This is a genomic window from Stenotrophomonas maltophilia group sp. Smal13 (assembly GCF_030236855.1).
Lineage (GTDB): Bacteria > Pseudomonadota > Gammaproteobacteria > Xanthomonadales > Xanthomonadaceae > Stenotrophomonas > Stenotrophomonas maltophilia_A.
Window position 1 is genome coordinate 1 of sequence record NZ_JASJSQ010000031.1, and the last position, 47,074, is coordinate 47,074.

The window sequence follows — 47,074 nt, forward strand, 5'->3', positions numbered from 1 at the left end:
AGCCGCATGGATGCGGCTGCCAAGCCTACAGGGACGTACTTGCGGCGTCCCCGCAGTCCGACACCGCCCCACCAACCCACGGAATGCCGCTCTGGCTTTGGCCGTTGCCGTTGCCGTTGCCGTTGCCGTTGCATTGAGCAGGTGCGGGGCTGCAAGCCCTGCCGAAACCCACCCAACCATGACTGCAGTCACTTGCCCGGACGCGCCGCGCTGGCGAAAGTCGAGGAGTTGACGTGATCGGTCCGGCCCGTTGCCAACCGCACGCAAGCGAGAGAGAGAAACGCTGTGCAACGACGTGAGTTCCTGGCTTTTTCCGGTCTGGGCCTGGCGGGCCTGCTGCTGCCGCATTCCCGTGCCATCGCCGCCGAGCAGCTGCTCGCCCCGGTCGATACCGCCCAGCGCAGACGCCTGGCGGACGTTGCGCTCGCCGCCGCACGCACAGCCAAGGCCAGCTACTGCGACGTGCGCATCGGCCGCTATCTCAACCAGTCGGTCATCACCCGCGAGCACCAGGTCGGCAATGTGACCAACCGCGAATCGTCCGGTATCGGCGTGCGGGTGATCGTCAACGGCGCCTGGGGCTTCGCTGCCACCCACCAGCAGACCGAGGCTGCCGTGCGCGCGGCGGTCGAGCAGGCCGCAGCGATTGCCCGCGCCAACGCCGGCATCCAGACCCGGCCGGTGCAGCTGGCACCGACGCCGTCGGTGGGCGAGGTGCGCTGGCAGACCCCGGTGCGCAGGAACGCGATGGCGGTGCCGATCCAGGACAAGGTCGAGCTGCTGCTGGCGCTCAACGCCGCCGCGCTGAATGCGGGCGCCGACTACATCAATTCCACCCTGTTCCTGGTCAATGAACAGAAGTACTTCGCCTCCAGCGACGGCTCGTTCATCGACCAGGACATCCATCGCATCTGGCTGCCGTTCACTGCCACCGCCATCGACAAGGCCAGCGGCAGGTTCCGCACTCGTGCCGGCCTGTCCTCGCCGATGGGCATGGGCTACGAGTTCCTCGATGGCGATGCGCGCGGCAAGGTGCAGCTGCCCGGTGGCATCACCGCCTACCGCGATTCCTACGACCCGGTCGAGGACGCCATCGCCGCCGCCCGCCACGCGCGCGAGAAACTGAAGGCGCCGTCGGTGAAGCCGGGCAAGTACGACCTGGTGCTGGACCCGTCCAACCTGTTCCTGACCATCCACGAGAACGTTGGCCACCCGTTGGAGCTGGACCGCGTGCTCGGCTACGAAGCCAACTACGCCGGCACCAGCTTCGCCACGCTGGACAAGCGCGATGCCGGTTTCCGCTGGGGCAGCGACATCGTCACCTTCTTCGCCGACAAGACCCAACCGGGCAGCCTCGGTGCGGTCGGCTACGACGACGAAGGCGTGAAGACCCAGCGCTGGGATCTGGTGCGCGACGGCATCCTGGTCGATTACCAGGCCACCCGCGATGAGGCCCACATCCTCGGCCGCGATGCCTCGCATGGCTGCAGTTACGCCGATTCCTGGTCCAGCGTGCAGTTCCAGCGCATGGCCAATGTCTCGCTGGCGCCGGGCAAAAAGCCGCTCAGCGTCGAAGACATGATCAAGGACGTGGAGAACGGCATCTACATCCACGGCCGTGGGTCGTATTCGATCGACCAGCAGCGCTACAACGCGCAGTTCGGCGGCCAGCTGTACTACCAGATCAAGGACGGAAAGATCGCCGGCATGGTCGAGGATGCGGCCTACCAGATCCGTACGCCGGAATTCTGGAATGCCTGCACTGCGATCTGCGACGAGCGTGACTTCCGCCTGGGCGGTTCGTTCTTCGACGGCAAGGGCCAGCCCGGCCAGGTCTCGGCGGTCTCGCACGGTTCGTCCACCACCCGCTTCAACGGCATCAACATCATCAACACCGCGCGCAGTCTCGGCGCTTGAGCCACCCATCCTTCGACATGGAGAGCAGCCTTGCAAAGACGTGACTTCCTGGCCCTGACCGGGCTTACCGCGGGCGGGCTGATCGTGCCTTCCTTCTTCGGCAAGGCGATTGCCGCCGAACAACTGCAGAGCACGCTGGACCTGGGGCTGAAGAAGCGCCTGGCCGATGCGGCGCTGGCCGCTGCCCGCCAGGCCGGTGCCACCTACTGCGACGTGCGCATCGGCCGCTACCTGCGGCAGTTCGTGATCACCCGCGAGGACAAGGTGCAGAACGTGGTGAACACCGAGTCCACCGGCGTGGGCATCCGCGTAATCGTCAACGGTGCCTGGGGCTTCGCCGCCACCAATGCGCTGGGTACGGCCGATGTAGCCAAGGCCGCGCAGCAGGCCGCAGCAATCGCCAAGGCCAATGCCGGCGTGCAGACCGCACCGGTACAGCTGGCCAAGGCGCCGGGCGTGGGTGAGGTGAGCTGGCGCACGCCAATCCGCAAGAATGCGATGGAAGTGCCGATCAAGGACAAGGTCGGCCTGCTGCTGGACGTCAACGCTGCGGCGATGGGCGCCGGCGCCAGCTTCGTCAATTCGATGCTGTTCCTGGTCAACGAGCAGAAGTACTTCGCCTCCACCGATGGTTCCTATATCGACCAGGACGTGCACCGCATCTGGGCACCGATGACGATCACCGCCATCGACAAGTCCAGCGGCAAGTTCCGTACCCGCGAAGGCCTGTCCTCGCCGATGGGCCTGGGCTACGAGTATCTGGACGGCGCGGCTGCCGGCAAGGTGGTCAGCCCGAATGGCGTGGTCAACTACAGCTCTTCCTACAACATGAAGGAAGATGCCATCGCCGCCGCCAAGCAGGCACAGGAAAAGCTGAAGGCCCCGTCGGTGAAGCCGGGCAAGTACGATCTGGTGCTCGACCCGTCGCACACCTGGCTGACCATCCACGAATCGATCGGCCACCCGCTGGAACTGGACCGCGTGCTCGGCTACGAAGCCAACTACGCCGGCACCAGCTTCGCCACCCTGGACAAGCGCGAGCAGCATTTCCAGTACGGCAGCGAGCTGGTCAACATCTTCGCCGACAAGACCCAGCCGGGCAGCCTCGGCGCGGTGGCGTACGACGACGAAGGCGTGAAGTGCAAGCGCTGGGACCTGATCAGCAACGGCAAGCTGGTGGATTACCAGACCATCCGCGACCAGGCCCACATCCTCGGCAAGACCGAGTCCGACGGCTGCTGCTATGCCGACTCGTGGTCCAGCGTGCAGTTCCAGCGCATGGCCAACGTGTCGATGGCACCGGGCAAGAAGCCGCTGAGCGTGCCGGACCTGATCAAGGACGTGGAGAACGGCATCTACATCATCGGTGATGGTTCGTTCTCGATCGACCAGCAGCGCTACAACGCGCAGTTCGGCGGCCAGCTGTTCTACGAGATCAAGAACGGCCAGATCACCCGCATGCTGGAAGACGTGGCCTACCAGATCCGCACACCGGAGTTCTGGAACGCCTGCACCGCCGTGGCCGACGAGAGTGACTACCGCCTGGGCGGTTCGTTCTTCGACGGCAAGGGCCAGCCGGGCCAGGTTTCGGCGGTCTCGCACGGTTCGTCGACCGCGCGCTTCAACGGCATCAACGTCATCAACACCGCACGCAGCCTCGGCTGATCGGTCAGGAGCCCTTACACCATGAGTATCTTCACCGAAGCCCAGGCCAAGGCCATCCTCGACAAGGTCATCGCCCTGTCCAAGGCCGACGAATGCACCGCCGTGCTGGCCGGCGCGATCAGCGGCAACATCCGTTTCGCGCTGAACAACGTCTCAACCAGCGGCATCGTCGACAACACCGAGCTGGCGGTCACCGTCGCCTTCGGCAAGCGCGTGGGTACCGCCTCGATCAACGAGTTCGACGATGCCGCGCTGGAGCGCGTGGTACGCCGCGCCGAAGACCTGGCGCGCCTGGCGCCGGAGAACCCGGAGTTCATGCCGGCCATCGGCAAGCAGAGCTATCGCGCCAGCCCGACCTTCAGCGAATCCACTGCAGCGATCGATCCGGCCTTCCGCGCCAAGGTCGCCGCCGATTCGATCGCCCCGTGCCGTGGCCACGGCCTGATCGCCGCCGGCTTCCTCGAGGACGGCCAGGGCTTCCAGGCCACCGCCAACAGCAACGGCAACTTCGCCTACCAGCGCACCACCAACTTCGACTACACCTGCACCGTGCGTACCGAAGATGGCCGCGGTTCGGGCTGGGTCGGCCGCAACCTGAAGGATGCCGCCGACTTCAAGGCTGACCAGGACATCCGCATCGCCATGCGCAAGGCCACCGAATCGGCCGAAGCCAAGGCGCTGGAGCCGGGCAAGTACACGGTGATCCTGGAACCGGCCGCGGCCGCGGGCCTGATCAGCTTCATGATGAACTTCTTCAGCGCACGCTCGGCCGATGAAGGCCGCAGCTTCCTGTCGAAGAAGGGCGGTGGCAACAAACTGGGCGAGCAGGTCTACGACCCGCGCGTGACCATGATTGCCGATCCGTGGCACCCGGACGCACCGGTGCTGCCGTGGGACGGCGAAGGCATGCCACGCGAGCGCATGGCCATCATCGAGAACGGCAAGATCGCCAACCTGGACTACTCACGCTTCTGGGCGCAGAAGCAAGGCAAGACCGCCAAGGCAACGCCGGGCAACCTGCTGATGAGCGGTGGCGACAAGAGCACCGCCGAGCTGGTGCGCGGCACCCAGAAGGGCATCCTGGTCACCCGTACCTGGTACATCCGCATGGTCGATCCGCAGACCGTGCTGCTGACCGGCCTCACCCGCGACGGCACCTTCTACATCGAGAACGGCCAGATCAAGCACCCGGTGAAGAACTTCCGCTTCAACGAATCGCCGGTGATCATGCTCAACAACATCGAAGAGCTGGGCAAGCCGGTGCGCGTGGCCGGTGATGAATCCAGCTACGTGATGATGATCCCGCCGATGAAGCTGCGCGATTTCACCTTCACCTCGCTGTCCGACGCGGTCTGATGGATCGCCGGGCCTGCCTGCGCTGGTTGGCCGCTGCCGCTTCGGCGGCGGCGCTGCCGGCCTTGGCGCAGTCAGGCCCGCGCAGTTCGCGCTACGACTTCTGGTTCACCCGCCTGCAGTACGACTCCGGCGACTGGGATGTGGACGCGCGCATGCCGTCCAACCTGATCACCTCGCTGATCGACTACACCTCGCTGCGCGTGGATCCGCAGGAGCACGTGGTGGCGCTGGCCGACCCGCGCATGCTGGAAGCGCCGTTCTGCTACCTGGCCGGGCACACACTGGTGGAGTTCAATGCCGCCGAGCGGCAGAACTTCGTGCGCTACGTGCGCAATGGCGGCTTCGTCTTCGTCGACGACTGCAATCATGATATCGACGGCCTGTTCGCCACCTCGTTCGAGGCGCAGATGGGTCGCCTGTTTGGTCCCAAGGCACTGCAGAAGCTGCCCAACAGCCACCCGCTGTACCGCAGCTTCTTCCGCTTCCCCGATGGCCCGCCCGCCACCAGCTTCGAACTCAACGGCTGGGGCGACGACCTGGTGCACGACTATCTGAAGGGCATCGAGGTCGATGGCCGCCTGGGCCTGCTCTACAGCAACAAGGACTACGGCTGCGAGTGGGACTACGACTGGCGCAACAAGCGTTTCCTGGCCGAAGACAACACCCGCTTCGGCGTCAACATCGTGATGTACGCGTTGAACAATTGATAGGACCTGCACGCCCATGACCACCGCTGACCTCGACTCCCTGCTGCCGCGCCTGGATGCGCTGCGCGCCGCGCTTGCACGCGCCGTGGTGGGCCAGAACACCGTGGTCGAGCAGCTGTTGATCGGCCTGCTGGCCGGCGGCCACTGCCTGCTGGAAGGTGCGCCCGGGCTCGGCAAGACCCTGCTGGTGCGCTCGCTCGGGCAGGCGCTGGAACTGCAGTTCCGGCGCGTGCAGTTCACCCCGGACCTGATGCCCAGCGACATCCTCGGCACCGAGCTGCTGGAGGAAGACCACGGCACCGGCCATCGCCACTTCCGTTTCCAGCAGGGCCCGATCTTCACCCACCTGCTGCTCGCAGACGAACTCAACCGCACCCCGCCCAAGACCCAGGCCGCGCTGCTGGAAGCGATGCAGGAACGCACGGTCAGCTACGCCGGCACCACCTACGCATTGCCCGCGCCATTCTTCGTGCTGGCTACGCAGAATCCGATCGAGCAGGCCGGTACCTACCCGCTGCCGGAAGCACAGCTGGACCGCTTCCTGCTGCACGTGCTGGTGGATTACCCCAGCGAAGACGAGGAACGGCAGATCCTGGAACAGACCACCGGCGGTGCCACCGACGCGGTGCCGAAGGTGATGGATGCCGAAGCGGTGATCGCGCTGCAGGCCGCAGTACGCCAGGTGCATGTCAGCCCTGATGTGCTCGCCTGGATCACCCGCCTGGTTCGCGCCAGCCGCCCAGGCGAAGGCGCACCCGCGGCGATCAACCAGTGGGTGAAATGGGGTGCGGGCCCGCGCGCCGGGCAGTCGCTGGTGCTGGCGGCGAAGGCACGCGCACTGCTGCAGGGCCGCTTCGCCGCCACCCGCGAGGATGTGCAGGCACTGGCCGCACCGGTGATGCGCCATCGCCTGCTGCTGTCTTTCGCCGCCGAGGCCGAGCAGAAGCGTGCCGACGACGTGGTCGCCGCCCTGCTGCAGGCCGTGCCGTTCCCGGGTTGAGCCACGCGTGAACGCAGGTGCCCCGCTGACGTTGCCACCGGAACTGCGTGCGCGCCTGCGCCTGCTGCGGTTGCGGCCGCGCCTGGCGAGCGGCGCAAGCGGCATCGGCCAGCACGCCAGCCGCAGCCGCGGTGCCGGCCTGGAGTTCGCTCAGTACCGGGCCTACGAGCCGGGCGACGAACTGCGCCAGATCGACTGGAAGCTGTATGCACGCTCGGACCGCTTCTTCGTGCGCGAATCCGAACGCGAAAGCCCGATCACGGTCTGGCTGCTGCTCGATGCCACCGCCTCGGCCGGCCAGGCCGATCGCGCGGCACCACAGCGCACGCGCCTGGACCACATGCGCGGCGTGGCCGCCTGCGTGGTCGAACTGGCCCTGCAGCAGGGCGACCGTTTCGGCCTGCTGGCGATCAACGGCGATGGACTGCAACTGGTGCCCGCAGCGAACGGCGCACGCCAGCGTGACCGCGTGCATCTGCAACTTCATGCGCTGCAGGCGCGCGGTGGCTGGCCTGCGGCCGATCGCCTGCGCCCGCTGTGGGAGCGCGTGCGTCCGGGCGACATACTGCTGGCCATTGGCGATGGCTTTGATGAAGCCGGCATCGTGCTGCTGGAACAACTGGCCAGCGCGCGCCGCGAAGTGGCCCTGCTGCAGATCCTGACTGCCGACGAACGCGACTTCCCATTCGACGCCAGCCACCGCTTCCGCGATCCGGAGACCGGCGAGGAACTGCTGGGCGATGGCGCGGCGATCCGCACCGACTACCTGCAGCGCTTCGCTGACGCACGTACCGCATTGCAGTCGCGCCTGCAGGCCAGCGGCATCGCCAGTGCCACCGGCTGGCTCGACCAGCCGCTGGACCAACCACTGCAGGCGCTGTTTGGCCGTGGGGGCGGTGCATGACCCTGCTGTTCCCATTGGGTCTGGCCGCGCTCGCCGCATGGCTGCTGCCGCTGCTGATCCACCTCGCCCGCCGCCATCCGTACACACCGCTGGATTTCGCCGCGCTGCGCTGGTTGCGCGCACAGATCCGGCCACGCCAGCGCATCCGCTTCGATGACTGGCCGTTGCTGCTGGTGCGCCTGCTGTTGCTGGCCGCGCTGGCCTTGTTGCTGGCACGGCCTGCGTTGACCGGCCCCGTGCCGGCCCCCAGTGCGTGGACGGTGGTGGCCCCGGGACTGGATGCCACGGCGCTGCGTGGCACGGCCAAGGATGGCAACTGGCATTGGCTGGCACCCGGCTTCCCGGCCATTGATCAGGCGCCCCCCGCAGCCAGCGCATCCCTGCCCAGCCTGCTGCGCGAACTGGACACGCAGCTGCCCGTTGGCACCGCATTGACCGTGCACGTTCCCGATCCCCTGCCCGGCCTGGATGGCGCCCGCCTGCAGCTGTCGCGTGAGGTGCAATGGCACACGCAGCCGATGCCGGTCACTGCGCAACCGCGTGCCGCAACGTCGCCGCGCCTGCGCGTGCACAGCGATGCTTCGGCCGCTGCGCAGCACTGGTTGAATGCACTGCAGCGCGCGTGGGGCGTGCAGGCGCCGCTCGCTCCTCTGGTGGCGGATGCCCTGCCCGAACGCGGCGAGATCGGCGTATGGAGCCGCAACGACGCACTGCCGGCGAACTGGCAGGCCTGGCTGCGCGACGGCGGCAGTGTGCTGATCGCCGCCAAGCCCGCCACGGAAGCCCAGGTCCTGCTGCGCAGCGCCGAAGGCGTGCCGCTGTTGTGGCAGCAACGTGTCGGCCTTGGCCGCCTGCTGTCACTACCGGGTGATTGGGATGCCGCCAGCAACACCGCGCTGCGCGATCCACAGCTGCCGCGTTCCCTGCTGCTGGCCCTGCAGCCGCCGCCGTCGCCACGCGTGGGCGATGCACAGGACCAGGCGCCGCGCCAGATTGCACTGCCCGCCGCAGCATCGCCGGTGCGTGAGCCCACGGCGTGGCTTCTGCTGGCAATGGTGCTGCTGTTCGCACTGGAACGCTGGATGGCCAGCAGCGCGCGGCGCAGGGCGATCGCATGAAGACGCTGCAGCATGCCTGGCAACGTGCGCGTCGTCGCCGCGCCGCCATCACCCTGCTGCTGGGCCTGCCGTGGGCGCTGGCTGCGACGGCGCTCGCACTGCGGCTGTCCGGTTTCGATATCGCCTGCGTGGTCGCCACGGTCAGCCTGCTCGCCTGCGCGGCCTTCGCCACTGCACGTGCCCGCCAGCTGGACCGCCAGTGGCTGCAGCGCCAACTCGATGGCAGCGGTACGAGCGAAGACAGCGCCGATCTGCTGTTCGCCGACGCCACCACGCTCAATCCGCTGCAGCAGCGCCAGCGTGTGCATGTGCTGGCCACGCTTGAACGCGCGATGCCGGAACTGCGTCCGCGCTGGCCGCGTGGGGCATTGGCGTTGTGCGGGATCGCAGGCCTGGCCATCGTTGCACTGGCAGTCGGCTGGCCACGTTCGAATCCCGGTTCCGCGCCTGCTCGCACGTCGGCACCAGGCAGTACGGCTGCCGCGGGCCCACTGCACCTGCAGTCCACCCGCCTGCGCATCGACGCACCGGCTTATACCGGCCAGTCCACGCTCACCCAGAACGCACTGGATGCCAAGGTCGCCGCCGACAGCCGGCTGTCGTGGTCGTTGCGCTTCGACCACGCACCGGCCAAGGCATGGCTGCAGTTCCACGATGGTCGACGGTTGCAGCTGAGCGAGCACGAAGGTCAGTGGCAGGCGCAGGATGTGGCACGCACACCGGTGCTGTACCGCGTGGTGAGCGAACCGGCGCTGGCCGAAACCCGCCTGCATCGGCTGGATGTAGTGGCCGACCGCGCGCCCAGCGTGCGCGTGCTGGAGCCGGCCGCCAGCCTGGTGCTGGGCACGCCCGGGCAACGGCAATGGGCGCTGCGCTTCGAGGCCAGCGACGATTACGGTGTCGCGGCGCAGGCAACGCTGTCGATCACCACCACCCAGGGCAGCGGTGAGAACATCACCTTCGTGAAGCGCAGCGTCACGCTTGCCGGCAGCGGCGAAGCCACCGCGCGGCGTTTCGCCCACACCCTTGATCTTGCTGCGCTGGGCGCACAGCCCGGCAACGATGTCATCGCCCAGCTGGAAGTGCGCGACAACCATGCGCCCACGCCGCAGACCGGGCGCAGCAGCAGCGTGATCCTGCGCCTGCCCAGCACCGAAGTCACACTCGGTGCAGAGCTGGAAGGCCGCATCAAGAAGACCCTGCCGGCCTACTTCCGCAGCCAGCGGCAGATCATCATCGATGCCGAAGCGCTGATCCGGCAACGACGCAGCCTGGCCGCCGAGGACTTCGTGAAGCGCAGCGATGCGATCGGTGTCGACCAGCGTATCCTGCGCCTGCGCTACGGCCAGTTCCTGGGTGAGGAAAGCGAAGGTGCGCCGAAGCCACCGCCGACCAGCGACCTGCCCACCAGCGATACGCCCACCAGCGATACGCCCGCCGCAGACGACCACGATCACGACGACGATCACGACCATGGCGCCGAGGCCGGAGCGCACGATGAGCATGACCACGATCACGGCGGCAAGGCGACCAATGCCGATACGCCGCCGGTGTTCGGCAGCGCCACCGACGTGCTCTCGGAATATGGACACACCCATGACCATGCCGAGGCGGCCACTCTGCTCGATCCGCAGACCCGTGCCACGCTGAAGGCGGCGCTTGACCAGATGTGGTCGGCCGAAGGCGAGCTGCGCCAGGGCCGACCGGAGCAGGCGCTTCCGTTTGCCTACAAGGCATTGGGCTTCATCAAGCAGGTGCAGCAGGCCGAGCGCATCTATCTGGCCCGTGTCGGACCGGAGCTGCCACCGATCGATGAAGGCCGCCGCCTCGGCGGTGACCGTGCCGGGCTGGCCAGTCGTGAACTGCCGCTGGCCGCCCGCACCCCGCCCGATCCGGCCATCGTCGAAGCCTGGCAGCGTCTCGGCGACGACACCGGCGCGCCGGATCTGGACGCGCTCGCGACCTGGCAGCAGCGCAACGCGGCCTACCTGCCCGATGCACTCGATCTGGCTGCGGCCATCGAGCAGCTGCGCATCGAGCCCGGTTGCCACGACTGTCGCCAGCGCCTGCGTGCACAGTTGTGGCGGGCGCTGCAGCGTCCGCTGCCGCAGGTGATGCGGCGCAGTGCCGCCGATGCGATGGGGCAGCGGTACCTTGATGCGCTGGAGGCGCAGCCATGAACGCCTCCGCTGTGAACCTGTGGATTGCGCTGGCACTCGCCCTGATCGTGGTCATCGCCAGCGTGCGCCAGCTGCGTGGAGACACCGCGCACCCCGGCCGCCGGTGGATCTTGATCGCACTGCAGATCATCGTCGCCGCGCTGCTGTATTTCTGCCTGGTACCGCCCACCCGCCAGCAACCCGCAGGCGGGCTGGTCGTGCTCGGAACCGATGCCGGCAAGGCCGGCGCGCTCCCGGCCAGCGAAGGCCCGCTGTTGCTTTTGCCCGAAGCTGCCGACATTCCCGGCGCACAGCGCGTTCCCGACCTGGCCACCGCGCTGCGCCAGCATCCGGCGTCCACACTGACACTGGTCGGTGCGGGCCTGGCCGCACGTGACCGTGACGCGCTGCTGCCACCGGATGTACGTTGGCAGGCCGCACCGGAGCCGCGCGGCTGGATCGCACTGCAACCACCGGCCGATGTCGCTCCCGGTGCTCGTTTTGACGTCCAGGCACAGGCGCGTGGCGCGGCCAAAGCGAAAGCAGTGCTGCTTGACCCCGCCGACAGCGTGGTTGATCGCACGGACGTTGCCGAGGACGGGCGCGTGAAGCTCAGCGGCATCGCCCGCGCCGAGGGCCGCAGCGTGTTCCAGCTGCGCCTGCTCGATGCCGACGGCCATGTGGTGGACAGCGTACCGGTACCGCAGCAGACCCTGCCGGCCGCACCGCTGCGCCTGCTGGTGCGCGCCAGTGCGCCGGGTCCAGAGCTGAAGTACCTGCGGCGTTGGGCGGCCGATGCCGGCATCCGCGTGCAGGTGCAGGCCGATACCGGGGCGGGTGTCAGCGTGGGAGATGGCGCGGTCGCGCTGGATGCGGCGTCACTCGCGCGCAGCGATCTGCTGTTGCTGGACGAGCGCAGCCTGGCCGCATTGAGTGCCGGCCAGCTGGCTGCCGTGCGGCAGGCGTTGCGCGAGGGACTGGGCGTGCTGGTACGCAGTGCGGGCGCACCTTCGGCCAGCGCGCGCCAGCGCCTCCGCGATCTGGGCCTGCCGGTGCAGGGCGATGGAAGCAGCCGCACCCTCGAACTTCCCGGCGACGGCGACAGCGCGGTCCTCGCTGCACGGCGTGGCCCGCTCGCCGCGGGTACGCTGCCAACCGGCTACGGCGAAGAGGCTGACCGCAGCTCGCACAATGCTCCCCTGCCTGCGCTGGAAGCACTCGCGCTGCAGGCACCGGGCAGCACCGCCCTGCTGCAGGATGGCACGGGCAAGGCTGTCGGTGGCTGGCGCGCTGCCGGCAAGGGCCGCATCGGCCTGCTGCCGCTGACCGACAGCTGGCGCTGGGTACTGGCCGGGCGCGACGATCGCCACGGCGAACTGTGGAGCGGCGTGGTGGCCACGCTGGCACGTGCACAGGGCAGCGCTGATGCGCTGTGGTCACCGCAGCCGATCGGCTGGGCAGGCGAACGACAATCGCTGTGCGGTGTGCAGGCGCCGCTGCAGGTCTTCAACAAGCGTGGCGACGATGTACCCCTGATCGTCGATGGCGCGACGTCGACGCTGCACTGCGTCGGCTGGTGGCCCCGTGAGGCAGGCTGGCAGCGCCTGCAGCATGGCGGCAGCGTTGTCTGGCGCTATGTGTTCGATCCGAACGATGCACCGACGCTGCATCGGCAGGCGATGATCGATGCGACCACGCGTGCACTGGCCGCCAGAACGCCGGCAGACGCGTCAGTGATGCAACCCGTGGCAGGCCTACGCTGGCCATGGTGGCTGGCGTTCGTGTTGTGCGCATCGCTGCTGTGGTGGCTGGAACGGCGACGCTGAGCCCATCGATTGGATCGCGGACATCATCCACGCATGGCGTGGATCTACTGGCCGGTTGCCCTGGTAGATGCCAACCTTGGTTGGCGCCTTTCCGCGGGGTCAACGCGTGCCGGCGCGCCGGTACACGCCGTTGAAGCGCACGTTCATGCCACCGCATTCGCTGTTGTCGGCCACGATCAGCACCTCCCCCAGCGAATGCACGCGCACCTTGCAGGTGTCCTCTACAAACTCGACATCGGCACCACGCGGCACCGCGCGCGCTTCCACCTGGCCCATGTTCGGCCCGTAGGGACGCTGCTCCGGCGTGGGGTTGGCGGAGGGCCAGTAGGCGTCACCCTCCACATGCAGCTGCCCGCCCTGCACGGTGATGCGCAGGCCGTTGTCGCCGTCCTTCCAGTGGCCCGCCCAATCCTGCAGCGACGGCACGACCACCGGCAACGCCTGCAGCTTGCTGCGGTCCACCCAGCCAGCACTGCCACCCACCTTGTTCGGGAAGAACGCGCAGCGGTAGCGGCCAAGATCACGCCCGGTCACCACGGTATCGCCATTGACCACATAGCTGCGCTGTCGGCAGGCCGGTTCGCCCTTCGCCGGGCAGCCGTCCATGTCGCCAAGCAGGTACAGACGGGGCGCATCGACCACCCGCGCCAGGGCGAACCGGCTCTGTTCAGAGGGAAACGCGCCATTGCGGCAGGCGCCATCACCGGCGATGCCATCAGCGAAGGCGGACGCCGGCAGCGATGCGGCCAGCAGGCAGATCGAACGCAGGAACATGGCAGCACTACCGGTGGGGAGCCGGCAGGATATACCGGCCTACTTCACCGGCGGTGCATCGCCGGCATCCTGCTCCTGGGAGAACCGCAGCGCACGCTGCTGCTGTTCGGCACTGAGCTCCGGCGGTGGCCGCGCCACGGCGGCCTGGATCTGCGCCGGTCCGCCGGTGAGTTTGTTGATCCCCTTGGCCGCCGCCATCACACCCTTGACCACGCCCATCATGATGTAACCACCGCCCATGCTGACCTGCTCCGGCGACGGCGGTTCGCTCCAGTCGCGACTGAAGCGGTTGTCGCCGAACTTCACCGGGTTCTTGAAACGGTACAGATCCAGCGGCTCGTCTTCGGGCTTGAGCGCACGCACTTCGCCAAGGGTGGTGACGTTGTCCTGCGGCAGGGTGGTGGAGATCGGCGCGGTGGTTGCCGCCGGCGCATCTGCAGGAGGTTCGGGCGCTGGGTCGGGCACCGCTACCGGCGTGGCCTGCTGCGCCTGCGCGATACCGGCCAGCAGCATGCTGGCCAGGACGGCTCCCTGCGTTCCACGTCGTGCCACAGCCATCCACCCTGTTGGTTGCGTCCAGCACCCAAGGATACGGATACGGGCTTCAGATTTCGTTGCTCCCCTGGCAGCTGTTCAGCCAGGGGAGATGCGGCGATACCACGGGACGGGAGCACTGAACGATTCACGCGCTCCGTGTGCGGTGTCTCACATCCTGAGACGTGAATGTGGTGCCATGTGACCCCTCGCAATCCGTCCCGGCTCCACTTTCCATGGCTTACGAACTCGCCAAGCGCACCGCCGATGCCGAGCAGAAGCTCGCCACCCGCGATGGCCTGCCCGCCCGCGACGGCGCACTGCTCAGCGCGCGCCTGCAGCGCCGCTACCAGGACCGCATCACCGGCAGCTTTGCCATTCCCGGCCGCGAAGGCCGCTATGCGCCCATTCCCGATTCGGTTCCGCCGGCCCTGGCTGCCGCCCTGAAGGCGCGTGGCATCGAACAGCTCTACAGCCACCAGGCCGAGGCCTGGGACGCCAGCCAGCGCGGCGAGCACGTGGCCATCGTCACCCCCACCGCCAGCGGCAAGTCGCTGTGCTACACCCTGCCGGTGGTCAGCGCAGCGATGCAGGACAAGGCCAAGGCGCTGTACCTGTTCCCGACCAAGGCGCTGGCCCAGGACCAGGTGGCCGAGCTGCTGGAGCTCAACCGTGCCGGCGACCTCGGGGTGAAGGCCTTCACCTTCGATGGCGACACCCCGGGCGATGCGCGCCAGGCCATCCGCCTGCACGGCGACATCGTGGTGTCCAACCCGGACATGCTGCACCAGGCGATCCTGCCGCATCACACCAAGTGGGCGCAGTTCTTCGAGAACCTGCGCTACATCGTCATCGACGAGGTGCACACCTATCGCGGCGTGTTCGGCAGCCATGTCACCAACGTGCTGCGCCGGCTCAAGCGCATCTGCGCGTTCTACGGCGTGCAACCGCAGTTCATCCTGTGCTCGGCCACCATCGGCAACCCGCAGGCCCATGCCGAGGCGCTCATCGAGGCACCGGTCACCGCCATCACCGAATCCGGCGCGCCCAGCGGACCCAAGCAGGTGCTGCTGTGGAACCCGCCGGTGATCAATCCGGACCTGGGCCTGCGCGCCTCGGCACGCTCGCAGAGCAACCGCATCGCGCGCATCGCGATCAAGTCCGGGCTGAAGACCCTGGTGTTCGCGCAGACCCGCTTGATGGTCGAGGTGCTGACCAAGTACCTGAAGGACATCTTCGACCACGACCCGCGCAAGCCGCCGCGCATCCGCGCCTACCGTGGCGGCTACCTGCCCACCGAGCGCCGCGAGACCGAGCGTGCGATGCGCGCCGGCAACATCGACGGCATCGTCAGCACCTCGGCGCTGGAGCTGGGCGTGGATATCGGCAGCCTGGACGTGGTCATCCTCAACGGCTACCCCGGCAGCGTGGCCGCCACCTGGCAGCGCTTCGGCCGCGCCGGCCGCCGCCAGCAGCCGGCGCTTGGGGTGATGGTGGCTAGTTCGCAGCCGCTGGACCAGTACGTGGTGCGGCATCCGGACTTCTTCGCCGAGGCTTCGCCCGAGCACGCGCGCATCGCGCCGGACCAGCCACTGATCCTGTTCGACCACATCCGCTGCGCAGCCTTCGAGCTGCCGTTCCGGGTCGGCGATGGCTTCGGCCCGATCGACCCGGAAGTGTTCCTGGAAGCGCTGGCCGAAACCGAGGTGATCCATCGCGAAGGCGAACGCTGGGAATGGATTGCCGACAGCTATCCGGCCAACGCGGTCAGCTTGCGCGCGGTGGCCGACGGCAACTTCGTGGTGGTCGATCGCAGCGATGGCCGCCAGCAGATCATCGCCGAGGTCGACTATTCCGCTGCCGCACTCACCCTGTATGAAGGTGCCATCCACATGGTGCAGTCCACGCCCTACCAGGTGGAGACGCTCGACTGGGACGGCCGCAAGGCCTATGTCACCCGCACGCATGTGGATTACTACACCGACAGCATCGACTTCACCAAGCTCAAGGTGCTGGACCGCTTCGACGGCGGCGTGGCCGGCCGGGGGGATTCGCATCATGGCGAAGTGCACGTGGTGCGCCGCGTGGCCGGCTACAAGAAGATCCGCTACTACACCCACGAGAACATCGGCTACGGCCCGGTGAACCTGCCCGACCAGGAACTGCACACCACTGCGGTGTGGTGGCAGCTGCCGCAGGCGCTGCTGCTGCGCGCGTTCGCCAGCAAGCAGGATGCGCTGGATGGCTTCCTCGGCGCCGCGTATGCGCTGCACATCGTCGCCACCGTGGCGGTGATGGCCGATGCGCGCGACCTGCAGAAGTCCGTGGGCAACGGCGATGGTGCCTGGTTCGCGATTGCCGACCAGAGCGGCCGTGGCCAGCTGCGTGGCAGCGAAGGTGATCCCGGTGTGGTGGAACTGCTGCAGGAGTTCGTGCCCACCGTGTATCTGTACGACAACTTCCCCGGCGGCGTCGGCCTGAGCGAACCGCTGTGGCAGCGCCAGGCCGAGCTGGTACAGCGCGCGCGCGAACTGGTGCAGCGCTGCGACTGCAAGGCCGGCTGCCCGGCCTGTGTCGGCCCGGTGCTGGCCGCGCAGGAAGAGGATGACACCTCGCCGCGCGCGCTGGCGCTGCGTGTGCTGGACCTGTTCGATGCCGAGGCCTGCCAGCACGTGCCCGACGTGGTGGTGACCACCCGCGACCCGATGGAGCTGCTGGCCCCGTGAGCCTGAGCCTGGACAAGCTGCGCCTGCTGCGGAAGCAGGCCGGTGACCCGAAGGCAGTCACGCCGGCTGCGCCCGAGCCGCCGCCCGCAGCACCTGCGGCACCGGTTGCCGCCAACGATGCGCGGCAACCACCGGCCGAGCGTTCGGTGTTCGCCTGGGTCGAACAGGAAATCCGCCACAAGCCGACCGGTGCAGCGGCCTCCACACCGGCACCCGCACCGCTGCGTCGGCCGGAAGTGGGCAGCCTGCATCGCCTGCTCGGCCTGCGTTCGCGGGGTGGAGCCGCGCCGGCACGCGCCAGCGCGCAGGATCGCCAGCTGCCCGGTGAGGAGATCGCACCGGGCCTGTTCCTGATCGAATCGCTGCAGCCGCAGCCCATTCCGGCACAGCCGCTGTCACTGGATTTCGCCCGCCGCGAAGGCGAACACGTATCCCCGCTCGACCTGCTGTTCTTCGATACCGAGACCACCGGCCTGGCCGGCGGCACCGGCACCCGCGCCTTCATGATCGGGGCCGCCGACTGGCATGCGTGCCCGCAACGCGGCGAAGGCCTGCGCATCCGCCAATTGTTGATGGCCACGATGGCCGCCGAGGACGCGATGCTGGCCACCTTCGCCCGCTGGCTGCAGCCGTCCACCGTGTTCTGCAGCTACAACGGCCGCAGCTACGATGCGCCGCTGCTGAAGGCGCGCTACCGGCTGGCCCGCCAGCGCTGCCCGATCAGCGCGCTGGATCACGTCGACCTGCTCTATCCGACCCGTCGCCGCTATCGCGGCACGTGGGAGAACTGCAAGCTGTCCACCATCGAGCGCCAGCTGCTGCGCGTGGTGCGCGAGGACGACCTGCCCGGTTCTGAAGCGCCGGGCGCATGGCTGCGCTTCCTGCGCGGCGGCGACGCGGTGAACCTGCGCCGGGTGGCCGACCACAACCACCAGGACGTGGTGACCCTGGCCCTGCTGCTGCAGCGGCTGGTACGGGAAGAACAACGTGAGCGCGAAACCCTGGCGCTGGTCGGGCAGTAGGCGTTGACGCAGCCTGACGGTGGCAGCGGTGACACTGCCGCCACCATCCATGCCTGGAGCCCGACGATGCGCCTCAATCCCCTGGTCCTGCTCGCCATCCTGCCCTTGGCCGCCTGCAGTCACGCCGGCAGCAGCACCACCCACGATCCCGCGCCAGCGCCCGTGGCCGATGCCGCGCACGAATGCAGGCCGGAGGCGCTGGATGCCTTCACCGGCAAGACCGCCGACGAAGCCACGATCAAGAAACTGGTGGCTGACAGCGGCGCGCGCGGTGCACGGGTGGTCAAGCCGGGCATGGCGGTGACCATGGACTTCCGCCAGGACCGCGTGACCGTGCAGGTGGATGCGCAGAACCGCATCGAGCGCGCCAGCTGCGGTTGATCGCCTCAGGGTAGTGCCGGCCGCTGGCCGGCACCCTACATTGCCGGCCAGCGGCCGGCACTACCGCTCAGAGGCGCTCGGCCTTGCCGCTGGCCAGTGCGCGCGCGATCACCTGCTGTGCCTGCTGCGACGCCTGCGCATGCACGCGTGCCTGACGCTCGCCCAACGCGGCCTGTTGGCTGCCCAGTGCCGCCTGTCGGCTGGCCAGTTCAGACTGCTGGCTGGCCAGGCGCTGCATGTCACGGGTGCGGCCGGATTGCGCGGCCTCGCTGCGGGCTTCCTGCATCGCACGACGTGCCTCGGCGGCGGCCTCACGCGCGCCCGCCATGTCGTTGGTCACGCTGCGCGCCGCCTCACGCACACCGGCCACGTCTACGGTCAAGCCACGCACCGCCTTCACCGCTTCCGCGGCAGCAGCCGCATCGTGGGCCGCACCGCGCGCCGCCTTCGCCGCTTCCGCCGCCGCTTCGCGGTTGATGTCATGCGCGGCCATCGCGCTGCGCGCAGCCTCGGTGGCGGCCAGTGCGATGCGACGCGCCTCCTCGCCCTGCAGGCGGCCCATCTCGCCCATCTGCCTGCCGAGTTCGCCCTGCTGGCGACCCAGCGCACTCTGCTGGCGGCCCAGTTCGCTCTGCTGGCGACCGAGGTCTGCGGCGCCGCTGTAGGCGCGCTGCAGGGTCTGGATCAGCATCGGGTCGCGCACCACATAGCGCTTGTCGCCCTGGCGGAACCACAGCGCCGGCCCCTTGCCGAGCTGCCTGCGGGCCACCGTTACATCGTCGATGCCGCCATTGGCGAAGGTCGAATCACCATCGACCAGCACGTAGGCCTGCGACGGCGACTTGCCGAGGTCCAGGCGCCCGTAGGTGGTGATGGAGGTGGTGTGGGAAGTCGAATGTTCACTGTGCATGTCGGTATCCACATCGACATCCACGTCGACCGCCACATCGGCATCGTCCGGGCCTGACAGCGCCTCGACATCGGCCGGCTCGGCAGGCGGCGCGGGCGCCACCGGCACGGCCGGAACGCGCGCGGCCGAAGGCGCTGCGGGCGGCGCGTTCGGAGCCTTCGGCGGCGGCGGCACCACGGCCTTCGGTGCGGCCGGCGGCGCGGGCGGTGCCGGTGGCACTGGCGCAGCGACCAGCCGCATCGGTGCCACGCCCACCAGCACCACGACGGCGGTCAGTGCCATCGCCAGAATGCGCGGGCAGGCCCGGCGCGGCTGCAGCGAGAGCAGGCGACGCTTGAGGCTGGTGGTGTTCGGCGCGGCGCTGGCCACGCCCAGGTGTGGCTGCGGTGCCACGCCCAGCTGCAACAGCAGGCGGCCATAGGCCTGACGGCTCGCGCCATGCTGGCCAACCACGGCCGCATCCACCGCTTCTTCGCGGGCCTGTGCGTATTCGCGCACCGACAGGCGCAGCAGCGGGTGGAAGAAGAACAGGTGCTGGGCCAGTGCGGGCAGCAGGCCCCACTGCAGGTCACGCCGCTGCAGGTGTTGCAGTTCGTGAGTCAGTGCCAGGTCCAGCGCATCACCCTGCAGGGCGTTGTCGCCGGCCGGCAGCAGCAGCACCGGGCGGAACGGCCCGACCAGCTGCGGTGCGTCCACCTGCGCGCTCATCCACAGCCGCGGCGCAGGGCGTACGCCGTGGGCATCGGAGGCCAGCTGCAGCGCCTGCACCAGCGCCTCGTCCTCGCAGGGATAGGCGGCGGCCAGCAGCGCCCGGCAGCGGCGCCACTCACCGAAGGTGCGCAGGGCCATCAGCAGCACACCGGATGCCCACAGCGCAGCCAGTGCAACGGCCCACCACGCCACTGCCGGCACGTTCGCTGCAGGCACCGGCATCGTCGCCAGCAGCTGCGCCGAGGCTTCCGGCGCCAGCGGGTAGACCAGATCTGCGGCAACGTCAGTGGCGGTCATCGCCACCGCCTGCGGTGCCGGCAGCCAGGCCAGCTGCAGCGGCTGGCTCCAGAACAGGCCGAGCACGGCCTGCAGCGACACCAGCCACCACAGGCGGCAGCGGGTGGCCGCCGACAGCGACGGCAGCGCGCGGCACACGCCGTACACCAGGGCCACCAGCAGCACGGTCTGCAGGCTGGTCCAGCCCAGCCGTTCCAACAACGGGATCAGCATCGTGGTGTCCATGGCTCAGCCCTCGTGGCGGCGCGATTGGAGTTCGGCGACCAGCGCTTCCAGCTCGGCCAGCTCGTTGTCGCTGACCTGCTGGCGCTGCGACAGGTAGGCCACGAACGGCGACACCGAGCCCTGCAGGGTGTTGTCGACGAACTGGGCCACCGCACCCTGCAGCACGCTTTCCGGGCCACGCGTGGCCTGGTAGCGGTAGACGCCGTCCTGCTGCTGGCGACGAAGATACCCCTTCGCCCGCAGCCGCTCCATCATCGTCAGCACGGTGGACCGGGCCAGGCCACGGGCCTCGCCATAGCCACTGGCGACCTCACCGACGCTGGCCGGCGCATGTTCATCGATGTACTGCAGCAGGGCCAGTTCCTGGTCCCCGATCGTCTTGCCACGCATGACACCACTCCCTTGACTACACGTGTCGCCACTTTCAGTGTGACGACAACTGTAGTCAACCCCCCGGAAGTCATGGGCCGACGAACGGTAGGGGGGGACTACCCCCTTATGCGGGCGCGTAAAGATTGGCGCCTGCGCCAAACATGGCAACTTCTACGGGAAGTTTGGCGCAGAATCGCAAGCCCCCGAGGGAAGGTCTTCGGTGTATCGCCAATCTTTCCGCAAATCATCTGCTAAATCTTGGCGTTCAGACACCTCCGGCAGGCAAAGCTCTGCGTCTCAGAGCACGTGCAATGAGCCAAGCTCCCGCCGCTTACACCGTTGCCGATCTGCTGCGTGCTACCGGGCTGAACAAGGACAGCCTGTAATCACTTTTCGGCCGCAAGCCCGAGCTCTTCTTAGCCTCCTTTGAACTGCGCCGGCGGGATCCACCTCCAGACTGTGTGCAGCCCCCTGCTTTCTGGGACAGCGAGAGTGCCATCGCACTCCTACAGGCAGTTATCCCCACGAGGCTGTCGCGTCGAAACCTTCTGTAGTGGCAACGTCTGCGCATCTCGGCCCCCGACCCGACTTATGCCTTCGCTGATTGGGCCACCCATTCATGATGAATAGGGCGCAATTGAGGACAATGACCTCCCCTGGAACGAAGAGTGCAGAGCGTTGCAGGCGCGGTTACCTGGCTAAGCGTCCATCCATGGGATCTGGAAACAGAATGATCAAAGATTTCTCGCATCTGGACACCATTGGTCAAGCGCTCGCGGGCTTGAACTTTGGTAACTCCTTTACTGCAGCATCGGCGCGGGCTGCCCGAATCGATCAGATCATTAACCGCTCTGGCGTCAATCAACTGGGCCGAATGATGGAGCGTTCGAGTGTCATTGACGTGGCCAATGCCCTGCAGAGATCTCGACCGGCCTATCTGGATGCCCTCGATCAGATTGGCTCTAGGACTGCCTTGCTTCAAAGTTTCCTGCCAAAGTCAGATCTTTCTCGACTTGACTCATTCGTTAATATCCAGAGCCTGATTGGGCAGCACGCGTCCAGCGACGCCATTGGCTCGTTGATGAGGACCATCCAAGGTTCGTCTGTGGCCACTTGGATCGCAGATGCCGAGGCACGCCGATCGATGGACATCGGCAAGATCATGCGTACCATTCTGGGCAAGCCCCCAGTGTGGTCAAACGCAGCGGCAGAAGCCGCCGATAGGGCACATGCTGAACTGTCGACATCGACCTTGGTTGAGCGCTGGATGGATCTCGCCTCTGCCAACGATCAGGCCGGCGAACAATCTCCGGACCTTGCACAGTCCACGATTGAATCTTTACTCGCGTCCAATGATCTTGCTCCCGAGAAGATCGGCCGCGATGTTGCACTGATTGCCGATGCCATCGAAGCGCTCCCGGCTATCCCATGGTCCGCGTCTAGTCAAACGAAGATGGAGCTCAAGAGCGAGATCCTCTTCTACCTTGCGAATCTTAACTTCCTTCTCACCTTTTTTCAGGTGTATCAACAGCATCTGGACAGGCGTGAACAAGGAGCGCAGCAGAGTGTGCAGGAGCAGCGACATATCGAGTCAATGGCCGTCCAGAAGTCGATCGCGCAGTCCATGGACAAGATCGCCGAGCGCCTTTCTCCGACCATCAATGGCGCCATAGTTGGTACTCAAGGACTGAGGGTTCGCTCGTCTCCGGGAAAGGGTTTCGTCGTGGATACCGTCTATCCAAATCAGTTGGTCGCCGTCACCGGGAAGCACAGCCGTTGGTTAAAGGTGAGCTACAGGAATCATGTGGACGAACGCGAGGTTGAAGGCTGGATTCTCAAGCAGTACGTAAAGACCAAGGACGCCTCAGCGGAATCTGCATCCTCTTTGAATTGACTCAGCGGTCTTGGCCACAGTCGCTTGGACGCATCCCATGCTCGGCCAGTCCCTCAGCCGTTCCTACAACGCTCTTACCAGCATGCGCACGCGGGTGGGAATGTTCTTGACCGTGGGCATCATTGCCCCGATGGGAAGATTCTGCAGCTTAGCGTGCTGGAGATTGGTGGAGACCACCCGTCCGGCCTGCACTGGGCGCATCCCCATGCATTCAGCTGTGAATTCAGCTCAGAGCACAATCTCTGATGTAGAGGCATACAGGCTCCAACCCCCTCCCAATTGCTACCGCGCTGCCTGCTCAGGCAGCCCTGCCATAACGCGATGATGTTCGGCGAAGCCAAGTTCATCAAAAACTGCCTTGAACTTGATCAGGCAGTAGCCAACGTCGTACTCACCGAAGTCGGTCAACGTATTGGCATCACCATGGGAGTGATGTGCCAAGTAGCGGCTTAGAGCCAGGAATGACCGGTCCTGCGCAGCTAGCTTCTCCATCGCAGTGTTGAACGACTCCTGCTGCTTGGTGAAGTAAAAGAACCGCTCCAAGATGCACCGCATTGCATTGGCTACAGTGGCAGAGCTCACCAAGTCCTGATAGGCGTCCTTCACTACCTGCCACCAGGATTCATAGTCATTCTTAAGATCTTCGATCTTCATAGGCGCAACCGCCGAGTATCGTTTCTTTACGACGCGCTGCAGTTGCAGGGAATCTGCCTTCTTGGTGATTTTAATGAGTTCATTGAGGAAGAAGAGGCTGTGTGTAAGCACAATCACCTGCTTCACCCGCTTACCCTGCGCGTTCTTCAGCCCGATGATGTCTCGAGAGATCGTAGCTGCAATGTCGTACACGAAATTGTGCGAAAGACTGGAAATCGGATCATCGATCACAACAATCTTCCTTTCCAGTGGAGAGGACGCGTTTGATGCGAACGAACCCGTGATCAGCTCCACGAAGTACAGGAACGTAATGAGGGTCTTCTCCCCCTCACTCAGTGATCCGTAAGTGTCCTGACCCTTGCCAGGGCGTACCAGCTGGTACAGATCGTCATTGCGGCGTTCGATCTTGAAGGAGTCGACACCCAGCGACTGCAGTCGGGCATTGATGGCGACGACGGCTTCTTCGGTTCCACCGCTGGCTGCACGAAGCTCAACTAGACTTAGCTCTGCTTGTGCAATGCTCCGTTGAAGATTGTCCTTCGACTCACGGATGGACTCCAATGCGTCCGCAGCTGCCTTTGCCGTGGTCTTGAAGAGCGTCAGGACGCCCTCGTTGTCAGCGCAGAGACGCATCCAGAATGCACTCTCGATTCGCTTTAACTCAGATTGTCGGCGGCTCAAGCGCCGATTGTGTTCATCGACGCGCTTGGAGACTTCATCAATCACACCATCTAGCAGGGCCATCAGTGCCTGGGTTGAGTGCAGTTCGATAGAGCTCTGTGGCGACTCCGACTTGGTCGCCATGCGCTGAGCGTTCTCGTTTAGAAGATGACTTGCGTTTGCCCAAGCGAGCCGGAGTGCGTCGGTTTCTGCCGCGAACGGCTCGGTCGCTAGAAGGCCGTTGATCGCCCCCTCGAGATTGGCGACATAGGTGGCATAGGAGGACGCGAGCAGCTTTGCCCGTTCTACACGCCTTTCAAAGCTTGCATCAAATAGCTTTGCAAGCTCTTGGCGGAAAGACGGAGGAAGACCTTGCTGGCAGAACGGGCAGAGGTCATGGCTTTGATCAGCATAGGGCCGCCCCTGACTGACCCAATCAAAATTGTCGATGTCCCTGATCAGCGCAGAAAGAGCACTATCGCTTGAGCCCAGGATGGGTTCGGGCCAGATCTCATCTTGTTCGATACGGTCAAAATTGGGCAGGTCGACGACAACCCGAGGTTTGGGCATCGCGTTGCTGTCGCCAAGCTCGATAAGCAACTGCTCGAGCTTCTCCAGTTCCGGCGGCTCACCATCACAGGCAAGCTTTGCCTTGGCTTGGAGCACGTCAAAGAAGCGCTGCTTGGAGTTGCCGTAAGGCACCCAAGGCTTGAAGGGCCCATCCTTTAGCGCGGTGTAGCTCTTCCATACTCCTCTGATGGCACTCTCATGGGCTTTGTTTGCCTCTATCTGGCGCAACTGCTCCTGCTCAGCCAAGCTATCGTACTGACCACGCCACGCAATGAGCTCACGCTCCAAGCCCTCAGCGGCCTCAAGGGCGGACGACTCAGGGTCACCAATGGTGAAAATTCCTGGCATATCGCTTCGGTTGCGGAAGTTGGCCTCGACGAAGTGGTCGTTGTAGACCAAGTATTCGTACTTTGTGTCTTGGGGAAACACGCGTACTGTGCAACTGGGAACAGCATTCTGACCGGTCGCAAAGCCCTGAATCACCTGGGCAATCGCGGATTTGCCCGCGCCATTGAGCCCATAGAAGTAGGCGACGCGCTTGCTTGGATCAAATGAAATCGGAGTGCTCGAGGCTGGATCGAAGCTGCGGAAGCCCTGAATATTGATAGTTCGTATCATGCCTCTCCCCCAGAGGTCGCCGTTCCCATGGCTGAAGCACTGCGGCGTACATCGCCAGTGCGCTTCACGTTATCGCCTACATTACAACGCGACAGCGGCCCGTGCATGTCAGCTCCATGTTCTGCGGGCGAACCCATGCTGATCTGCACCTCGGGCCGTGCCACGGCCACTTCATTCTGGCCAAGCCGGCATGTTCAGACGTCGCTGTTCTCACCAGCAGTTGGACTGACGATTGCGCTTGGGATGCTCCGCCGATCTACCGTACTGATCGACTTGGTAAGGGGTGCCCTCTCAGACCTGCGTCAGTCCGATGCCAGACCTGTCATTTCGTCCTGGACGTCAATCGGGCCGCCAGCCTCCAAGTGCGTTCGTACCGATGAGATCCCATAAATTCCATCGATTCGGCGACTGGCCGTTCATTGGGAGAACGCGGATCTATTGCCCGAGAGCGCAAGCGTGGACGCCGACGGGGTTGAGCTTTGGAGTACCCCACCTGCGCCGCTTGCTGGCCCAACTCATGTGCTCGACCCTATCTCGCTGTATCTGAGCGCACAGCCGCAGGAGATCCAGTTCTGCTGACTTGGGCCAGGCGACGTTTGATCTCCTTCTGGGCCCATCACAGCCGCTAAGCCAAGTCAGGATGGGCTAGATGCGACCGAAGTCCTGCGCCCAATCGCCAACGCCCCCGCCAAACCTTAGGAGTTTCAATGAATTGCGATGGAGAGAGCGATTTCCGCTTTGGGCGCGCCAAACTTTGATGGAAATCGGCGTCAATCTTTAGCGCAGTGCATACCCGGCTCAGTACTCCACCCGATACCCGATCGAGAAGGTCCGCCCTGCCGCCGGCAGGCTGGACATCTTCCCGTAGGTCGCCTCGGCCTGCTGGCCATAGACCGTGCGGTAGTCACGATCGGCCAGGTTGTAGATGCCGACACTGAAGCGGCCGCCTGCCAGCGGCAGCTCGCCGATCAGGTCGAACACCGCATAGCCGTGGACCTTCGCCGCCGGGGTAGCGCGGATGCTGGGACTGATCGCTGCGAGTGGTGCATCGCGCCAGGCACGATCGGTCCCGCCCACCACTTGTCCCTGCAAGCGCAGCAGGCTGTCATTGGCGAAGCGCCACTGCCCATGCACACCCGCCTTCAAGGGTGAAACGCGGAACGCATTGAGCTCACGCCAACGTCCGGCAGCATCGCGGTACTGGCCCCGGGTGCTGGCAAGGCTTGCGCCCAGCTCCAGCTGCGCCGTCGGTGTGTAGCGCAGGTTGGCCTCCACGCCCCACACGCGCTCATCGGTGTCGGCCACCGACACGCTGTAGTCGCGGTTGAACTGCACGGTCTTGTCCGAGCGGTTGTAGAACGCGGTCACCGCGCTCTGCAGCGATGCATCGCTGCGGCGCCAGCCCAGCTCATAGCTGTCGACCTTGATCGGGCCGACGTTGCGGCTGTCGATGACGAAGCTTGCCGGTACATCGCGCAGCATGCGCTGGGTGTCCGGCAGGCTGAAGCCCTGCGAGACGTTGGCGAACAGCTGTTGCGATGCATCCAGCCGGTACACCACGCCGGCATTGAACAGGGTCTGCGAGTGGCGCACGCGGCCGCCCCGCAGCAGGTGCGGCTGATACCCGGCAACGGCATCGGCGGTGATCGCTTCGGTGTAGGGAAGCGAGTCTTCTACGCGGTTGCGCAGGATCTGGTGGCGCACGCCGGCCTGCACGCTGAAGCGCTCACTCAGCGAATGGTCGGCCTGCAGGAACAGGCCAGTGGTATCCACGCGCACGTCCGGCCCCATCGCGTACTGCGCGGTGGGCTGGTAATCGAGACCGTTGCTGGCGATGAAGCGGTTGATGTCATACATCTGCCCGCGCTGGCTGTCCTGCTCGCGCTCGTGGTCCACGCCGTACGACAGCTGCAGGCTGCGGCCCGCCACGTCGAAACCCTTGTGCAGCGCCGTGCGCAGGCCCCACACATCGATATCGGTATTGGACTGCATCGCCACATAGGCGAAGCCACCGCGCAGTGCCGGGTGCACCAGCGTCGACACCGACGGGAACCAGCGTCCCTGCTCGTTGCGGTAATAGGCTTCCACGCTCAGTTCCTGCCCGCCCAGTACATCGCGGTTGCGGTACTGCGCATTCACTCCCTGGTGCCGGGTACGCGGCTGCGCCTCCAGCAGCAGGCCGGGCAGCGCCTGGTGGCTGGGCGTGAATGCTGGGTTGAACAGCGCAGCCAGGCGCGGGCCATAGTCGGGGCCATGATCACTGTCCTGCTGATCGTCGAACCAGCGCACGCCCACGCTCAACTGCTGGCTGTCCGTCGGTGTCCAGTCGAAGCGCGCATTGAGTTCGCGGGTCTCGGTGTCCTGCCGATCGGTCTGCGCGATCTCCGGGCCGACACGGCGGCCATGCGCATCCAGCGATGCGCCCTGCCGGCCATAGGCGACGCCGAACGCGCCACTGAACTGATCGCCGCGCACGGTCATGGTCTGCGCGGCGTTCCAGGCCAGCGTGTCACTGGACAGATGCGAGGGGCTGCGCAGGCCGAACTGGCTGGCCAGCTGCACCGGCTGCTCACCGGGCTGCAGGGTGATGATGTTGATGATGCCGCCACTGGCACCGGCGCCATACAGCGCGGTGGCGCCGGAGATCACCTCGATGCGCTCGATCATGGTCGGCGAGATGCTGTTGAGCTGGCGCGACCCATCGCGTGCGCCGGTCAATGGCACGCCATCGATCATCAACTGCACGCTGCGGCCACGCATGGTCATGCCGTAGTTGCTGGTGGTCCCGCTGGCCGGCGCCAGCGACGGCACCAACTGGCCGAGGATGTCGGCGGTGCTGCGCCCGGCAGTGATCTGCTGGGCAATCTGCTCGCGCTCGATGGCATACACGGTGCCGGCGATCTCGGCCACGCTGCGTGCGCCTCGCACGGCGGTGACACTCACCGCATCCAGTTGCCGGGTGCCAGCCGTAGCGGACGTATTCTGCGCCGCCAGCTGGCCACTGATGGCCAACGCCAGCATCGCCAGCGGAAGGGTTGCTGCGGTATGCCGCATGGTGTCCTCGTTGCGTATCAGGGGGAGTTCGTGGGTGCTGCGAAGCGGCGCATCAGCGGCCGGCACAGCAGCAACCCGAGCGCCGAAACTGCCGCCAGCGCGATGTAGTAGATGGGGTAGCCCAGGCCCTTGGCGAGGAAGCCAGACAACGCGCCGCCGATGAAATTGACCAGCAGCTCGAAGCACACCAGCAGGGTGAAGTCAGTGCCGGCCTGGGCACGCGAACTGACCCGCATGAACAGGGCATACAGGCTGGTCATCGCCACATAGCGCAGCGCCAGCAGCGCGATCACCAGCGCGCCCAGGCCCCACCATGACGACGCCATCGCACCGCTGTAAAGCATCAATGCCAGCAGTACATACAACACGGTGCGCCACCAGCCAGCGTGCATCAGCAACTGCTCGGCCCGGCGCTGCTTGAGCAGCCAGGCGGCGGCCACCGCAGCCAGCATGCCGGTACCGGCGCCGCCCACCGAGATCAGCAACCCGATCTCGGTCAGGCTGAACTGCTGGTCGACCAGCAGCGGGTTGATCATCGCCATGGCCGGCGCTTCCACCAGCCGGTACAGCACGATCAGCAGCAGCGCCCAGCGCAGTTCGCGGCGACGCAGCGCACGCAGGATGCTCGGCCGCGGCGCGTCGGGCCTGGCCGGCGTTTCGTTGATCTGCTGCACTGCCAGCAGGGTCAGTGCGCTCATTGCCGCCAGGCTCAGCAGGGCCACGCTCCAGCCGCGGGTTTCATACAGCCACAGCACGCCGGCGCCACCGATCATGCTGCCCAGGGCCACGCCCACGCTCTGCGCCATGCTGCCCAGCCGGTGCTCGGCCGGCGCCAGCGCCTCCACGGTATAGCCGTCGATGGCGATGTCCTGGGTGGCGGCAATGGTCGAGATCCACATGCCGACCAGCACGAACACGACCAGGCCATGATCCAGGCCGGTGAACGCCAGCACCAGGATCCCGGCCAGCAGCAACAGCTGGGTCAGCCACAGCCAGCTGCGGCGGCGACCGAGGGCCGGCAGATGCCAGCGGTCCACCAGCGGCGCCCACAGGAACTTCAGCGCCCACGGCAGGTACAGCAGCGACAGCATGCCGATCCAGCGTAGATCCACGCCCTGGCTGCGCAGGATGGCCGGCACCGCCACGTTGTAGAAATACAGGGGCAAGGCATGCGCCATGTACAGCGCGACGATCACACCCAGGCCGAATGGCGAAGCAGCGGCGCGCTCAGTGCGCATCGGCCTGCTCCAGGTGCTCGCCAATCCAGCGCATGCCCGCGCCGGCATCGGCGGTGACGAAGTACGGCACGGCCCAGGCCGCGTGCAGCGCCGGGGTGTCCAGCCGTTGCTGCTCGGCGGCATCGCTGGCGATGCGCACCAGGCCCCGGCAGTACTGCCGGAAGGCGGCCTTGTACTGCTTGTACCAGACCGCCTGCAGGGCACGGTAATCGTCGCAGAAGGTGGCACCGGGCGCGGTGCTGGCAACGAAGTAGAAGGGGCGGTGGGCATCGATCAGCGCCTGCACGCGGTCCAGCCAGTACCGGATCTGGTGCGCATCCACCGCGCCATGGAAGACGGCACGCAGCACCACCGCCTCGTTGATCACCAGACCCATCGCCATCGACCTTCTTGCTGAACAGGGGAAAGGGGCAGCGAGCCCCCGCAAATGAGAATAATTTGCAATACCATTGAAAGTTTAGGCGCGACGAAAGAAAATTTAGGCACGACAGCATTCGCGGGTGCCTTGCATGCAGGTCTATTCCTGCGCCGAACTGATGAGCGCCGCCCACGCGCTGGGTGGCCGGGTCGACTTTGAATCGGGCCTCCCCGATGCGCTGCCGGTGCTGGCCGGCTGGCAGCAGGTGCAGTCGATGGACAGCGGCCTGGTGCTCTACCTCAGCCGCAGCCAGGACATGGTCGGCGGCCGCAGCCAGAACTGCCTGCCTGCGGGCCTCACCGCCAGCTTCCTGCTGCAGGGGCAGGCCGAAGTGGTCATCGCCAACCAGCGCCTGCAGATGGACAGCCGCCGGACCGGGAGCCCGGCGATGCTGGTCCACCTTCGTGAGGAGGAAGCGTTCCAGCGCCATTGGCAGGCGGGTCGCGAGGAAACCAAGGTCAGCCTGCACCTCGGCCAGGACTGGTTGTCGCGCCAGCTCGATGGCATTGCATCGGCCGGACTCACCCGCCTGCGACTGAGCCACGCACGCAACCAGGCGTGGCAACCGCCTGCGCCACTGCTGCGGCGGGCCGCAGCGTTGTTCGGGGCGGAAACGGCGGAGCCGCCTCTGCTGGCCAGCCTGCAACGCGAGAGCTTTGCGCTGGAAGTCGCGGCCAGCGTGGTTCGATCCGTGATCGCCGAACGCGAGGCGCCTGCCCCCAGCGCACATCTGCGGCGTTGCGTGGACCAGTTGCAACAGTGGCTGCAGAGCGGCGAGGCCGATGGCCTGACCATCAACCAGATGGCGCGCAGGCTGGGTACGAACGCCGTTGACCTGCAAAGCACCTTCCAGCAGCTGCACGGCAGCAGCATCGCCGCCTGGCTGCGTGCACTGCGCCTGCAGCGGGCGCACGATGCCCTGCTGCAACGACGGGTGTCAGTGGACGTGGCGGCCAGCGTGGCCGGGTACGCCCATACCAGCAGCTTCAGTGCCGCGTTCAAGCGGCAGTTCGGAAGGTCTCCTTCCCGGATCCGCTAGCCGCAGCAGGCACGCCCCGCGCGCACAACCAGTACCTGCCACGCAGCGCAGGTACTGCTTAAACCTTTTACGCACCCGCTGCATCCGATCCTCGACGCCCCGCCGGAATCCCGCATGTTCCGCCCAACGCTTCGAGTCGTGCTCATGCTCATCACTGCCCTGCCCTTCGCCGCCATCTCCGCCAGCCAGGACCAGGCCAACGACCAGACCCGCCGCCTGATCCGCCAGATCATGCTGGAGCAGCGCATTCCCGGGCTGCAGGTCGCGGTGATCAAAGACGGGCAGATCGTGTTGTCCGAGGCCTACGGCCTGGCCAATGTCGAGAACGGTGTGCTTGCCTCGCGCGACACCCGCTTTCCGCTCAATTCGGCCACCAAGGCGTTCACCGGCGTGGCTGCCGCGCAGCTGGCCCAGCAGGGGCAGCTGGATCTGGACGCGCCGGCCTCGCGTTACCTGGATGATCTTCCGGCAGCGTGGAGAGACGTACGCGTACGCCAGTTGCTTGCGCATACCTCAGGCCTTCCGGACATCCTTGATGCGAACGGGCTGTTGGGCGGTGGCTCCGAAGCGCAGGCGTGGACAGCCGTCACTGCGCGGCCGGTCGAAGCCGTACCCGGGCAGCGCTTCGCCTACAACCAGACCAACTACGTACTGCTGGCACGGATCATCGCGCAGCGATCCGGCATGCCCTACGAACGCTTCCTCGCCACCCGCCAGTTCAGCAGCGCGCGCATGGCGCGCACCACCTTCGGCGACAGCTACGACCTGATCCCGGATATGGCGACGATGTACAGCCTGGCCCCGCGTGCCACCGACGCAGCCGATGCACCGCCGCGCCTGTCGCACTGGTTCTACGACATTCCGCCTTCACTGTGGGCCGGTGGTGGCATCCTCACCACCGCCGATGACACCGCACGCTGGCTGGTCGCGTTGACCGACGGGCGCCTGCTTCAGGATGCACCTCGGAAGAGGATGTGGACCGCAGAGCGCCTCACCGATGGCCGTGCCGGCCCATGGGCGGGCGGCTGGCCGGTGCTGCGCGCATCGCCCGACCTGCAGGTGGCCGGCATCGGTGGCGCGCGATCGGCCTTCATCGTCTACCCCGACCGCGGCGTGGCGGTGGTGGTGCTGACCAATCTGGTCGGTGCCAATCCACAGCAGTTCATTCCGCGCATTGCCGATTTCTATGCGCGCGCGGCCTCAACGCCCGCTCACGAACGGGTCGCCCTTGCACGGCAGCAACGGGCTGTCATCGCAGGGCCATAGCGCGGCGGGTACGGTCCTGGCCACTTCGAAGTGATCCTGGTTCCAGCGCAGGAAACCGCCGTGGATGGCATTGCCATGGTCGAAGCTGCGCGCATCGGCGGCCAGTGGCTGTTCGGGGTCTGCTTCGGCCACCCAGCGCAGCACCGGCACCTTGTCCAGCGCCCCGATGAAGGCGAACAGATCACCCGCGCCCTTGTCCTGGTAAGCCGTCATGGTCGCCGCGTCGGGCAGCTCGGCCTGCGCCAGCAACGACGCGGTGACATCCTGCAGCGGTGCGGCTCCCTGTGCGATGTAGGCGCGCATGCCCGTGGTGGTTGCCGGGCAGTCCTGCAGCTGCACCAGATACCCGGTGGTACCGCCACGGCCGGAGAACGACCGCATCCAGTAGCGGAAGCGCGGCCCGCTGCGATCGGTGACCATGAAATCCTGCTGGCCATCCTGCGCGGGAGTGGAAAGCACCTGCACCTTGCTGGCGCCCTCCACGTTGCACTTCAACTGCGCCAGCACCTGCCTGGCAGGTTCGGGCAGCGCAGCGTAGCGACCGCCGGGATGGGCGCTGCCGGAGGCATCTGGCAGTGCGGGCAATCCTCGATCAGTGGGCAGGGTCTGCGCAGGCAAGGTCTCCGGTTTCGCCGACGAGCTGGCGGTGGGTGCTACCGGCGCGACGCGCTCTCCAGCGGGCGCGCAGGCGCTGCAGGCCAGCAACAGCATCAACGAAACGCTCGGCATCAGGTGTGATCGGATCATCGCTCAACGCCCTCCCATCGCCGGCGCTTCCTGCAGGTGTGCAGGCGCGGGTGTGGGTGCCGCCTGTTCGCGCGATTGCTGCTGCAGCTGGCGCAGGCTGGATTCCACCGCAGTCTCGCGCACCTCGGCTGCATTGACCCCTGCGCGCAGCGCCGCAGGATCGCCCGGACTGCCCTGCACCAGGAACAGTGTCTCGCCCGCCGTGCGTCCAGCACTGGGATTGCTGGCCACGATCTGGTCGACCCGGGTGATGCCCGCGGCCTTCGCTTCGCGCAGCATCACCAGACTGTAGTCATCGGCATGCTCGGCGTAGCGTCCGCCTAGGGCCTGCAGGCGCGTGCTGATCTGCTGCTGCAGGGCATGATCGCGATGCTGCGGCTGACGGGGATCGTCAGTGGCCGCGAGCGGCACGTCCTGCCCCAGCTCGCGCGCCTGGCCGGGGGCAACCGAGGTCAGCACGTACTGCCAACGGTTCTGCCCGGGCGTGCCGCGCACCGTCGACACGAAGTCGTCGTACTCGCCGCCGCCGATGGTCTGGCAGCCGGCCGAATCGGTGTTGGAGCGGCTGCCACGATGGATCTTGAAGGTGTCGTTGAGGTCCTGCACGCCCTGGGTATCGCGCGCATCGAACCAGCCGTCGCCATTGCTGTCACGCTCCACCCGTCCGGCGCCTGCGGTGATCGCATCCTGCGAGGGGCGCAGCGCAAACTCATCGGGATGGCCATTGCGCGGATGGGTCGTTGCGCGCATCTCGGTGGTGCCCTCGCCCAGGCGCCCCAGGTCCTTGACCCGGTCGCCGTTGACGTCCTCACCCTCGGTCTTGGTACGCGGTGCGACGTTGCCGAAGCCCGGGCTGCGCGGCGTGGTCTTGGCATGGCCGTCGTACTGGGCAGTCGGCTCGGTCGTGGCCTGGTTGAACTCACGCACATGGCCGTGGCCCTGCGCATCCTTCCACAGCACCACGATGCGGTCGTCGTAGACGCCACGCCCGCGTGCCTCGGTGGTGCGGTTCTCGTCGCGCAGCCCCAGCACCACGCGGTCCTGCGTTGCCATCGCGTCATTCGCCGCAGTGTTGCCGCGCTGGGCCACGATGCTGCCATACACATCATACTGCTGGGCCTGGCTCAGCGCTGCGGTCTCTGCCGCATCGGGCATCCGCGGTGGCCGCGTCGCCTCGCCCAGACGATCCAGCATCGGGTTCACTGTGGCCGCATCTGCTGCGGCAACACCACCATTCCGGCGCAACGCCTCAAGCTCGGTGGCGGCACGCGCCGAGATGTAGCGATCCAGCGATTCCTGCACCACAACACTCTGGCCGTCGTGCAGGGCCTCCAGGCGGGCGGCGGCACCGCGCACGTCGTTCTGCCGCAACAGGGCGACGACTTCGTTGGCCGCCGCATTGATATCCATCTCGGGCATGGTCGGTCCTTGAACGTGAGCGGTTGGGAGTCAGCCTACCCCAGCTGCCCGACGGAGCTTTTGACACAGCGCACACCCCAGCACCTGCCCCATTCAGGCGGCACATGCCGCGCCCGGCCTCACCCCCGCGGCCCGCCCATCACCGGCAGGATCACCCCGCTGATGTAGCTGGCACAGACCGGCGAGGCCAGGAATACATAGGCCGGCGACAGTTCTTCAGGCTGTGCGGGCCGCCCCATGTCGCTGTCCTTGCCGAACTCCGCCACGTCCTCCGCCGGCTTGTCGGCCGGGTTCAGTGGCGTCCACACCGGTCCCGGCGCAACGCAGTTGACCCGGATGCCACGTGGTAGCAATTGGCTCGCCAGCGATTTGGTGAACGCATGGATCGCGCCCTTGGTGGCCGAGTAATCGATCAGCGCCTTGCTGCCGAAGATTCCCGTTTCCGATCCTGTGTTGATGATGCTGGCACCCTCGCCCAGGTGCGGCAGCACCGCGCGCGCCATCTGGATGTAACCGCCGATGTTGGTCTGCAGGGTTTCCTGCAGATGCGCGTCTTCCAGGTCTTCCAGCCGCTCGCAATGCAGCTGGAACGCGGCGTTGTTGACCAGGATGTCGATGCCGCCGAACGCCTTGGCCACCTGCTTGACCGCCTTGTTGCAGAAGCGCGGATCGCGCACGTCACCGGCGATCACCACGCAGCGACCGCCTTCGCGCTCCACGTGCTGGCGGGTGATGTCCGCGTCCTCGGCCTCGTCCAAATGCAGTACCGCCACATCGGCGCCTTCGCGTGCGAACAGTACTGCCACCGCACGGCCGATACCAGAATCGCCACCGGTGATGATCGCGCGCATGCCCTGCAGCTTGCCGCTGCCGGCGTAGTCCGGTGCAAGGAAACGCGGCGCCAGCTCCAGTTCGTGTTCATGCCCAGGCTTGGCCAGCTGCTGCGCCGGCATCGCCTCCGGTTGCCGGCGCGCACCGGCCTGGGTCGCGGTCTTCTTCGTTGCTTTTTTTGCCGCGCGCACGTCCTTGGCCTTCTCCTGGTCCTGCAGGCGCCGCTGCCGGGCCGCGACGCGCGCTGCGCGTGGGTCGCTGGCGGCCGCCTTACGGGTGGCGGTCTTCACCACGCGCGGGCGATCGGGGGCGGCGACAGTCTTGCTTGCGGTGCTGCCTTTGCGCACCTTGGTCGAGGCTTTGCGGCGGACGGGGGCTTTCTTGGTGGTGGCCATGCAGGTCTCCTCGGGAGGGAAAGGGGCTGCCGGCCAGCGGCCGGCACTACCGGGGGCGGCCCTTGCCGCTCCTGCAGTGTCTCCACCCACGCTGTTGGCGGCGGTGAGCGCGCCGTGTCCACGATGTGCACGGCATTCATTCCGCCACCACGTCTGACGTCGCACCCTGCACGCAATCAAACAAGGAACGCCACCATGAAACATGCCATCGCCACCACCGCCGTCTGCTTCGCCCTCGCCGCCTGCAGCAGCACACCGATGGCCCAGGTGCAGCCGATCGACGGCGTGATTTCCGGACAGTGCCACAGCGACATGGTGCGCGGCGCACTGGGCTTGGCCGCTTCGGACGCCACCGTGGCCCGCGCACGCGTGGACAGCGACAGCCTGCATGTGCGGGTGCTGCGCCATGACGGTCCGCGGGTACCGCCGGCCAGCGAAGGCGGCGACCGCCTGACCATCGAAAAGGGCCGCACCAACAACATCACCGCAATCTACTGCGGCTGAGCCTGCGCGCCCTGCGCAGCACGCGCAGGGTGGCCTGTTCCCACTGGCGCGGCCCGCGCAGGCCGGCCAGCGTGGCCAGTTCGCCGCGTTCCCAGCCGGCGAACACGCACGGGTCGATGTAGGCCTTGCGGCACACCGCCGGGGTATTGCCCAGCAGCGATGCCACTTCGCACACCACCGCGCGCTGCGCCTGCGCCAGCGCGCGCTGACTGGCCGGTTCCGGCAGTTCGGTGGCGGCAAACGCCTGCACCGCCGCCGCCGTGCCACCCCAGGTGCGGAAATCCTTGGCAGTGAAGTCCTCGCCCATCACCTCGCGCAGGTAGTCGTTCACCGCGCCGGAATCCACCGGCTGCAGCGCACCGTCATCATCGCGGTACTGGAACAGCGCCTGCCCCGGCAGCTGCTGCAGGCGCCGCACCAGCAGCCCCAGCCTGCGGTCGCCCACGGTCACCTCCTGCAGCTGCCCGGACTTGCCGCGGAAGCGCATGCGCACCCGGCCGCCGCGCAGCAGCTCCAGGTGGCGGTTGCGCAGTGTGGTCAGTCCGAACGAACGGTTCTGTTGTGCATAGGTTTCATTGCCGACCCGCACCAGGGTGTCGGCCAGCAGCGCCACCACCACCGCCAGCACTTTCTCCCGCAGAAAGCCTGGCCGCTTGAGGTCGCGTGAAAGACGCCTGCGCAGCGTAGGCAAGGCCTCGCCAAAGGCGATGATGCGGTCGAACTTGCCGGCGTCGCGCTCCTTGGCCCAGTCGGCGTGGTAGCGGTACTGCTTGCGTCCGCGTGCATCGCGGCCGGTGGCCTGCAGGTGGCCGTTGGCGTGGGCGCAGATCCATACGGCGGTATACGCCGGCGGAATCGCCAGCGCACGGATGCGTTGCAGGGTAGTGGCGTCGCGTATCGCGTGACCATCGGCATCGCGGTAGCTGAAACCCTTGCCAGCGCGGCGCCGGCTGATGCCCGGCTGGGTGTCATCGACATAGCGCAGGCCGGCCGCGCGCGCGGCCTGTCGTTCGGGGGTGGAGGGGGTTGGCATGTCGGTAGTGTCGCCGTCGCCATGCCGCGATCCTGTCGATAACACAAGACAAACACGTGAGGGCCGGTTCGCCGCTATGCTCGGGTCTTCACAACCCCTTCCGGAGTCATGATGTCGTTCCCGATTCGCGCCCGTTCGCTCTCCGCCCTGTTGCTGCCGGCCGTGCTGGCGCTGACCGCCTGCCAGGCACCGGCGCTGGATGAACAGGATTCGGCCACGGCCCACGCCCAGCAGGCCGCCGAAGCCGCCAAGGCGCCGGCCGACGAAGCCGGCAAGGCCACCGAGGCTCCGCCGGTCGGCACCTGCGATGCCAGCCAGGTGCAGAGCCTGGTCGGCCAGACCTACACCGACGCGCTGGGCAAGCAGGCGCAGGAAGATGCCGGCGCCAACCAGGTGCGCGTGCTCAAGCCCAACGACGTGGCCACGATGGAGTTCCTCGGCGACCGCCTGAACATCGAAGTGGACGCCAAGGGCGCCGTCAGCGGCGCGCGCTGCGGCTGAGTCCGGCCCCGCGCCGGCACTGGGTTGCCGGCGCGTTCTGTTGCACCTGCAACCGTGTATTGCGGCGTTGCAGCAACCTGTGATCTAGTCGAGGCATCCGGTGGCCTCACGATGCGCTCCAGGGATTGAGCGGGCTTGAGTGTCCCCGTTCAATTCATTCCGCATCGAGGTAGAGATGGCCCCCCGCAACCGCCAAGGGCTTTACGACCCGCGCTCCGAGCGCGATGCCTGTGGATTTGGCATGGTCGCCCAGCTCGACGATCAACCATCGCGCCTGTTGGTTGATACCGCCATCGCCGCGCTTTCGCGCATGACCCACCGTGGCGGTGTCGCCGCAGATGGCCTGACCGGCGATGGCTGCGGCCTGCTGCTGCGCCGCCCCGATGCGTTCCTGAAACTGCTGGCCAGCGAAGCCGGCATCGCGGTCGCTGCGCGTTTCGCCGCCGGCCTGGTGTTCCTGCCACACGACGCCGACGCGGCGCAGGCCTGCCGCGCGCAGCTGCAGGCGCAGGTGGAAGCGGTCGGCTGCAAGGTCGCCGGCTGGCGCGAGGTGCCCACCGATGACAGCGTCTGCGGCCAGCTGGCGCGCGACACGCTGCCGCGCATCGAGCAGGTGTTCGTCGACGCCGGCATCGGCCAGGACGATGCCGGCTTCGCGCTGGCGCTGTTCCTGGCCCGTCGCCGCAGCGAACAGCAGCTGCGCGAACACGCCGACTTCTACGTCACCACCCTCACCCCGGATGCGATCAGCTACAAGGGCATGGTGCTGCCGGACAAGCTCAGCCGCTTCTTCCCGGACCTGCAGCGCCGCGAGCTGGCCTCCAGCGCGATCGTGTTCCACCAGCGCTTCTCCACCAACACGCTGCCGCGCTGGCCGCTGGCGCACCCGTTCCGCATGCTCGCCCACAATGGCGAGATCAACACCATCGAAGGCAACCGGCGCTGGGCGCAGGCGCGCAGCAAGGTGTGGAAGACGCCGCGCTTCGATATCGGTGAATTCGACCCCGTCATCTCCATGCACGGCTCTGACTCGCAGAGCCTGGACAACATGCTGGAGCTGATGGTGGCCGGTGGCATGGAGCTGATCCAGGCGCTGCGCATCCTGGTGCCGCCGGCCACCCAGTCGCTCGAATTCAAGGATCCGGACCTGGCCGCCTTCTACGAGTTCCATGGGCTCAACAGCGAGCCGTGGGATGGCCCGGCCGGCATCGTCGCCTGCGACAGCCGCTATGCGGTGTGCACCTTGGACCGCAACGGCCTGCGTCCGGCGCGCTGGATGCTGACCGCCGACCGCCACTTCCTGGTCGCCTCCGAAGCGGGCGTGTGGGAAGTGCCGACCGAGCGCGTGGTGCGCAAGGGCAAGCTCGGCCCCGGCGAGATGATCGCCATCGACCTCAAGCGCGGCGACCTGCTCGACTCCGATGCGGTGGATCGCATCAACCGCGGTCGCGCGCCGTACAAGCAATGGCTGCAGCAGGGCGTGACCTACCTGCAGACCGAACTGATCGATCCCTCGCTGGTGGAGGAACCCTTCGACGAAGGCACGCTGCGCAGCTACCACAAGCTCTACCAGCTCAGCAGCGAGGAAGTGGAGCAGGTGCTGCGACCGCTGGCCGAGACCGAGCAGGAAGCCACTGGCTCGATGGGCGACGACACGCCGATGGCAGTGCTGAGCCAGCGCAGCCGTCCGCTCTATGACTACTTCCGCCAGGCCTTCGCGCAGGTCACCAACCCGCCGATCGATCCGCTACGCGAAGACTGCGCGATGTCGCTGTCCACCCAGCTCGGCAGGGAGACCAACATCTTCCACGCCGGCCCGGAGACGGTGAACCACGTCATCCTCAACTCGCCGGTACTGAGCCAGCGCAAGCTGCGCCAGCTGCTGAAGATGGACCAGTACGTGCAGGCCAACCGCCTGCTGGACCTGTCCTACAGCGAAGACGAGGGCCTGCGCGCTGGCATCGAGCGCATCTGTGCCGAGGCCGAACAGGCCGCGCGCGAGGGTATGGTGATGCTGCTGCTGTCCGACCGCTACCCGGTGGCCGGGCGGCCGATGGTGCATGCCCTGCTCGCCACCAGCGCCATCCACCACCACCTCTCGCGGCTGGGCCTGCGCTGCGACGTGAATCTCATCGTCGAGACCGGCACCGCGCGCGACCCGCACCACATGGCCTGCCTGCTCGGCTTCGGCGCTACCGCGGTGTACCCGTACCTGGCCTACCAGACCCTGTTCGACCTGGGCCGACGCGGCATCCTCAAGCTCAGCAAGGGCGGTGAGCAGTCGCAGATCGGCCGCCGCTACCGCAAAGGCGTGTACAAGGGCCTGTCGAAGATCATCTCGAAGATGGGCATCTGTACCGTGGCCAGCTACCGCGGCGCGCAGCTGTTCGAGATCATCGGCCTGGAACCGGAAGTCGTGGACCTGTGCTTCCCGGATACCGCTTCGCGCATCGGTGGTGCCGGTTTCGCGCGCCTGGATGCCGACGCACGCGAGCTGTGCGCGCAGGCCTGGGATGCGCAGCAGGACGTGGATGTCGGCGGCCTGCTGAAGTACGTGCACGGCGGCGAGTACCACATGTACAACCCGGACGTGGTGACCACCCTGCAGCGCGCGGCGCGCAGCGGCGATCCGCGTGCCTGGCAGCAGTACTGCGATGCCGTGCACGCGCGTCCGCCGTCGGCACTGCGCGACCTGCTGGAACTGGTGCCGGCCGCTGCGCCGACACCACTCGATGACGTGGCGCCGGCCAGCGAGCTGTTTCCGCGCTTCGATACCGCGGCGATCAGCCTGGGTGCACTGTCCCCTGAGGCACACGAGGCGCTGGCGATGGCGATGAATCGCCTCGGTGGTCGCAGCAATTCCGGCGAAGGCGGTGAGGATCCCGCCCGCTATGGCACCGCCAAGCGCAGCAAGATCAAGCAGGTGGCCTCGGGCCGCTTCGGCGTCACCGCCGAATACCTGGTCAATGCCGAAGTGCTGCAGATCAAGGTCGCGCAGGGCGCCAAGCCCGGCGAAGGCGGCCAGCTGCCTGGGCACAAGGTCAACGAGCTGATCGCGCGGCTGCGCTATGCGCGTCCAGGCATCGGCCTGATCTCGCCGCCGCCGCACCACGACATCTATTCCATCGAAGACCTAGCGCAGCTGATCTACGACCTCAAGCAGGTCAACCCGACCGCGCTGGTGTCGGTGAAGCTGGTCAGCCATGCCGGTGTCGGCACGATCGCCGCCGGCGTGGTCAAGGCCGGTGCGGACCTGATCACCATCTCCGGCCACGACGGCGGCACCGGCGCCTCGCCGGTCAGCTCGATCCGCTATGCCGGCGTACCGTGGGAACTGGGCGTGGCCGAAGCGCACCAGGCGCTGCTGGCCAACGATCTGCGCGGGCGCACCCTGCTGCAGACCGACGGCGGCCTGAAGACCGGCCTGGACGTAGTCAAGGCCGCGCTGCTGGGCGCGGACAGCTTCGGCTTCGGCACCGCGCCGATGATCGTGCTGGGCTGCAAGTACCTGCGCATCTGCCACCTCAACAACTGCGCCACCGGCGTGGCCACCCAGGACGAGCGCCTGCGCGAGAACCACTTCACCGGCCAGCCCGAGCGCGTGGAGAACTTCTTCCGCCTGCTGGCCGAGGAAGTGCGCGGCTGGCTGTCCTACCTGGGCGCGCGTTCGCTGGAAGAGATCGTCGGCCGCACCGACCTGCTGCGGCAGATCGAGGCGGCGCCGCGCGACGGCGTGCGCGTGGACCTGTCACGCCTGCTGGCCGACAGCCGCTATGAGGGCAGCCACTGTGCCGCGCAGCGCCTGTACGAATCGCCGGACAGCCTCGCCACGCAGATGGACGGCCTGCTGGCCCCGGCCATCGAACACAAGCGCGGTGGCGAACACCGCTTCCTGATCCACAACACCGACCGCAGCATCGGCACCCGCCTGGCCGGTGCGGTGGCACGCGCACACGGCAACCAGGGCATGGCTGAGGCACCGCTGGAACTGCGTTTCCGCGGCAGTGCCGGGCAGAGCTTCGGCGCGTTCAACGTCGGTGGCCTGCACCTGGAAGTGGAAGGCGAAGCCAACGACTACGTCGGCAAGGGCATGGCCGGCGGCCGACTGGTGGTGCGTCCGCCGCGCGGCGCCCGCTTCGAGGCACGCAGCACCGCGATCATCGGCAACACCTGCCTGTACGGTGCCACCGGCGGTGAACTGTTCGCTGCCGGTCGTGCCGGCGAACGTTTCGCCGTGCGCAATTCCGGCGCGCTGGCGGTGGTGGAGGGTGCTGGTGACCACTGCTGCGAGTACATGACTGATGGCGTGGTGCTGGTGCTGGGCAAGGTCGGCCTGAACTTCGGTGCGGGTTTCACCGGCGGGCTGGCCTACGTGCTGGACGTCGACCGCGATTTCGTCGACCGCTACAACCATGAGCTGATCGACATCCATCGCGTGTCCGCCGAAGGCTTCGAGAACTACCGCCAGCACCTGCACCGCCTGATCGGCCGCCATCGCGAGCTGACCGGCAGCATCTGGGCGCAGCAGATCCTGGACGAGTTCCGCGACTACATCGGCAAGTTCTGGCTGGTCAAACCGAAGGCCGCCAGCATCGAGTCGCTGACCGAAACCCTGCGACGCGCCGCGTAACGGTAGTGCCGGCCGCTGGCCGGCATCCCAGGATCACGTAGTGCCGGCCGCTGGCCGGCAACGTTCCCCCCCGCATTCCAGAGCCCGCCATGAGCCGCAAGCACGCCTTCCAGTTCCTCGACCTGCCCCGCACCATGCCGCAGCGCATTCCGGTGGAACTGCGTACGTCCGGCGACTGGGGCGAGTTGTACGGCAAGTTCGGCAAGGAGGACGCCCAGTACCAGGCCGGCCGTTGCCTGGACTGCGGCAACCCCTACTGCAGCTGGAAGTGCCCGGTGCACAACGCCATTCCGCAGTGGCTGCAGCTGGTGCAGGAGAACCGCATCCATGAAGCCGCCACGCTGTGCCACAGCACCAACCCGTTGCCGGAGGTGTGCGGCCGGGTCTGCCCGCAGGATCGCCTGTGCGAGGGCAGCTGCACGCTGGAGGAATTCGGTGCGGTCACCATCGGTGCGGTGGAGAAGTACATCGTCGATACCGCGCTGACCAGCGGCTGGCGCCCTGACCTGGGCGCGGTGCAGCCCAGCGGCCACAGCGTGGCGGTGATCGGCGCCGGTCCGGCCGGCCTGGCCTGCGCTGATCGCCTCGCCCGCGCTGGCATTGCCGCCGTGGTCTACGACCGCTATGAGCAGATCGGCGGCCTGCTGCAGTTCGGCATTCCCAGCTTCAAGCTGGACAAGGACGTGATCCACCGCCGCCGCGAAGTGCTGGAGGGCATGGGCGTGCAGTTCCGCCTCGGCGTGGAGATCGGCCGTGACCTGAGCGTGCAGCAGCTGCTGGACAGCCACGACGCGGTGTTCGTCGGCACCGGCGCCTACCGCTACACCGATGGCGGCCTCGACGGCCAGGACCTGAAGGGCGTGCTGCCGGCCCTGCCGTTCCTGGTACAGAACAGCCGCATTGTGGGCGGCGATGACCCGAAGGGCCGGCCGATTGCCGGCTGGGAAGACACCATTGCCCTGCCCGACCTCAACGGTAAGCGCGTGGTGGTGCTCGGTGGCGGCGATACCGGCATGGACTGCGTGCGCAGCGCGGTGCGGCTGGGCGCGGCCAAGGTCACCTGCGCCTATCGCCGCGACGAAGCCAACATGCCCGGCAGCGCGCGCGAAGTGGCCAATGCCCGCGAAGAGGGCGTGCGCTTCCTGTTCAACCGGCAGCCGCTGTCGATCGAAGCCGGCGCCGACGATGAAGTGATCGGCGTGACCGTGGTGGAAACCCGGCTGGGCGAGCCCGATGCCAACGGCCGCCAGAACGCCGTGCCGATCGAAGGCAGTGAATCGCTGCTGGAAGCGGACGTGGTGATCATCGCCTTCGGCTTCTCGCCGAGCGTGCCGGCGTGGCTGGCCGAGCTGGGCGTGGAAGGCCAGTCCAACGGCCGCATCGTGGCCGGCGGCAAGGACCGCCTGCCGTTCCAGACCGCGCATCCGCGCCTGTTCGCCGGTGGTGACGCGGTGCGCGGTGCTGACCTGGTGGTGACCGCCGTGGCCGAAGGCCGCGATGCCGCCGCCAGCATCGTGCGGCTACTGGCCCACTGAGTCCGGTACCAGCAATGCCGCCAGCAGCGCCCGCAGTGCGTGCGGCTCCACCGGCTTGGCCAGGAAGTGGTCGATGCCAGCCGCACGACAGGCTTCGCGGGTGCTTTCCATCACGCTGGCGGTGAGCGCGATGATCGGCACCTGCGCACGCGCCGGGCAGGCATCGGCACGGATCGCCCGTGCCAGCGCGAAGCCATCCATGCCCGGCATGTGGCAGTCGGTGATGACCAGGTCGAACGGCTGCGCCTGCCATGCTTCAAGCGCCGACCGTCCATCGGTACAGGCGTGGACCTGCAGCCCGAGCGCACACAGGTGCTGCTCCAGCAGATGCAGGTTGGTGGGATGGTCTTCAGCCATCAGCACGCGCGCCGCCGGCAATGGACGCTCGTCCGCGACCGCCGCCGCGGGCGCGGCCACGGGTGCCTCACAGGCATCCAGGTCCAGATCCAGCCACACCGTGGTGCCCTTCCCGGGTGAGCTGCGCAGCTGCAGCTCCGCCCCCATCGAGATCGCCAGCTCGCGGCAGATCGCCAGGCCCAGCCCACTGCCGCCGAAGCGCCGCGTGGTCGAGCGCTCCGCCTGGGTATAGGCAGCGAACACCGCCTGCTGGCGCTCCTCGCTGATGCCCACGCCGCTGTCGCTTACCTGCAGGCGCAGCCGCTGGCCCCAGTCACGTTGCTGCAGTACCTGCACCTGCAGTTCCACGTGGCCGTGCCGGGTGAACTTCAACGCGTTGCCGGCCAGGTTGAACAGGATCTGGCGCAGGCGCAGGCCATCGGCCAGCGATCCCGGCTGCATCTCCGGATCAAGCACCACCTGCAGGTGCAGGCCTCGGCTGGCGGCCACCGGCATCAGCAGCTGCTGCACCGCGCGCACCAGTGCCGCCAGGTCGGTGGGCCGCAGCTGCAGTGGTGCGCCCTCCAGGCGTTGGCTGTGCAGTACATCGTCGAGGATCTGCCGCAGCATCCGCGCGGCATCATCGACGGTGGCCAGCACCTGCTGCTGGCGCGCCTCCAGCCTGCTGCCCGCCAGCCGTTCGAGCATGCCCAGCAGCGTGCTCATCGGGGTGCGGATCTCGTGGCTCATCGTTGCCAGGAAGTGCGCCTTGGCCTGTGCCGCCTGCTCGGCCTCGCGGCGCGCTTCGGCCAACGCGCGGGTACGTGACTGCACCTCACTGACGTCGATCCAGTAGCCGCTCCACTCGACGTCGCTGTCGTCGCAGGACAACGGCCGCCCATGCGAGCGCACCCATCGCCAGCCCTGTGGCGAGCGGGTGCGGAAGGTGACGTCGATCGGGCCACGCGCCAATGCAGCCATCTCGACGCAGGCCATCACCTGGTTGCGGTCATCCGGGTGGACCGCGGCCAACAACCGCTGGTGATCGATCCGCGCGGTCTCCACGCTGATTCCGAACAGGGCCTGCACGTCCCCGGCGATCTGCGGAAAGCTGTAGTGGCCGCCCGCCGAACGACGCGCCTGGTAGACCACCGCCGGCAGGTTCGCGGTCACCTCCTGCAGGCGCTGCTCCACCCCTCGGCGGCGCACGCTCTCGCGATGGACCCGCCAGTAGCCGAAGGCATGGACCAGCGCCAGGGCGAGCAGGATCAGCGAGGCCGGCACCAGCCAGCGCAGGGGCGACGATGACGGAGCATTGCGCGGCCGGTCCGGCAGCCAGGCCGCGCGGATCTGATCGCGTTCGGTATCGGTCAGCTGCGACAGCGCCTGTTCGAAGCCGGCGATGACATCGGCGCAGGCGGGCGTGGTCGCCAGCACCAGGGCATCATCGAAACCGGCCGGCGCGGCGATCAGCAGTGCATCGCCCTGGTAGCGGCGCAACGCCGCCTCGACGTCGCCGAGGTTGGCGACCACCGCATCGATCAATCCGGTGCCCAGCAGCGGGAGTGCATCGTCCAGCGCTGCCGGTGGCAGCAGCTGTGCACCCGCTGCCTGCTCGGCCAGCAGCCCCTGCAGCGGCACCCGGCTGGGGCTGGCCACGGTGCGTCCACGCAGATCTTCCAGGCCCAGCACCGGCGGCGCATCCTCCCGGCGCACGATCACCTGCGGCAGCTGCAGGTAGGGCGTGCTGACCACCCATCCGGCAGGCAGTTGCGAGCGTGGCCATCCCAGCAGCGCCTGGGTGCCGGCCGGCAGCTCGTCCCGGTCCACGCTGGTGGCCGGCACGGGCAACAGCTGCAGTGGCCGTTGCCCGCCCAGCAGCTTCAGGTACGCCGCGCCGAGCCCCCGGGCTTCGCCCTGTTCGCTGGACGACAAAGGAGCACGGTCGGACGGCCAGGCGATGCGCAGCGGTGTGCTGCAGCCCGTGGCGGAGGCCGCGGCAGGCAGCAGCAGGCTGGCCATGACAGCAATGGCTGCCGGGAAGCCGGCGACATTCACGGTAGGCATCCTCATCTCGCGGGCGGAAGGAACGGCCGCGCTGCGGTACCGCTGCCTGCCACGCTATCGACGCCCGGGCCGACGGCAATGAAGAAAGTTGTAAAAGCATCCAGATGGGGGAATGCCGACATACACTGCCGCCTTCACCCGTACCTGCGGAGCGTTCGATGCGCATCGGCCTGGCTGCCAACCGTCTTCATCACCACGACGCGCGCGCTGCGCTGTTCCGTTGGCTGCGCAGCAGCGAGGCCGGCCTGCGCGAGCTGGGCGTGTCGCTGCATGCGGTCGGCCGCACCCATGACGCGATCGAACGGCAGGGCTTCCTGACCGGATACGCGGGCCTGCACCGTTATCCCTACGGACGCCAGGGTGGCCTGATGAAGCTGGTCGCCGAAGTCGTTGGCATGGGTCCGGATCGGACACTGGATGGCGCGATCTACCTGATCGACCCGGTCGATCCATCCTCGGTGTTTCCGGAAGCAACCGCGCTCAAGCGGCAGTGCGTGATCCACGGCAAGCCGTTCATTTCGACCGTGGCCACCGCACGCGACTGGGTGGAGGTGGAGCGCGTCCACGCCGGGCTGGCAGCCGATGCCGGCGCCGACGACCTGCATGCGTTCGAAGGCCAGACGCTGGCGCTGATCGCGCACGATGCGATGAAGCCGGCGATGCTGGCCTTCGCCGATGAGCACTTCGATGTGCTGGCCCGGTTCGGTGAGCGGGTGGCCACCGGGACCACCGGCCAGCGTTTGAACGAGCTGGCCTGGAGCCGGGGCTGGCCGCGTGATACGCCGTGGGTGACGCGCTACCAGAGCGGTCCGATGGGCGGTGATGCCCAGATTGCCGACCGGGTGCTGGAGGGGCGTTGCCAGCGCGCGATCTTCTTCGAGGATCCGCATGTGGCGCGCCAGCATGAGGCGGATATCCAGCTGCTGGAGCGCGCGGTGACGACGGTGACCGATCAGGCGGTGTGCATTACGGCGCCGCGGGTGGCGGCGCGGTGGGCGGCGGCGGCGGCGTTGCGGGCGGGGTGAGGGTTTCGGCCAACGGCTGAGCCCCTCGTGGTGGGT

33 protein-coding genes are annotated in these 47,074 nt (G+C 67.1%); 20 read left to right on the forward strand and 13 right to left on the reverse strand.

Going from position 1 to position 47,074, the window contains the following annotated elements; translation table 11 throughout:
* The first annotated feature begins 285 nt into the window (after window positions 1-285).
* From QRO95_RS12155 to QRO95_RS12195, 9 genes are read left to right on the forward strand one after another with little or no spacing between them, the layout of a single operon-like run.
* Complete coding sequence (locus QRO95_RS12155) at window positions 286-1,917, forward strand: TldD/PmbA family protein (protein ID WP_071228619.1); 1,632 nt, start codon at window positions 286-288, stop codon at window positions 1,915-1,917.
* Between the two features lie 30 nt (window positions 1,918-1,947).
* Window positions 1,948-3,582 carry a TldD/PmbA family protein gene (locus tag QRO95_RS12160; protein WP_180844550.1) on the forward strand — a complete coding sequence of 545 codons (1,635 nt, stop codon included), beginning with the start codon at window positions 1,948-1,950 and terminating at the stop codon, window positions 3,580-3,582.
* 21 nt (window positions 3,583-3,603) lie between these two features.
* Window positions 3,604-4,938 (forward strand): TldD/PmbA family protein, encoded by a 1,335-nt coding sequence (locus QRO95_RS12165; protein ID WP_019336350.1) that lies wholly within the window; start codon window positions 3,604-3,606, stop codon window positions 4,936-4,938.
* Window positions 4,938-5,645 carry a DUF4159 domain-containing protein gene (locus QRO95_RS12170; RefSeq protein ID WP_032128709.1) on the forward strand — a complete coding sequence of 236 codons (708 nt, stop codon included), beginning with the start codon at window positions 4,938-4,940 and terminating at the stop codon, window positions 5,643-5,645. The genes QRO95_RS12165 and QRO95_RS12170 overlap by 1 nt, the downstream gene beginning before the upstream one ends.
* A 16-nt stretch (window positions 5,646-5,661) precedes the next feature.
* Window positions 5,662-6,645, forward strand: a complete 984-nt coding sequence (locus QRO95_RS12175; protein ID WP_285302652.1) for a MoxR family ATPase — start codon at window positions 5,662-5,664, stop codon at window positions 6,643-6,645.
* 7 nt (window positions 6,646-6,652) lie between these two features.
* On the forward strand, window positions 6,653-7,549 hold the full coding sequence (locus QRO95_RS12180; RefSeq protein ID WP_285302653.1) for a DUF58 domain-containing protein: 897 nt from the start codon (window positions 6,653-6,655) through the stop codon (window positions 7,547-7,549).
* A complete protein-coding gene (locus QRO95_RS12185; protein WP_285302654.1) occupies window positions 7,546-8,667 on the forward strand; it encodes a BatA domain-containing protein in 1,122 nt (373 codons plus the stop codon). The genes QRO95_RS12180 and QRO95_RS12185 overlap by 4 nt, the downstream gene beginning before the upstream one ends.
* On the forward strand, window positions 8,664-10,847 hold the full coding sequence (locus QRO95_RS12190; RefSeq protein WP_285302655.1) for a hypothetical protein: 2,184 nt from the start codon (window positions 8,664-8,666) through the stop codon (window positions 10,845-10,847). The genes QRO95_RS12185 and QRO95_RS12190 overlap by 4 nt, the downstream gene beginning before the upstream one ends.
* Window positions 10,844-12,652: a hypothetical protein gene (locus QRO95_RS12195; RefSeq protein ID WP_285302656.1), complete on the forward strand. Its 1,809-nt coding sequence runs from the start codon at window positions 10,844-10,846 to the stop codon at window positions 12,650-12,652. The genes QRO95_RS12190 and QRO95_RS12195 overlap by 4 nt, the downstream gene beginning before the upstream one ends.
* A gap of 99 nt (window positions 12,653-12,751) precedes the next feature.
* Here the strand turns inward: QRO95_RS12195 and QRO95_RS12200 are convergent, their stop codons facing one another.
* The gene (locus QRO95_RS12200; RefSeq protein ID WP_285302657.1) at window positions 12,752-13,426 is read right to left on the reverse strand and encodes a hypothetical protein; all 675 of its coding nucleotides are present in this window, start codon (window positions 13,424-13,426) and stop codon (window positions 12,752-12,754) included.
* Between the two features lie 39 nt (window positions 13,427-13,465).
* On the reverse strand, window positions 13,466-13,984 hold the full coding sequence (locus tag QRO95_RS12205) for a hypothetical protein (protein WP_012509660.1): 519 nt from the start codon (window positions 13,982-13,984) through the stop codon (window positions 13,466-13,468).
* Window positions 13,985-14,196: 212 nt separating this feature from the next.
* On the opposite strand from QRO95_RS12205, the gene QRO95_RS12210 reads away from it, so the two are divergent.
* The 3 genes from QRO95_RS12210 (at window position 14,197) to QRO95_RS12220 (ending at window position 18,089) form a co-directional block, all read left to right on the forward strand.
* Entirely contained in the window at window positions 14,197-16,686 is a 2,490-nt protein-coding gene (locus QRO95_RS12210) for a DEAD/DEAH box helicase (RefSeq protein WP_285302658.1), read from the forward strand.
* Window positions 16,683-17,708 (forward strand): ribonuclease H-like domain-containing protein, encoded by a 1,026-nt coding sequence (locus QRO95_RS12215; protein WP_285302659.1) that lies wholly within the window; start codon window positions 16,683-16,685, stop codon window positions 17,706-17,708. The genes QRO95_RS12210 and QRO95_RS12215 overlap by 4 nt, the downstream gene beginning before the upstream one ends.
* A gap of 66 nt (window positions 17,709-17,774) precedes the next feature.
* The gene (locus tag QRO95_RS12220) at window positions 17,775-18,089 is read left to right on the forward strand and encodes an I78 family peptidase inhibitor (RefSeq protein ID WP_088023101.1); all 315 of its coding nucleotides are present in this window, start codon (window positions 17,775-17,777) and stop codon (window positions 18,087-18,089) included.
* Window positions 18,090-18,156: 67 nt separating this feature from the next.
* Here QRO95_RS12220 and QRO95_RS12225 read toward each other — a convergent pair whose 3' ends face one another.
* Window positions 18,157-20,232 (reverse strand): M56 family metallopeptidase, encoded by a 2,076-nt coding sequence (locus tag QRO95_RS12225; protein ID WP_285302660.1) that lies wholly within the window; start codon window positions 20,230-20,232, stop codon window positions 18,157-18,159.
* A 3-nt stretch (window positions 20,233-20,235) separates the two neighbouring features.
* Window positions 20,236-20,622: a BlaI/MecI/CopY family transcriptional regulator gene (locus QRO95_RS12230; RefSeq protein ID WP_004133922.1), complete on the reverse strand. Its 387-nt coding sequence runs from the start codon at window positions 20,620-20,622 to the stop codon at window positions 20,236-20,238.
* 712 nt (window positions 20,623-21,334) lie between these two features.
* Here QRO95_RS12230 and QRO95_RS12235 point away from each other — a divergent pair.
* Window positions 21,335-22,498 carry an SH3 domain-containing protein gene (locus QRO95_RS12235; RefSeq protein WP_285302661.1) on the forward strand — a complete coding sequence of 388 codons (1,164 nt, stop codon included), beginning with the start codon at window positions 21,335-21,337 and terminating at the stop codon, window positions 22,496-22,498.
* 282 nt (window positions 22,499-22,780) lie between these two features.
* Here QRO95_RS12235 and QRO95_RS12240 read toward each other — a convergent pair whose 3' ends face one another.
* From QRO95_RS12240 to QRO95_RS12255, 4 genes are all read right to left on the reverse strand, one after another.
* The gene (locus QRO95_RS12240; RefSeq protein ID WP_285302662.1) at window positions 22,781-25,000 is read right to left on the reverse strand and encodes an AAA family ATPase; all 2,220 of its coding nucleotides are present in this window, start codon (window positions 24,998-25,000) and stop codon (window positions 22,781-22,783) included.
* A gap of 798 nt (window positions 25,001-25,798) precedes the next feature.
* Entirely contained in the window at window positions 25,799-28,054 is a 2,256-nt protein-coding gene (locus QRO95_RS12245) for a TonB-dependent receptor (protein ID WP_285302663.1), read from the reverse strand.
* Window positions 28,055-28,071: 17 nt separating this feature from the next.
* A complete protein-coding gene (locus tag QRO95_RS12250) occupies window positions 28,072-29,292 on the reverse strand; it encodes an MFS transporter (RefSeq protein ID WP_285302664.1) in 1,221 nt (406 codons plus the stop codon).
* Window positions 29,282-29,674, reverse strand: a complete 393-nt coding sequence (locus tag QRO95_RS12255; protein WP_223224697.1) for a hypothetical protein — start codon at window positions 29,672-29,674, stop codon at window positions 29,282-29,284. The genes QRO95_RS12250 and QRO95_RS12255 overlap by 11 nt, the downstream gene beginning before the upstream one ends.
* A 127-nt stretch (window positions 29,675-29,801) precedes the next feature.
* On the opposite strand from QRO95_RS12255, the gene QRO95_RS12260 reads away from it, so the two are divergent.
* Together QRO95_RS12260 and QRO95_RS12265 are read left to right on the forward strand one after the other, a co-directional pair.
* Window positions 29,802-30,749, forward strand: coding sequence for an AraC family transcriptional regulator (locus QRO95_RS12260; RefSeq protein WP_121504992.1), 948 nt, complete (start codon window positions 29,802-29,804; stop codon window positions 30,747-30,749).
* Window positions 30,750-30,893: 144 nt separating this feature from the next.
* Window positions 30,894-32,015, forward strand: coding sequence for a serine hydrolase (locus tag QRO95_RS12265; protein WP_285302665.1), 1,122 nt, complete (start codon window positions 30,894-30,896; stop codon window positions 32,013-32,015).
* Here the strand turns inward: QRO95_RS12265 and QRO95_RS12270 are convergent.
* The 3 genes from QRO95_RS12270 to QRO95_RS12280 form a co-directional block, all read right to left on the reverse strand.
* Window positions 31,950-32,762 (reverse strand): hypothetical protein, encoded by an 813-nt coding sequence (locus QRO95_RS12270; protein WP_285302666.1) that lies wholly within the window; start codon window positions 32,760-32,762, stop codon window positions 31,950-31,952. The two genes, QRO95_RS12265 and QRO95_RS12270, sit on opposite strands and share 66 nt — an antisense overlap.
* Window positions 32,763-32,765: 3 nt before the next feature.
* Window positions 32,766-34,181, reverse strand: a complete 1,416-nt coding sequence (locus tag QRO95_RS12275) for an XVIPCD domain-containing protein (RefSeq protein ID WP_285302667.1) — start codon at window positions 34,179-34,181, stop codon at window positions 32,766-32,768.
* 119 nt (window positions 34,182-34,300) lie between these two features.
* Window positions 34,301-35,407 carry an SDR family oxidoreductase gene (locus QRO95_RS12280; protein ID WP_285302668.1) on the reverse strand — a complete coding sequence of 369 codons (1,107 nt, stop codon included), beginning with the start codon at window positions 35,405-35,407 and terminating at the stop codon, window positions 34,301-34,303.
* 195 nt (window positions 35,408-35,602) lie between these two features.
* On the opposite strand from QRO95_RS12280, the gene QRO95_RS12285 reads away from it, so the two are divergent.
* Window positions 35,603-35,911: a hypothetical protein gene (locus tag QRO95_RS12285; RefSeq protein ID WP_004153470.1), complete on the forward strand. Its 309-nt coding sequence runs from the start codon at window positions 35,603-35,605 to the stop codon at window positions 35,909-35,911.
* Here QRO95_RS12285 and QRO95_RS12290 read toward each other — a convergent pair.
* The gene (locus tag QRO95_RS12290) at window positions 35,889-36,944 is read right to left on the reverse strand and encodes a DNA topoisomerase IB (protein ID WP_285302669.1); all 1,056 of its coding nucleotides are present in this window, start codon (window positions 36,942-36,944) and stop codon (window positions 35,889-35,891) included. The genes QRO95_RS12285 and QRO95_RS12290 overlap by 23 nt on opposite strands.
* A 111-nt stretch (window positions 36,945-37,055) precedes the next feature.
* On the opposite strand from QRO95_RS12290, the gene QRO95_RS12295 reads away from it, so the two are divergent.
* The 3 genes from QRO95_RS12295 (at window position 37,056) to QRO95_RS12305 (ending at window position 43,610) form a co-directional block, all read left to right on the forward strand.
* A complete protein-coding gene (locus tag QRO95_RS12295) occupies window positions 37,056-37,445 on the forward strand; it encodes an I78 family peptidase inhibitor (protein ID WP_004133799.1) in 390 nt (129 codons plus the stop codon).
* Between the two features lie 175 nt (window positions 37,446-37,620).
* Window positions 37,621-42,075 carry a glutamate synthase large subunit gene (gltB, locus tag QRO95_RS12300; protein WP_285302670.1) on the forward strand — a complete coding sequence of 1,485 codons (4,455 nt, stop codon included), beginning with the start codon at window positions 37,621-37,623 and terminating at the stop codon, window positions 42,073-42,075.
* Window positions 42,076-42,164: 89 nt separating this feature from the next.
* Window positions 42,165-43,610 carry an FAD-dependent oxidoreductase gene (locus tag QRO95_RS12305; protein WP_285302671.1) on the forward strand — a complete coding sequence of 482 codons (1,446 nt, stop codon included), beginning with the start codon at window positions 42,165-42,167 and terminating at the stop codon, window positions 43,608-43,610.
* Here the strand turns inward: QRO95_RS12305 and QRO95_RS12310 are convergent.
* Complete coding sequence (locus QRO95_RS12310; protein WP_285302672.1) at window positions 43,596-46,004, reverse strand: ATP-binding protein; 2,409 nt, start codon at window positions 46,002-46,004, stop codon at window positions 43,596-43,598. The two genes, QRO95_RS12305 and QRO95_RS12310, sit on opposite strands and share 15 nt — an antisense overlap.
* Window positions 46,005-46,171: 167 nt before the next feature.
* On the opposite strand from QRO95_RS12310, the gene QRO95_RS12315 reads away from it, so the two are divergent.
* The gene (locus tag QRO95_RS12315) at window positions 46,172-47,038 is read left to right on the forward strand and encodes a methylglyoxal synthase (RefSeq protein ID WP_277778872.1); all 867 of its coding nucleotides are present in this window, start codon (window positions 46,172-46,174) and stop codon (window positions 47,036-47,038) included.
* Window positions 47,039-47,074 lie beyond the last annotated feature (36 nt).

Bases quoted from the DNA above. Each gene is read 5' to 3' on its own strand.
- QRO95_RS12305 (WP_285302671.1), top strand. From the start codon at position 42,165: ATGAGCCGCAAGCACGCCTTCCAGTTCCTCGACCTGCCCCGCACCATG.
- QRO95_RS12210 (WP_285302658.1), top strand. From the start codon at position 14,197: ATGGCTTACGAACTCGCCAAGCGCACCGCCGATGCCGAGCAGAAGCTC.
- QRO95_RS12260 (WP_121504992.1), top strand. From the start codon at position 29,802: ATGCAGGTCTATTCCTGCGCCGAACTGATGAGCGCCGCCCACGCGCTG.
- QRO95_RS12225 (WP_285302660.1), bottom strand. From the start codon at position 20,232: ATGGACACCACGATGCTGATCCCGTTGTTGGAACGGCTGGGCTGGACC.
- QRO95_RS12170 (WP_032128709.1), top strand. From the start codon at position 4,938: ATGGATCGCCGGGCCTGCCTGCGCTGGTTGGCCGCTGCCGCTTCGGCG.
- QRO95_RS12240 (WP_285302662.1), bottom strand. From the start codon at position 25,000: ATGATACGAACTATCAATATTCAGGGCTTCCGCAGCTTCGATCCAGCC.
- QRO95_RS12290 (WP_285302669.1), bottom strand. From the start codon at position 36,944: ATGCCAACCCCCTCCACCCCCGAACGACAGGCCGCGCGCGCGGCCGGC.
- QRO95_RS12205 (WP_012509660.1), bottom strand. From the start codon at position 13,984: ATGGCTGTGGCACGACGTGGAACGCAGGGAGCCGTCCTGGCCAGCATG.
- QRO95_RS12250 (WP_285302664.1), bottom strand. From the start codon at position 29,292: ATGCGCACTGAGCGCGCCGCTGCTTCGCCATTCGGCCTGGGTGTGATC.
- QRO95_RS12185 (WP_285302654.1), top strand. From the start codon at position 7,546: ATGACCCTGCTGTTCCCATTGGGTCTGGCCGCGCTCGCCGCATGGCTG.
- QRO95_RS12265 (WP_285302665.1), top strand. From the start codon at position 30,894: ATGCTCATCACTGCCCTGCCCTTCGCCGCCATCTCCGCCAGCCAGGAC.
- QRO95_RS12235 (WP_285302661.1), top strand. From the start codon at position 21,335: ATGATCAAAGATTTCTCGCATCTGGACACCATTGGTCAAGCGCTCGCG.
- QRO95_RS12230 (WP_004133922.1), bottom strand. From the start codon at position 20,622: ATGCGTGGCAAGACGATCGGGGACCAGGAACTGGCCCTGCTGCAGTAC.
- QRO95_RS12190 (WP_285302655.1), top strand. From the start codon at position 8,664: ATGAAGACGCTGCAGCATGCCTGGCAACGTGCGCGTCGTCGCCGCGCC.
- QRO95_RS12275 (WP_285302667.1), bottom strand. From the start codon at position 34,181: ATGCCCGAGATGGATATCAATGCGGCGGCCAACGAAGTCGTCGCCCTG.
- QRO95_RS12220 (WP_088023101.1), top strand. From the start codon at position 17,775: ATGCGCCTCAATCCCCTGGTCCTGCTCGCCATCCTGCCCTTGGCCGCC.
- QRO95_RS12270 (WP_285302666.1), bottom strand. From the start codon at position 32,762: ATGATCCGATCACACCTGATGCCGAGCGTTTCGTTGATGCTGTTGCTG.
- QRO95_RS12195 (WP_285302656.1), top strand. From the start codon at position 10,844: ATGAACGCCTCCGCTGTGAACCTGTGGATTGCGCTGGCACTCGCCCTG.
- gltB (WP_285302670.1), top strand. From the start codon at position 37,621: ATGGCCCCCCGCAACCGCCAAGGGCTTTACGACCCGCGCTCCGAGCGC.
- QRO95_RS12295 (WP_004133799.1), top strand. From the start codon at position 37,056: ATGTCGTTCCCGATTCGCGCCCGTTCGCTCTCCGCCCTGTTGCTGCCG.
- QRO95_RS12285 (WP_004153470.1), top strand. From the start codon at position 35,603: ATGAAACATGCCATCGCCACCACCGCCGTCTGCTTCGCCCTCGCCGCC.
- QRO95_RS12175 (WP_285302652.1), top strand. From the start codon at position 5,662: ATGACCACCGCTGACCTCGACTCCCTGCTGCCGCGCCTGGATGCGCTG.
- QRO95_RS12245 (WP_285302663.1), bottom strand. From the start codon at position 28,054: ATGCGGCATACCGCAGCAACCCTTCCGCTGGCGATGCTGGCGTTGGCC.
- QRO95_RS12280 (WP_285302668.1), bottom strand. From the start codon at position 35,407: ATGGCCACCACCAAGAAAGCCCCCGTCCGCCGCAAAGCCTCGACCAAG.
- QRO95_RS12255 (WP_223224697.1), bottom strand. From the start codon at position 29,674: ATGGCGATGGGTCTGGTGATCAACGAGGCGGTGGTGCTGCGTGCCGTC.
- QRO95_RS12200 (WP_285302657.1), bottom strand. From the start codon at position 13,426: ATGTTCCTGCGTTCGATCTGCCTGCTGGCCGCATCGCTGCCGGCGTCC.
- QRO95_RS12165 (WP_019336350.1), top strand. From the start codon at position 3,604: ATGAGTATCTTCACCGAAGCCCAGGCCAAGGCCATCCTCGACAAGGTC.
- QRO95_RS12315 (WP_277778872.1), top strand. From the start codon at position 46,172: ATGCGCATCGGCCTGGCTGCCAACCGTCTTCATCACCACGACGCGCGC.